Here is a 57671-nt window from a genome sequence, read left to right as displayed (position 1 = left end):
CGCAGCTCGTCGGTCGGGAACGGCAGGGGTAGCGACTCGCCCGGCAGTGCCGTCTCAAAGTTGGAAAGCGGGGAAAAGACGGTGACACGGTGGCGCTGCTCGTAACCGACGATCACATCGTCACCGCGAAGCGCGAGGCTCTCGGCGTCCACCGACCACTTGTTCTGATTGTAGCTGCCATCGACGTCCCGCATCGACGTCAGCCATACATCATCGAGACCGCAGAGACGCCCCTCGACGTCACGCCGGATTTCGCCCTTCAGCCAGTGCCCGGTATCGAGAACGCCGATGAAATGCCGCCCATCGGGCAGGAAGCGAATCGAGGACCACGCGCCGAACGCCATCTCCGCGGAGGACAATTCCAGTCCACCGAGAAATTCGAGCGATCCGAAACGAGTGGCTTGCGAAGCGCGGTCGAAGAAATGGATCGGCGCACTTGCGACGGCGATACGCTCGGGCTCCTCGGCGACCCCGTCATGCACCATGAGGGCCGCACCGACAAAGAGGGCTGCACCGATCTGGACGAAGATGGAGGGGTTAGCCCGCACGGCGCAAGCGATCGCCCCGCGGCGCCCGTGCCTTGTCTTCGAAAAGCGCGGCGAGTTGTTCCGTCATCGCGCCCGCGAGCTCGTCTGCATCGACGATGGTGACGGCCCTGCTGTAGTAGCGGGTCACGTCGTGGCCGATGCCGATCGCGAGCAGCTCGACCGGCGAGCGGGTTTCAATCTGATCGATGACCGCGCGCAGATGCCGCTCCAGATAGTTGCCCGGGTTGACCGACAGCGTCGAGTCGTCGACGGGCGCGCCATCGGAGATCATCATGAGGATCTTTCGCTGTTCACGACGACCGAGCAAACGGCTATGCGCCCACATCAGCGCCTCGCCGTCGATATTCTCCTTGAGCAGGCCTTCGCGCATCATCAGACCCAGATTGCGACGCGAACGGCGCCACGGGGCATCCGCCGACTTGTAGACGATGTGTCGAAGATCGTTGAGGCGGCCCGGCGTCGGCGGCTTGCCGTTGGCGAGCCATTTCTCGCGGGACTGCCCGCCCTTCCAAGCCTTGGTCGTGAAACCCAGAATCTCGACCTTGACGCCGCAGCGTTCGAGTGTGCGCGCCAGGATATCGGCACAGGTCGCAGCCACGGTGATGGGACGTCCGCGCATTGAACCGGAATTGTCGATCACCAGCGTCACCACCGTGTCGCGGAACTGCGTATCGCGCTCCATCTTGAAGGAAAGCGGCTGCATGGGGTCGATCACCATGCGCGTCAGGCGAGCTGTGTCGAGATAGCCCTCCTCGAGATCGAAGTCCCAGGAGCGGTTTTGCTGCGCCATGAGGCGGCGTTGCAGGCGGTTCGCAAGGCGCCCGACCGCGCCCTGCAGATGCGCGAGCTGCTTGTCGAGAAAAGCACGCAGCCGATCGAGTTCCGCCTCGTCACAAAGCTCCTCGGCCGTGATGATTTCGTCGAATTCCGTCGTGTAGATCCGGTAGTCGACCTTCTCGTTGAAATCGTCGAACGGGCTCGCGGGACGACGCATTTCGCCGGGCGTTTCGGAATCGTCCTCGCCCTCGTCCATCATCTCGTCTTCGGAGATCTCGGCGCCGTCCATTTCGCCTTCTTCCATCTGCTCCTGGGAGGCTTCGCTCTCCTCCGCGGGCGCAGAGTCCTGGCCGGCTTCTTCTTCGGCGCTTTCCTGATCTTCCTCGTTGCTGCGCGGCTGGTCCTCGTCGGTCGTGTCTTCCTGTTCGCTTTCCTCGGACTCGTCGCCAAAGTCCTCAGCCATTTCCATAGCGCTCAGGATATGGCGCATGACCTTCGCGAAGGCCTGCTGATCGTTGATGGCGCCGCTCAGCCCTTCGAATTCGCTCGAAGCCTTTTCCTCGATGAAGGGACGCCAGAGATCGAGTACCTTGCCTGCACTTTCCGGCGGCTTCTCACCCGTCAGCTTTTCCCGCACCAGCATGGCCATCGCTTCGGAGAGCGGGGCATCCTCCTGCCGGCTGATCCCCGAGAAGTTCGCCTTGGCGTACTTCTCGGCATTCATCGTCTGAAGGTTCGCGGCCATGCCGCGCATCCGCAAGGCGCCGATCGATTCGACCCTGGCCTGTTCGACGGCATCGAAAACCGCACGCGCATCGACACCCTGCGGAGCCATCGTCGAATGGATCTTCTGGTCATGGCAGGCGAGCCTCAGCGCCATGGAATCGCCGAGGCCACGAGTCACCGCGAGCTCGTGCGCCGTCGGACGCTTGGAGAGTTCGGGCAGACGCACCCGCTCTCCGGCAAGCCCCGGGCGCTCGTTGGCGAAGACCACCTCGACTTCGCCGTCGCCGGCCACCGAGCGGACACACCCGGTGATCGCCCGGCGCAGCGGCTCCGTATCCGCCGCCGAACCTGACTTCGCCCTGATATTGTCGCCCGGTCCTGCCATCGTCAGAATGCTTCCTTACGCACCGAGAACGATATTCGCGGCGCTCTCCTTCAATTCGACCCCGAAGGCGCGCTGGTACTGTTCCGCGACCAGATTGCGCTCGAGTTCGTCGCACTTGTTGAGGAACGTGACGCGGAAGGCGAACGCGACGTCGCCGAAGATTTCCGCATTTTCCGCCCAGGTGATCACCGTACGCGGGCTCATGACGGTCGAAAGATCGCCGTTCATGAACGCCGAGCGGGTGAGATCGGCGAGCCGCACCATGCGCGATACGGTTTCGCGGCCTGCGTCGGTCGAGGCGAAGCTCTTCACCTTGGCAAGTACGATGTCGACTTCCTTCTCGTGCGGCAGGTAGTTCAGCGTGGTCACGATCGACCAGCGGTCCATCTGCGCCTGGTTGATCTGCTGGGTACCGTGGTAAAGACCGGTGGTATCGCCGAGACCGACGGTGTTGGCCGTCGCAAACAGACGGAACGCAGGATGCGGACGGATAACGCGGCTCTGGTCGAGGAGCGTCAGGCGGCCGGAGGATTCCAGGACTCGCTGGATCACGAACATCACGTCCGGACGACCGGCATCGTATTCGTCGAACACGAGAGCGACATTGTGCTGGTAAGCCCAGGGCAGAATGCCGTCCTTGAACTCCGTGACCTGCTTGCCGTCCTTCAGGACGATCGCATCCTTGCCGACCAGATCGATACGGCTGACGTGGCTGTCGAGGTTCACGCGGACGCAGGGCCAGTTGAGACGAGCCGCGACCTGCTCGATATGGGTCGATTTGCCTGTCCCGTGGAAGCCCGACACCATAACGCGCCGGTTGTGTGCGAAACCGGCGAGAATCGCGAGCGTGGTTTCGCGGTCGAACAGGTAGTCGGGATCGAGATCCGGCACGTAGGCGTCGCCGGTGCTGTACGCCGGGACACGGATGTCACTGTCAATTCCGAACACCTCCCGGACCGAAATGGTCGTGTCGGGAAGATTGGACACGTCAAGGTCAATTTTGCTCATCGTCTCTCCATGCCGGGCGGCGACGACCGGCTGCATATAGAATGCGTATTTCGTAGCGTTTTCGACTAACAGAAGCCAGACTGCTTTAGCAGTTGATACGCTTGGATAACAGCGCGAAAACGGTCTTCCGAGCCCCTATCGCCGCCATTTGCATCCGGGTGATGCTTTTTCACAAGCTCCTTGTAGCGACTCTTGATCTCGCTCGCAGACGAGGTCCCCGGAAGGCCCAAGGTATCGAGCGCCTTGGCTTCGAGACTCTTGAGTTTCCGCGCCTGCGGCTGGAAGCGCGCACCCGCACCGCGCGACTGTCCGACGAAACCGAAGGGATCCTTGATGCGCGAATGTGTTCCGGCCGTACCGGAACGCAACGTCGAATGCAGCGGGCTGTTCCGCGCCGCCTTGTTGACACCCACGGTCCAGGTCGGGCGATGGCCGGTGATCGCCTCCTTCTGGTAGCGGGCGATCTCGGTGTCGGACAGCCCGGAGAAGTAATTGTAGCCCTTGTTGTATTCCTTCACATGCTCAAAGCAGAAGAGGAAAAACTGCCCCTCGGCGTTCCGTCCAACCGGTGCGCGATGAGCACCGGGCTTGTCGCAGCCGTCCCACTGGCACGTCGGCGTGGCAGGACCGGCATCCTGCTCCTTCTTGCGACGGGTGCGGATGCGATCGAAGTATTTTGAGTCGAGGTTCATCATCGAATTATGGGGTCCCGCTTGCTTCACGGCAAGAATTGACAAATCAGAATGTTCTTGGCTTTGTGAGGGCTTTTCGCTCCCGCAGCAAAGTCGGAGATCCCAGCATGTCGGTCCGTTCAGCCATCGAAGCCAAGCTCGTCGACGCCTTTCACCCGGAGCGCCTGGCGGTCCTCGACGAAAGCATGCAGCACGCCGGGCATCAGCCCGACATGACCGGATCCGGAGAGACGCATATGCGCATCCGTATCGTGGCCGACGCATTCTCCGGCATGAGCCGCGTCGCACGGCACAGGGCGATTACCGATCTCCTCAAGCCGGAGTTCGACGCCGGTCTCCATGCCCTTGCGATCGAAGCTGCGGCTCCCGGCGAAGAGACACGCTGGTAGACCGTCACTCCATCATCCATTGTTCCGTAGAACCGGGCTCCACGGCAGACCATCAGGCCACCGTGAAGCGGTCGCGCGACGAACACGGACGCTGCGAGAAGGCCACAGTCGGGGGAGGCCGTCAGCCCGGACGTTTTTCCTGAAGGAAGCTGAAGACTTCCGAGGCTGCGACGTCGTCAGCGACGAACGACTGGCCGATACCATGGGTCAGGATGAAAGTGAGCTTGCCGCCCTTGACCTTTTTGTCCTGGGCGATTGCCTGCATCAATATATCGGTCGGCGGAAGCTCTCCTTCAATATCCCCCATTGTCGTCGGGAGACCGACAGCCTTGAGATGAGCCGCCACCCGCTCGGCATCGTCCGGGCTCGCGAGGTTGAGGCGCGAGGAAAACTGATGCGCCAGCACCATACCGATCGCGACACCTTCGCCGTGGACAAGACGGCGGCTGTCGTAGCCTGTGGCCGCTTCGAGTGCATGACCGAACGTATGGCCGAGATTGAGCAGCGCACGGCGACCGAGTTCGCGCTCGTCGGCGGCCACCACCTCGGCTTTTGCTCGACAGCTTGTGGCGATTGCCTCGGCACGAGCCTCACCACCGGAGAAGACATCTTTCCAGTTCCGTTCGAGCCACTCGAAGAAGTCCGGCTTGTCGATCAGGCCATACTTCACAACCTCCGCATAGCCAGCCCGGAATTCTCGCTTGCTCAGACTGTTGAGAACCGCCGTGTCCGCAAGCACGAGATCCGGCTGGTAGAACACGCCGACGAGGTTCTTGCCATGACGCGTATTGATACCCGTCTTGCCGCCGACGGAGGAATCCACCTGCGCGAGGAGAGAGGTCGGAACCTGTACGAAGCGGACACCACGGCGAACGATGCCCGCGGCGAAACCGGTCAGGTCGCCGATGACGCCACCGCCGAGCGCGATAACCGCATCGTTGCGCTCGATGCGGGCCTCTAGGAGGAGGTCGCAGACCCGCATCAGGTGCTCGAAGCTCTTGGTCTTCTCGCCCGCCGGCAGGCTCAGCGATACGGCCTCGATGCCGTCGGTCTGGAGGCTATCCATCAACGCGTCCAGATAAAGGGGACCGACGTGCTCATCGGTGATGATCGCAGCCTTGCGCCCCTTGATGCGGGTGGATATCTCGCCGCCCGCCCGTGCGATCAGACCGCTCCCGATCAGGATGTCATACGACCGATCGCCAAGCGGGACATGAACGAGGCGTTCCGAACTCTCAACTTCACTCATATTTATGGCCTTTGGTACAGAATTCGACGATCGCCTCGAGCACCTCGTCGACGATGATTTCCTTGCGCTCGTCCCGCGACTGCACGGCGATGTCGGCGAGGGAATAGATAGGGTAGCGCTGGTTCATGAGATTCTCGAGCGTCTGCTTCGGATTCTCGGTCTTGAGCAGGGGACGATGGTCGCGCTTGTTGACCCGTTCCCAAAGCACGTCCAGATCGGCTTTCAGCCACAGCGAAATCCCGCCCCGCTCGATCTGCTTGCGCGTCTTTTCGTTGATGAAGGCGCCGCCGCCGGTCGATATCACCCGCGGACCTGTTCTCAGCAGCCGCTTGATGACCCGCGTCTCAAGCTCGCGGAACTCGCCTTCGCCGTAGGCCGCGAAAAGCTCGCTGATGGTCATCCGCGATACCCGTTCGATTTCCGCATCCGTGTCAACGAAAGGCAGGCCGAGTTGCGAGGCCGTCATGCGGCCGATCGCCGACTTTCCGGCCCCCATCAGTCCGACGAAGACCAGATTTCTACGCCCGAGCGCCGCGCGGGCACGTGTACTCAGCGACGGGGCAACGGTTGGGGTCAAATCGGTCATCGGCCTGTTCGCGTCTCTTTTGAGAACGGTATTGACAAATGCGGGCCGAGCGTCAAGCCACGGAGGCCGAAAGAGGCACCTTCTGCGGGCTTGCAACGACTGCAAGCCCTCTTCATATAGGAAGAGCGCTCGCGGACGAAGGATGATCCGATGCCGACCCTGTTTCGTTTCCTGTTCTTCTGCGCGACAATCGCGGCCATGATCTACGGAACAATGTACGCGCTCGTCCTGTTCGTGGAGCCGAAGGAGCGGGAGATCACGGTCCGGATTCCCTCCGAGCGGGTCAACCCGCCCCAAGAATAGGCCGAGCCGAGGCAAGCAGGAAACTCCCCGTGTCCGATCTCAGCAAAGCACGCATCGAGGCGTTTCTGGAAATGATGAGTGCGGAACGGGGCGCCGCGGGGAACACGCTTGCCTCGTACGAACACGACCTTGAGGATCTCTGGTCTTTTCTTGCACCGCGCAAGATAAGTGTCGTGGAGGCAAAATCCGCCGACCTCGCCGCCTATCTCGCAGATCTCGCGAAGCGTGGCTTCATGGAAACCTCGCAGGCGCGCCGTCTGTCGGCGATGCGCCAGTTCTACAAATTCCTCTACGCCGAGGGCATCCGCACCGACGACCCGACGTCGATCCTCGATGCGCCGAAGAAGGCGCGCCCACTTCCGAAGACACTGTCCGTCGCAGACGTCGAAAGACTGCTGTCCCTCGCTCAGCAGGAGAGCGAAGCCGAGGGAGCCGACAAGCTCTCGAAACTGCGAATGTTGGCTCTGCTCGAACTTCTGTATGCGACGGGAATGCGGGTCAGCGAGCTTGTCGCCCTGCCGGCCAAGGTTCTCGCACAGGAGGGGCGTTTCCTCGTGATCCGCGGAAAGGGAGCCAAGGAACGGCTCGTTCCCTTGTCGCGAAGCGCGATCGCCGCAGTCCGGGCCTATGGCGAGGAGCTGGCGCGCACGACCAAGGAAACGAAGGAGAAAGCCCTCTGGCTGTTTCCGGCGGCGAGCAAGGAGGGATACCTGCCGCGCCAGGTCTTCGCGCGCGACTTGAAGGGTCTCGCAGCCCGCGCCGGCCTCAGCGCCGCCGCCATCTCCCCCCACGTGCTGCGCCACGCCTTCGCGAGTCATCTTCTCGCCAACGGCGCAGACCTCCGCGTGGTGCAGGAGTTGCTCGGCCATTCGGACATTTCGACCACCCAAATCTACACGCATGTGCTCGATGAACGCCTGCAGCAGCTCGTTCAGACGCATCACCCTCTTGCCAAAGTGGCGAAAAACCACGATTAGGACCGGCAACGCCGGTGCCACGCGCCCTTGAAGCAAGCGCATAACGATCGGAAAGCGTTTCATGCACAACTATCTCGATTTCGAAAAGCCTATCTCCGACCTGGAAGGCAAGATCCACGAGCTGAAGAAACTCGCGGAAGAAGATGAGAGCATCGACACGTCGGAGGAGATCGCGCGGCTAGAGGTTCGCGTCCGTGAAGCGATGGAGGAGATCTACTCCAAGCTCAATGCCTGGCAGAAGACGCAGGTAGCCCGTCATCCGCAACGTCCTCACTTCGTCGATTACGCAGCGAGGCTCTTCACCGAATTTACGCCACTCGCCGGCGACCGGAAGTTCGCCGAGGATGCGGCGATCCAGGCCGGCTTCGCGCGGTTTCGCGGCGCGCCTGTCGCCGTGATCGGCCAGGAGAAGGGCAACGACACCAAATCGCGCCTGAAGCACAATTTCGGCAGCGCCCGCCCGGAAGGTTATCGCAAGGCGATCCGCATCATGGAAATGGCCGACCGCTTCGGCCTGCCCGTGGTGACGCTTATCGATACCGCCGGCGCCTATCCCGGCATCGGTGCCGAAGAACGCGGCCAGGCAGAAGCGATCGCCCGTTCCACCGAAACCTGTCTCAACCTGCGGGTCCCGATCGTCTCGGTGGTGGTCGGCGAGGGCGGCTCCGGCGGCGCCATTGCCATCGCCACCGGCAATCGCGTCTATATGCTCGAGCATTCCATCTACTCGGTCATCTCTCCGGAAGGAGCTGCCTCCATTCTCTGGCGTGACTCGACCAGGGCCAAGGAAGCCGCGACGAATATGAAGATCACTGCCGAGGACCTGAAGGCCATGAGCGTGATCGACGGCATTATTCCGGAGCCGATCGGCGGCGCACATCGCGACGCGGACGCAGTCATCGACCGCACAGGCGATGTCATAGCCTCCGCCCTGACTGATCTCGGCCGCCTGTCGGGCGACCGGCTACGGCAGGAACGCCGGCAGAAATTCCTCGATATCGGTCGTTCGCTTTGAGCAGACCCTCGGGCAGCCATAATCCTGCTTTGTTTGAGTGCTAGTCGCCGGCACGGCGGGCGACGCGATGATGGTTTACAGTTTGTGAAGGTTGCGATCGTATATTAGGCGAGCGCGCGATAATCGGCGACGTCACCCCTTTTTCGAGATGAGAATCCCGAATGCGTTTGAAACCAACCGCTCTTCTGATGATTGCCCTCACGATCGGGCTTGCAGGCTGCAACGATACGCTGGACAGCGTCGTCGACCCCTCCACCGTCAAGAACAAGGTCGAGTACCAGCTGCCTTCGCGCGTCCGCGACGAGATGAAGGCAAAGGGCATGGAGCGGAATTCGCCGATCGCCATGCGCATCTTCAAGGAAGAGGGTGTGCTGGAAATCTGGAAGGCGAAGACGAACAACCGTTTCGACAAGATCGCGGAATACCAGATATGCGCCTGGTCTGGGCGCCTCGGCCCGAAGGTCAAGGAAGGCGACCGCCAGGCGCCTGAGGGCTTCTATCCGCTTTCGCCTTATCACCTGAACCCGAATTCGAAGTACTTCCTTGCGATCAACACGGGATACCCGAACCGCTACGATCAGGCGAACGGCCGCAACGGCTCCAACCTGATGATTCACGGTGCGTGTTCGTCCTCGGGCTGCTACTCGATGACGGATGCGCAGATCCTTGAAATCTATGCCTTTGCCCGCGATGCATTCAAGGGTGGCCAACAGACGGTTCAATTGCAGGCTTTCCCGTTCCGCATGACCGCCGACAACATGGCGCGCCATCAGCACAGCCCGCACTACGAATTCTGGAAGATGCTGAAGGTCGGCTACGACAACTTCGAAGTCACCAAGCGTCCGCCCGAGATCGGCGTCTGCGACAGAAAATACGTCTTCAACCAACAGGTCGAGGAAGGCAAGACTCTGAACGCCGCGGCCGCCTGCCCGCCGATGACGACGCCCCCTGCCCTGCAGGTGGCGCTTGCATCTTACAATGCGCAGTACGAGCGCGACTTCGCGAAGGCCTCCAAGAAGTATGACGGCAAGATCTGGTACGACCCGAGCGAGGCCGAACGCAAGGCTCTCGTCGCCGAGATGCGCAAGGGTCACGACCTCGCCTATGCGCCGACGGGCTCCGCGCTCAAGGCCGGGAAGCTTCTGAAGATCGAGGAATTCGAAAAGCTCGTCGCGGAGAAGGACACCGCGGCAAAGCCGGTCGCCGCACCCGCGAAAACCGCCACGTCCGCTCAGCCTTCGGCGAAAGTGGCCGAGGTTGCGCAAACGGCGAGCGTACCGGTGCCCCAGTCAAACCCGCTTGCTCCGGCGCCTGTGGCTCTGGCTGCCGAGGGGCCCAGGAAGCCGTTCTGGAAGTTCTGGCAGAAGTGAGTGGCCCCGAAGCGATCTACGACCTCAGGGGACTGAAGTGCCCTTTGCCGGTTCTGAAGACACGGCGGCGACTTTCTACCATGGAACGCGGTGCGGAACTGTGGATCGAAACCACCGATCCGCTCGCAGCGATCGACATCCCTCACTTCTGTAGCGAAAACGGGCACGTCCTGCTCGCGAGCGAGAAGCACGAAGCCAGCCACCGCTTTCACATCCGCAAGGGCTGAGGCCATATCACAGGCGCATGCCGGGAATGGCGAGCGGATTGTCCTCCAGCGCGGCACGGTCCGGCCGGTCGACTTGCGGTTTGCCCGTGAACGCGTCGAAGAGCTCCCGCACATAAGCTTCCGGCAGGTCCTTGGCAATCACGACCAGCCGCGTGCGCCGATCGCTCGGATCGGGCCAGGCGGGCAACCGGTAGGGCGGGTGGAAGATGGCTTGCACACCATGCAGCACCAACGGCTGTTCCGGGCGATCGGTCACTCGCACGATCGCCTTCATTCGCAGGAGCTTCTCGCCGTGGGTCGACCGCAGGAGATCGACAAACATCTCGAGCGACGCCGGGTCGATGGGTCCGTCATGGACGATCGAATAGGATCGGATCTCCTCGCCGTGCCGGTTCACGTCGTGATGATGCGCATCGTGGTTATGATGGTGATCATGCCCGTGTTCATGATGGTGCCCATGCGCGTGGTCGGGTTCGGCTGTCTCGTCCCTGAGCCAGCGATCGACATCCGGAATTTTGGTCGCCGGATCATAGAGGCCGTTCGCAAAAATCGCTGCGGTTCCGGCCTCGTCATGGTCGCCGTCAGCGATCGGCGCCCGTGGATTGAGCGTCGCAAGACGGACCAGCAATTCAGGCAGGCTCTCCGGGTCCGCGAGCGACGCCTTGGAGAGGACCAGCCTGTCAGCCACCGCGACCTGCCGGACGGCCTCAGGGAAGTTGTCGAGTGTCGAAAGACCGTTCACGGCGTCTACGACCGTGACCACGCCTTCGAGATCGAAGTAACTGGCGATCACGGGGTGCCCCATCACCGACTGCATGACGGGAGCGGGGTCGGCCAGGCCCGTGGTCTCGATCACGACACGCGACACCTGTTTGATCTTGCCCGTCTGCATGCCGTCGACCAGGGCCGCCAAAGTGTCGACGAGCTCGCCGCGCACGGTGCAGCAGAGGCAACCGTCGGCAAGTTCTATGATCGCATCGTTCGAGGACTCGACCAGCATGTGATCGATGCCGACCTCGCCGAACTCGTTGATGATGACGGCCGCATCCCGCATCGCCGAATCCTTGAGAATACGGTTGAGCAGTGTCGATTTGCCCGCACCGAGAAAGCCCGTCAGGATGGAAACGGGAATGCGTTCGTTTATGGAAGGCATGTCGGGACCCCTCGGGATCAGAAATTAGGCCTCGGGATGGGGATCGGTACGTTTGCGATGGTGTTGCTCGCAGACGCCGGCTGAGCTGAGACTTCTCCGCCGGGCAGGAGGCCTGCAAACACCGCGCGCGGCGGCCGATCCATCTCCCTTATATAGGGAGAGAAGAGTTTCATGCGACCTTCTTCATCGCGTCCCTCGCTGCGCTCCTTGCGCGCGGTCTGGGAGCAGATGTCGCCGCTGATGTCGGTCACCTGGTCACGCCCCTCACCGTACGGCGCAAGCGTCGCAAGCGTAACGCCCGCACTCAAGCGGGTTGTCAGCGCCTTCTGGAGAAGTTCGGCCGACATGTCGGCACGCGCACCGAGGCTCTCCGCACCGAGCACCACCGAGATGACTGTCCGGCCGTTCCGTGTGGCGGAGGAAACCTGATTGAAGCCCGACGCGCAGATGAAGCCCGTCTTCATGCCGTCGGCACCATCGAAACGGCCGATGAGCAGATTGTAGTTTGGATAGGTGCGTTTGCCGGTGGTGACCCCCTCCAGCGAGAAGTAACCGGCATATTCGGGAAACTCCCGGCGAATTGCGACGGCGAGCACGGCGAGATCGCGCGCGGTCGTGTACTGTCCCTCTCCGGGAAGCCCGTTCGGATTGATGAAATGCGAGGAGTTCATGCCGAGACGGGCGGCATCGGCGTTCATCTGGGCGACGAAATTGTCGAGCGAGCCGCCGACGGTCTCGGCGACCGCCACGGCGATGTCGTTCGCGGATTTCACCAGGAGCAGCTTCAATGCACTGTCGAGTGTCAGCTGCGCCCCCGGCTTGAAATACATCTTGCTCGCCGGCTGGTCGGCGGCCTTCTTGCTCATCGTGACGATGCTCTCGACCGAAATCCGGCCAGACTTCACCGCTCGAAACGTTGTGTAGGCGGTCATCAGCTTCGTCAGCGACGCGGGATACCACTTGCGAAAGGCGTCCTCGTGTTCGATCACGCGCCCGGAGTTGACCTCGACGACGATCCTCGGATTGGCCGCGGAGAGGGTTGGCAAGGCGGTCAGAGCAAGGCCCAGCATGACGGCCAGGAAGCGCCCCCGGCGCGTTTCGAACAGAAAAGACGTCTGCGTCGTCTGCACGATGAAATTCCTCGAATATCTGGAAGCTTCAGAGCCTGCGGTATTTAACCTATCTCGCCCACCAATGGCAAAGCCCATTGAATAGGTCAATCAGGAGGGGCACATTCCCCGAAACGAATCGAAAGCCTCCAGCACTGCCGGACAGGGAAATCAGATGCCGATCTTGAACCGCGTCGCCGAGCTCCAACACGAAGTTAGTGAATGGCGCCGCCATCTCCACACGAATCCGGAAATTCTCTACGATGTCGAGGAGACCGCGGCTTTCGTCGAGCAGAAACTGCGGGAGTTCGGCGTCGACGAGATCGTGACCGGAATCGGACGTACCGGCGTCGTCGGCGTGATCCGCGGCCAGGGGAGCGGACGCGCAATCGGCTTGCGCGCTGATATGGACGCCTTACCGATCCAGGAGCTCAGCGGCAAGGCCTGGTCTTCCAAGACGCCCGGAAAGATGCATGCCTGCGGCCATGACGGTCATACCGCGATGCTGCTGGGGGCAGCCAAGCACCTTGCCGAAACGCGCAATTTCCGCGGCTCGGTCATCGTGATCTTCCAGCCTGCCGAGGAAGGCGGCGCCGGCGCGCTCGCCATGGTTCAGGACGGCCTGATGGAACGTTTCGGCATCGAGGAAGTCTACGGCATGCACAACATGCCCGGTATGCCCGTCGGCACCTTCGCCATCCGCAAGGGCGGCATCATGGCGGCACCGGACAAGTTCACGATTACGGTGAAGGGCCGCGGCGGCCACGCCGCCGAGCCGCACCACACGATCGATCCGATCGCGATCGGCGCACAGATCGTAGGCAACCTTCAGCTCATAGCGTCCCGCAACGCCAATCCGCTTCGTTCTGTCGTGGTGTCGGTGACGCGCTTCCAGGCCGGGACAACCCATAACATCATTCCCGAAGAAGCGATGCTCGGAGGTACCGTGCGCTCGCTCGACGAAGCGGTCCGCGACCTTGCCGAAAATCGCATCCGCGAGGTGGCAAAAGGTGTGGCCGCCGCCCATGGCGCAGACGTCATCGTCGATTATGAGCGAGCCTGTCCGGTGACGGTCAACCACCCCGACGAGACCATGCACGCGGCACGCGCTGCAATCGACATCGTCGGCGGCCAGAATGTCGACACGGAGGTCGACCCCTCAATGGCGGGGGAGGATTTCGCCTTCATGCTGCAGGCGCGGCCGGGCGCCTACATCATGATCGGGAACGGTAAGACCGCAGGCCTCCACCATCCCGCCTACGACTTCAACGACGAGGCGATCGCCTACGGCGTGTCCTACTGGGTACGTCTCGCCGAACAGCGACTCACTGAGTGATTGCGGCCAAGGCCACCTGTCGCCTGGAAAAACGCTTGGCTTCCCGGCACTCGTTTTGTATGGATGCAGCCCAGTGGTCCCGTAGCTCAGCAGGATAGAGCACCAGATTCCTAATCTGGGGGTCGCGCGTTCGAATCGCGCCGGGATCACCATATTTCTCAGACCTTCGTCAGCATCGGCGTTCCCCGCATTCCCGTCGCGTTCTCGACTTCATGTTGCATCTACGTTCTTGGCGGCGCGATTCTTCACACGCAGCTCGGCGCCGAGGCGGATCATTTCGAGCGTCTGCGGCTATAGTGGGTCATCGTCTGGATGCTTTTGTGGTTGGCTTGGTGCCTTCTCGCACAGCTCGACAGGGATGTTTCAAGAGCCGGACTCTATGCAGATGAGGCGCGGCTGGTCGCCTTTCTGCGGACGAGGGAGAAGGAAGGTAAATGACGAAGTACCGGGCGATCTCCTCGCCCGGTCCCCGAATGTCAGGCCAGCTTCTATGCGGCCGTGTTCACTGCGCTTTCGGCGAGTTTCGTCAGCCCTCGTCGGTCTTCGCTTCCTCGGTGAACGTCTGCTCGAGCAGTCTCACCGCGTCCCTGTAGCCGAATTTCTCGGCCCGTGAACGAAGCTCTCGTACCCGCTGATCTCGTAGTTCTCAACCGCCTACACGGCCCCGCCAACAATCCCGCGTCCAGCGCCGACGCGGCCTTGAGTTTCCGGCAGCGGTAAAGCGATTGTTGATCAGCAGCCTCAGGGCCGCGCAAGAGCCCGGAGAGCGTTCAAAATGACGGCAACGTCGATAACCTCCTGCAAGATCGCCCCTTCGACGGGCGGCAGGTAGCCGAAGGCCGCAAAACCCATTGCCGCAAACGAGAGCCCGATCCCCACGGCGACGCTTTGTAGCGCGATCATGCGGGCGCGGCGGGCGAGAGAGACTGCGATCGCCAGCGGGCCGAGATCGTCGACCAACAGCACGACATCGGCGGCTTCGGAGGAAGCTGCTGCGCCCCGGGCGCCCATGGCGACGCCGACGTCCGCTGCAGCAAGCGCGGGCGCGTCGTTCACCCCGTCGCCGATCATCATCACGGGCGCTCGTTCGCGCTCCCTGACCACGATGTCCACCTTGTCGTTCGGCGCCAGGTCCCCGTGCGCCGTGTCGATGCCCAGCCTGGTGCCGACCGCCCGGACGACGTCCGCCCGATCGCCAGACGCCAGGACGAAACGAGAGACATCGGCGTTGCGAAATGCCGCGATCGTCTCCAAGGCATCGCCCCGCACCTGATCCGACAACAGAATGATCCCGGCTACCGCCCCGTCCATGCTGACGGCGACAACGGCCGATCCGGGCGGAATGCTCTCGCCAAGGTCGTACGGGTCCCCGGTTCTGGAGTGCTCCTTGACGAAATTGCTGCCACCGACCACCAGTCGGCGCCCGTCGACCGTGCCTGCGATGCCGCTGCCCGGCGTTTCGGTGACATCCGTCGGCTTGCTGAGTGCGAGCCCCCGCGCCTTGGCCGCGGCAACAAGACTCTCGGCACTGGCGTGATTGGATGCCTGGTCGAGCGAGGCGGCAAGCCGGAGCATTTCACTCGCCTCGACACCGTTCACGGTGCGGATATCGACGACGCCTGCCCTCCCGGTGGTCATCGTTCCGGTCTTGTCCAGGATCGCGGTTCTGACGCGAGCAAGGGTTTCCAGCGCTCCTCCGCTCTTGATCAGAACGCCGATCGAAGCGGCACGCGACATGCCTGAGATGATCGCGACGGGCACCGCAAGGATCAACGGACAGGGCGTGGCAACAACCAGGACGGAAAGCGCACGGAGCCGATCGCCGGTAAGCCACCAGGCCGCGCCTGCTATGATGACAGTCGCCATCAGGAACCACAACGCATAGCGATCGGCGAGCCGCACCATCGGCGCTTTGCTTTCCTGTGCGCTCTTCACGAGCCGGACAATGCCCGCATAGGTGCTCTCGGCAGCAGGCAGGGTGGTGATCAGGTCGAAGGCCGCACCGCAGCCGACGCAACCGCTCGGCACCTGATCGCCCTCGAAGAACCGGACCGGCATGGATTCCCCGGTGAGCGCCGACATGTCGATATCCGCCGCGGGAGCAGCAAGAACGCCGTCGACGGGGATCACCTCCCCACGCCTGATGAGAACGCGGTCACCGGGTACGAGACGCTCGATCGGGACCTCTTCCAACTTGTCACCACAATAGCACATGGCAGTGCGAGCGACCCGGCCCAGCAGTGCCGTCATCTCGCGACGTGCCCGCCCCTCTGCAAAGTTCTCGAGCTGCTGCCCACCCGCATACATGAGTGCCACAATGTTGGCGGCCAGCGGCTCGTCGAAGGCAAGTGCGGCGGACATCGAAAGCGCGGCAACCACATCGAGCCCGAACTGCCGCTGCATAAGCGAGCGCACGATCTCCACCAGGAGCACCACGAGAACGACCGATCCCCCGGCAAACCAGAATTGTGCCGAGAGCGAAGCGGCGCCAGACCACTGCGCGAAAGCGCCACCGGCCAGTGTCAGCAGGGCGAGGATAGCGAGGAGAGGTCTGCCATTCTTCTCAAGAAATCGCGACAGCGCGCTCACGTCTTCCTCACTGCATCGTTGAGCGCCGGCCTGTTGCACCCGAGAGCTAAAGCTTGCTGGCGCGCACATTCCCTTGTAGACGCATTTGCAAGGGAAGCAATCTCCGGAATTTGGAATGATCATGAGAACCGAGGTGCCGCGCCGTCTGACCATTCTCGGTTCGACCGGCTCGATCGGCACAAACACGCTCGACGTCGTCCGCCAACTGGGAGGCCGCGACGCTTTCGAGATCATGGCGCTCACCGGGAATGGCAATATCGAGCTTCTGGCGGAACAGGCCCGGAAATTCGGCGCACGTCTCGCAGTGACGGCCGACGAGAACCGTTACGCAGCCCTGAAGGACGCGCTGTCCGGCAGCGGCATCGCAGTCGCGGCCGGCGTGAGCGGCCTCGACGAGGCAGCAGGGCTCGATGCCGACTGGGTGATGGCGGCGATCGTCGGGACTGCCGGTCTTGCGCCGACTCTCCGCGCGGCTCGCCGTGGCGCCAATATCGCGCTTGCCAACAAGGAATGCCTCGTCTCCGCCGGCGAGCTCTTCCTCGACGCCGTCAGCAGTGGTGGCGGGCTGCTGATCCCCGTCGACAGCGAGCATAGCGCCATCTTCCAGTGCCTCGACAAGAGCCAGCGGCATGCGCTGGAGAGGATCATCCTGACTGCGTCCGGCGGACCGTTCCGCGCCTGCACCCGCGAAGAGATGGCGGGCGTGACGCTGCAAGCGGCGCGCTCTCATCCGAACTGGTCGATGGGTCTGAAGATCTCCGTCGGCAGCGCGACGATGTTCAACAAAGCCTTCGAGATGATCGAAGCCAAGCATCTGTTCGGTGTCCGTCCCGACCAGATCGAGGTCGTCGTTCATCCGCAGTCCGTTATACATTCGATGGTGGGCTACGTTGACGGCTCGGTCATTGCACAGCTCGGCGTACCCGACATGCGCACCGCCATCGGATATGCCCTTTCCTACCCTGTCCGATCTGCGCTCGACGTCGAGCGGCTCGATTTTGCCAAGCTCGCACGGCTCGACTTCGAAGCGCCGGATGAGACACGCTTTCCGGCGCTCCGCCTCGCCCGAACGGCGCTCGAACGCGGCGGTCTTCAGGGCGCCGTCCTGAACGGCGCGGAAGAGGCCGCCTTCGCCGCCTTCGTCGCCGAGCGGATCGGATTCCTCGACATGGCGGACGTCGTCGAGGCGGTCATGGACCAGTTGGCGGGCCTTGGGTCCGCCGGCGAGATCGCCGACGTCGTGCAGGCCGACGCGGAAGCGAGGCGGCGTGCCCGCGACGTGGTCAGCAAAATGGCAGCGGCCTGACGTCTTCTCGAAGGACTTCAGGCCTCCACGTATATGGCCCTTCTGATCCGTTCCGGGTAAAGCCCCATGCAGCCCTCGAGCGCGGTGTTCGTCAGGTTGACGACCGTGAGCTTGCGTGCCGGATCGATGAACCAGGTGCCGCCATAGACGCCGCCCCAGCGGATCGCACCGGCCGGCAGGCAGGTGCCCGCCAGTGCCGGGTCGGAGATGATCCCTCCCAGGTATCCGAAACGCATTCCCGGATCGCCCGCGACATCGCCAATCTGGTTTGAAAGAGCGGCCGCCGCAGTCTCCGGTGATACGATCGGGCTGCCTCCCTGACGAAACGCCTCGAGCAGCGTCAGAATGTCGCCTGCCGTGCCGGCCATCCCCGCGCCCCCGGACTGGAACGCCTTCTGATTGAATATCCGGCCAGGGGAAAAAGGCGCTCGCCACTCCGCCCCTTCTGCAGGAACCCAGGGGTCAGGCATTCGGACCGGCCGCTCCATCCCGTCCGCATAGGCGATCGACAGGCGCTTCGGATCGGTCACATGAAAACGGGCATCGTCCATCCGCAGCGGACCGGTGACATGGTGGATGGCGGCTGCCTCCAGTGTATCGCCGTGAACGGCGGCTATGAAGGCGCCGAGAATGTCGGTGGCATGGGAATAGGCCCAGCGGCCGCCGGGCTCAAAGGCGAGCGGCACGGCGTTGCAACGGCTGAAATTTTCCTCGAGCGTCAGATCCGTATTGGAGAGGCCGAGGCTCACCGCTCGCTCCGGCGGAAGGCTTTCCAGCGCCGCATCGTAGACGAGCCCCGAGGTGTGGGTCAGCAGATGATGGACCGTGATGCGCGGCTCGCGCCCGTCCGCAGTCCTCGGGCGAAACCATGGCAGAAAATCCGAAACGGCATCGTCCGTGCGAAACGATCCCGCCTCGATCATCGCCAGGGCCGTCGCTGCAACGATCGGCTTGGTCACCGATGCATAGCGGAAGATGGTGTCGAGGCTGACCGGGATTTGCGCTTCGCGGTCGGCATATCCTGCAGCCTTGCGAAGAAGTGGTGCTCCATCCTGGTAGACGAGGACGACCGCGCCAACAACCTGCTCTTCACTTATGGCCTCATCGACCGCCCGGCCGACACGCTCGGCAATACCCATAACCTGTAGTCTCCAAACGAAAAATGCGGATCATGTGACATGATCCGCATCGAAATGGAAACGACAACTGGTCGGTCAGGCGACGGCGCGGGCGAGAGCGCAACGCGACCAGAGCTGGTGCAGGGCGCCGACGAGTTTTTCCAGATCATCGTCGGAATGCAGCGGCGTCGGGGTGATGCGCAGGCGCTCGGTCTTCTTGGGCACCGTGGGATAGTTGATCGGCTGCACATAGATGCCGAAGTTGTCGAGCAGGAGGTCGGAGATCCATTTGCACTTGGCCGCGTCACCCACGATGACCGGCACGATATGGCTCGGGTTGACCATGTGCGGGATACCGCGGGCATCAAGCATGGAACGCAGGCGCCGGACACGCTCCTGATGGGCGAAACGCTCGATCTGGCTGGTCTTCAGATGGCGGATCGATGCGACCGCGCCGGCCGCGAGCGCCGGTGGCAGCGCCGTGGTGAAAATGAAACCAGAGGCGAAGGAGCGGACGAAGTCGCAAAGTGCGGCAGAGGCCGCAATGTAACCACCCATCACACCGAAAGCCTTGCCGAGCGTACCTTCGATGACCGTCAGACGGTGCATAAGGCCTTCCCGCTCCGCGATGCCGCCGCCGCGCGCGCCATACATGCCGACAGCGTGGACCTCGTCCAGATAGGTCATCGCGCCATACTTGTCGGCAATGTCGCAGATCTCCTTGATGGGGGCGATGTCGCCGTCCATCGAATACACGGATTCGAAGGCAATGAGCTTGGGGGCGTTCGGATCAGCCGCGGCGAGCTTCGCCTCGAGGTCCTTCACGTCATTGTGCTTCCAGATGACACGCTCGCATTTGGCATAACGGATGCCTTCGATCATCGAAGCGTGGTTGAGCGCGTCGGAAAAAATGATGAGACCAGGGATCTTTTGGCCGAGGGTGCCGAGAGTCGCCCAGTTCGAGATATAGCCGGACGTGAAGATCAGCGCCGATTCCTTGCCGTGCAGGTCGGCAAGCTCGTGCTCGAGGAGGACGTGGTAGTGGTTGGTGCCGGAAATATTCCGCGTGCCTCCCGCACCCGCGCCACAGTGATCGATGGCCTCTTTCATGGCTTCGATCACCGTCGGGTTCTGTCCCATGCCGAGATAGTCGTTGGAGCACCAGACGGTGACTTCCTGCTCACCCTGCTCCGTGTAGCGGGTGGCTCGCGGGAAATTGCCCCTCTGTCTTTCAAGATCGGCAAAGATGCGGTACCGGCCTTCTTCATGCAGGCCCGCCAATTCGCTCTTGAAAAACGCTTCGAAGTCCATCGCCAAGCTCCAGTATGTCCTCATCCCTTTTGGGATCGTCGGGGCGTGCGGTCAACCCCGGCATTGTAAATTCGTTCTAAACTGCGACAAAAGGCTCCGGCCCTTACGTCCCTTCAGAACACACTGCTACGCGATCGTGGCGCCCTCAGATTTGATCTACGTCAAGCAACAAAAGGAAAGGGCGGCCACCGCCGCCCTTTCGTCGATCTATCGCCGTCTCAACACGCGGTGACTGCGCGCTTGGCCATGACACGAATAAGGTTTGCCCGGTACTCGGCACTACAGTGCATGTCCGACATGAGGTCGTCCGTGTCGACCGCCACGTTGGAGACCGCTTCCGGAGCCCAGTTGGCCGACAAGGCCGCTTCCATTCCCTCGTGACGAAAGACGCCGTTCGAGCCGGCCCCCGTCACAGCGACCCGAACGCCACCGTCCCCCTTGGAGACGAAGACGCCCGTCATCGCGAAGCGGGACGCCGGGTTGGAGAACTTCACGTAAGCGGCTTTTTCCGCTGCCCGGAAACGCAGCGCGGTGATGACCTCACCGTTCTCGAGGGCGGTTTCGAACAGCCCTCGGAAGAAGTCATCTGCGGCGATTTCGCGACGGTCCGTCACGATGGTCGCACCGAGCCCCAGCATGGCGGCCGGATAGTCCGCCGCCGGATCGTTGTTGGCGATCGAACCGCCAATGGTGCCGAGGTGCCGCACATGCGGATCGCCGATCATTCCGGCCAGGTTGCAGATCGCCGGACAGACTGATCGCAGGAGGTCGGACGAGGCGACCTCCGCGTGCGTGACGCCGGCTCCGATCGTCATATCGCGTCCGTCGACACGGATGCCCTTGAGCGAGGGAACGTGGCGAAGGTCGATCAGGTCGCTCGGCTGCGCGAGCCTCTGTTTCATGGTGGCGACCAATGTCTGGCCACCTGCCACATACTTGCCGTCCTCTGTTGCGGCAATAAGCCTGCCCGCCTCCTCGACCGAGGAGGCGCGATGGTAATTCGTTGCGTACATGGTCTCCGTCCCCCTTTAGATCTGAGCCTGCATGGCGCGCCAGACAGCCTGCGGCGTGGCCGGCATGTTCAGGCGATTGTTGCCGATCGCATCGGTGATGGCGTTGATGAGCGCCGGCGGCGAACCGATAGCCCCGGCCTCCCCGCATCCCTTGATGCCGAGCGGGTTGCCCGGACAGGGCGTGCACTGATGCGAGACGTTGAAGGATGGCAGGTCGTCCGCTCGCGGCATGGCGTAGTCCATGAAGCTTGCGGTCAGCAACTGGCCCGTTGCGGGATCGTATTCGACGTTTTCGAGCAGCGCCTGACCGATGCCCTGCGCGATGCCGCCGTGCACCTGGCCTTCGACGATCATGGGATTGATGATGTTGCCGAAATCGTCGGCTGCGACGAACTGGATGATGGTCGTCTTGCCGGTCTCTGGATCGACCTCCACCTCACAGATGTAGCAGCCGGCCGGGAAGGTGAAGTTCGACGGGTCATAGAAGGCGCTTTCCTTCAGGCCCGGTTCCATGCCGGCAGGCAGATTGTGCGCGGTGTAGGCGGCAAGCGCCACCTGGAACCAGGGTAGCGACTTGTCGGTACCAGCGACTTTCAGTTCGCCGTTCTCGACGACGATGTCGCTCTCATCCGCCTCCATAAGGTGAGCGGCGATCTTCTTGGCCTTCGCCTCGACCTTGTCGAGCGCCTTGACGATGGCCGACATGCCGACCGCCCCCGACCGGGACCCGTATGTGCCCATACCCATCTGCACCTTGTCGGTATCGCCGTGAACGATCGATATGCTGTCGATCGAAACCCCGAGACGATCCGCAACGAGCTGGGCGAAGGTGGTTTCATGACCCTGGCCGTGGCTGTGCGACCCCGTCAGCACCTCGATCGTGCCGACCGCGTTCACCCTGACTTCCGCCGATTCCCAGAGACCGACGCCGGCACCGAGCGAACCGACGGCCTGTGACGGGGCGATACCGCACGCCTCGATATAGCAGCTCATACCGATTCCGCGCTTCATGCCCCGGTGCTCGGCCTCCGCGCGGCGCGCAGGGAAACCACTCCAGTCTGCGGCAGCCATTGCCGCCTCCAGCGACGCTTCATAGTCACCAGCGTCGTAGGTCATGATGACCGGCGTCTGGTAGGGGAAGCTGCGGATGAAGTTCTTCCGGCGGAGTTCCGCGGGAGAGAGACCGAGTTCCCTCGCTGCGGTCTCCACTGTCCGCTCGAGCAGGTAGGTCGCTTCAGGACGTCCGGCTCCGCGGTAGGCATCAACCGGCACCGTGTTGGTGTAGACGGTCCGGACATTGCAGTGGATGGCAGGAATTGCGTACTGACCGGAAAGCAGGGTCGCGTAGAGATAGGTCGGCACCGAGGACGAGAAGAGCGACATATAGGCGCCGAGATTGGCAATCGTGTCCACCTTCAGGCCGGTGATGTGGTTGTCCTTGTCGAAGGCCATCTTGACCTTCGACACATGGTCGCGGCCGTGGGCGTCCGTCATGAAGGCTTCCGAACGGTCGGCCGTCCACTTGACCGGAACTCCGGTCTTCTTGGAGGCCCAGAGACAGACGATTTCCTCGGGGTAAATATAGATCTTCGATCCGAAGCCACCACCGACATCGGGCGCAATGACCCTCAGCTTGTTCTCCGGCGCCACGTTATAGAACGCGCTCATGACGAGGCGGGCCACGTGCGGGTTCTGGCTGGTCGTGTAGCAGGTGTAGTGATCCTCGGCCGCATCATAGATTCCGAGTGCCGCGCGCGGCTCCATTGCGTTGGGAGAAAGGCGGTTGTTGCGGATCTCGATTTCCGTGACGTGAGCGGCCTCCGCAATCGCCTTGTCGGCCGCCGAGCTGTCGCCGATCTCCCAGTCGAAGATCAGGTTGCCGGACGCTTCCGGATGAATTTGCGGTGCCCCTTCGCGGAGTGCACTGACGGCGTCCGTGACGATCGGCAGTTCCTCGTAGTCGACGACCACGGCTTCGGCGGCGTCACGCGCCTCGGCAACCGAATCTGCAATAACCACCGCAACCGCATCGCCGACATAACGCACCGTGTCATGGGCGAGCGGACGCCACGCACCCATCTTCATGGGCGAGCCGTCCTTGGAATGGATCATCCAGCCACAGATCAGGTTGCCGATCCCGTCGGCCAGCAACTGCTTGCCGTCGAGGACGTCGATCACCCCCGGCATTGCCTTGGCGGCGCTCGTGTCCATGCCCGTGACGCGGGCATGCGCATAGGGCGAGCGCACGAAATAGGCATACTTCATGCCCGGGACGACCATGTCGTCCGTGTAGCGGCCCTTGCCCGTCAGAAATCGCTTGTCTTCCTTGCGCGCGACGCGCGCGCCAATTCCTTCAACACCCATGATATCCTCCCGATGGCATTTCGGCGGCCCGACAGCTGCAGACGACGATCAGCGGCAAGCGGCCGGCAAGTCGACGTTTCTACTCGGCAGCCTGGCGGCCGGCATGCATCTCGGCATTGGCGGCAAGGACGGCTTTGACGATATTGTGGTACCCGGTGCAGCGACAGATGTTGCCTTCGAGTTCATGGCGAACAGTCGCCTCGTCGAGCGCGCCGCCATGGCGACTGATCATGTCGACGGCAGTCATCACCATGCCCGGCGTACAGAAGCCGCATTGCAGACCGTGATGCTCCTTGAACGCCGCCTGCACCGGATGCAGTTCGCCGTTGGCGGAGAGCCCCTCGATTGTCGTGATCTCCGAACCAGACGCCTGGACAGCAAGGATGGAGCAGCTCTTGATGGACTTGCCGTCCATATGCACCACGCACGCGCCACATTGCGTGGTGTCGCATCCGACGTGGGTGCCCGTCAGCCCCAGCTTTTCCCTGATGAATTGGACGAGAAGCGTGCGATCGTCACAATCGCCGCTGACTGTGCGGCCGTTCACCGACAGCGTTACTTTAGCCATATTGTTCCTCCTCGTGTCTCTCCAGGACACCCGAGTCATCATTTGTCTTTTTCCAGAGCGGATCAACTGGTACTTCGAGGGGGAACGGCATTTTTATTTGCCGCAACGCAGCAACCGAACAGCTTTACTGTGTCCCTGCGAACACTGCGACAACGGTACGTGATCACGGAGATTTGAATTCAATGGACTTTCCCATTTTGAAGGCTATTCTTTGTGCCGCGATCGCAAGGACGGATTGATATCTGCCGGCGGATACGCGAGTGATGCAGTGACCGGTCATCCGGAATGCGTAAAACCATTGGAGAAAAGTCATGAAAAAGGCTCTTGTGCTTGTACTGATCGGCCTTTCGGTCGCTGGTTGCACACAGACCGAGAAGGGCGCCACCATCGGCGCCGCCTCGGGCGCAATCATCGGCGGCGCGATTACGGGTGACGTCCGCGGCGCAGCCGTCGGTGCGGCCATCGGCGGCGTATCAGGTGCGGTCATTGGCGCGGCCACTGAACCCGGCAAGTGCTACTACCGCGACCGCTACGGCCGTCGTTACGTCGATTACTGCCCGCGCGGCTACTGATCGCTTCCGCCGAGGCGGTGAAGTCCCGGCAAACAAGCCGGGACTTTTTTCTTTTCTAGGGTGTCCTGAAGCGATATCCCTTCCGCAGTCTGAATCTGAAGTTGCTGTTTAGCGAAGCGGAAACGTCTCTCGGATAGGATGACCCGACATACCAACGTTGCGTACACCGATCGGATCGACATTGCCGAACTTGAGTTCTGCGTTTCGGGAGGCCGGGAGCGCCTTGACGGTCGCAGCAACGGTTTTGTTTTGCCTCGGCTCGGCTAGTGACGCCTACGCCTTCAAGATTTTCGGAATCACGCTGTTCGGGGACGACAAGGCTGATGCCGATATCGTTGATCCACTGCGCTACAGCGTCAATCTGGACACCGACGGCTCGGACCGGGAGCTCGCCCGCGCCATCGAACGCAGTTCGCTTCTCGTCAATCAGGTGGACAACCCGGTCTCCGGCGACCTCGGACTTGTCATCAAGGCACGCGACGATCGCGACAGACTGATAGCCACACTGTACGAACGCGCCCGTTACGGAGGGGTCGTCACCATCACGATCGGCGGCCGCAACATCGACGATCTGCCACCGAACCCGAAATTCGACCGGTCAGGTCCGGTGCCTGTCACCCTTCGCGTCGACCCCGGCCCGGTTTTCACACTCGGCGACATCCGCCTCCAAGGAGATGCGGCACGTCTCGACCTCGGCCGCTACGAGCTGCGTCCCGGTGGCGATGCCGGATCGCTCGTGATCATCAAGGCCGCCCGGCAGATCGTCGACGACCTCAAGACGGAGGGGCGTCCGCTTGCGCGCCTTACGGAGCAGCAGGTCGTCGCAGATCACAAGTCGCAGACGGTCGATGTGGTGCTCGGCGCCGAAAGCGGCCCCATCGCACCGATCGGACCAGTCACCATCTCGGGCGAAAAGGCCGTCGATCCAGACTTCATCCGACGGTATTCGCGGCTCAACCAGGGAAAGCCCTATACTCCTGAGGACATCCGAAAGGCGTCGGAGCGGCTGCGCAAGCTTGGCGTCTTTTCGAGCGTGACGATCAAGGAATCGGAAACACTTGCTCCGGATGGCTCGCTGCCACTCGGCATCACCGTCTCCGAAGGCAAGCACCGCTATTTCGGCTTCGGCGCATCGATTTCCACGATCGACGGTGCCGGACTGCAGGGATACTGGGGCCACCGCAATCTGTTCGGGCAGGCAGAATCTCTGAGGATCGAGGGGTCTGTCGGTGGTCTCGGCAATTGGAACGGGATCGAGAACCTCGATTACACCGCCGGCATCTCGTTCGTGAAGCCCGGCGCCTTCGTACCTTCCGGCACACTCGACGCCAGCATCAAGGGTTCGACAATCACGACGGAATCCTATGACGCCAGATCGGTGGTTGCGCGCCTGGGCTACTCCTACGAACTCAGCGACAAGGACACTCTGTCCGCCGCGGCGACGCTGAGCTTCGACGACATCGACGACGCGTTCGGCAACAATCGCTATGTCACGTTTGCAGTGCCGGTCGACTACGTCCGCGATACCCGCGACAACACCCTCAATCCGACAGAGGGATATCGCGCCACGCTCTCCGCAGCACCGAGCTACGAGATTCTCGAAGGGACGATCTTCTCGTCTTTTGAGGGCTCGATTTCCGGCTACCGCGGCTTCGGTGAAGACGATCGTCTCGTCCTTGCCGGCAAGCTCGCGGCCGGAACACTGATCGGCGGCGACGGCCTCGCCAGCATGCCGGCAACGCGCCGCTTCTATGCCGGAGGCGGCGGCTCGGTTCGCGGCTACGCCTACCAGGAGATATCGCCCTATAACGGCAGCGGCGATGCGACCGGCGGGCGGTCCTACGTCACCGGCTCTGTCGAGGCACGCCTCAACGTCACCGATACGATCGGCGTCGTGCCGTTCCTCGATTTCGGTACCGTATCCACTGAGCTCTATCCCGATTTCTCCGATGTCCGCCTCGGGGCCGGCATCGGACTACGATACAATACAGCCTTCGGGCCGATCCGGCTCGACGTCGCCCTGCCGCTCGATCGCTATGATGGCGGCAGCCGTTACGGCATCTATGCCGGGATCGGACAGAGCTTCTGACGCCGCCTACCGCCACATCGAAAGGGAAGACGAAAAGCCGCGATGCAACTCCTGACCCGCCTGACGAAATGGATCCTTCGCCTTGCGGCCTACGTCGTGGGAACGACGTTGGCGCTGCTGGTCGTTGCAATTGTACTCGGTGGGTTCACCTCTTTCGGCGGGAGACTGTTGTCGGGCTGGATCGCGGAGCTCGCCTCCACGCCGGATCGCCGGATTACGATTTCCGATCCGGGGCCGTTGCTGTCCGGACGGCTCCGCGTCGGAACGGTCACGATTGCCGACACGAAGGGAACTTACGCCACTGTCCGGGATCTCGCCGTCGACTGGACTCCGTCGGCGCTGCTTGCCGGACGTTTCCGCGCCGATCGCATCGCCGCAACGGCGATCGAGATCGACAGACAACCAATTGTGACGCAACCTCCGACACCGTCAGGCGCGCCCTTCCGGCCGCCGCTGGCGATCGACATTGCCTCGGTTGCGGTGGGTGACGTCTCTCTCGGGAGCGAACTGGTGGGGAAGCCCGTGACCTTTTCCCTTGCAGGTTCCGGGCTCGCCGATGCTGATCAGATCGCGGCTAAGATCGAGGCCCGACGCAGGAATGTTGCCGGTTCGGAACTTGGTGCCGACCTGCTTTACGCTCCGGCAGACGATCGCCTGCGCCTCAAGGCGACTGTCGCGGAGCCGGCCGGCGGACTCATGGCCGGCTTGCTGCGCCTTCCCGGTGAACCTGCCCTCAAGATCGCTATAGATGGCGACGGTCCGCTATCCGACTGGCGCGGCACGGTCTCAGCCGACGTCGACGGTCAACCGACGATCTCGGTCACTGCGACGCACCGCATAGTGGCGGAGAACCGCCGGCACGTGACGCTCAAGGGCGACGGCCAATTCGATCGGGTTTTGCCTCCCTCCCTGCGCAGCCTCTTCTCAGGTCGGACTCTGATCGACGTCGCGGCGGCAATCGCACCGTCCGGCGCCGTCGAAATCGAAAGCGGCGCGGTAATATCCGCGAGCCTCAAGCTCACCGCCTCGGGAACCTTCGATCCCGCGGGCCAGAACGACCTGCGGGCAAGCCTTTCCGGCATCTCCGGACCGGTCACCCTTCGCTGGGCGGATGACAAGCGCACCGTCGAGACGGAAATCGAGAGCGCGGAATTCTCCATCAACGGACCGGCATCGGCGGCCGCGCTGAACCTCAGGGCGCAGCTGCAATCCCTCGCCACGACGGAGGGACGCCTGAACGACGTCACACTCTCGGCGAAAAGTACGGCATTCGACCTCGCGGAGCGGAAAGGCCAACTCGACACGGCAATATCGGTCAAGGCAGGTACGTTTTCGAGCCCCTCCCTGAACCATGCCGTCCGTCCGCCGCTGACCATACATGCGCCGCTCGCCTTTTCATCCGGGAGCATCGGCTTCGACGGCTCGACCATCGAGAGCGCGTCCGTCGGCGGCAAGATCGACGGAAGCTATTCGCTGGAAAGTGGCACTTTGTCGTCCCACCTCGCCCTGTTCCTCCTGCCGGATGTTCTGCCTGCGAGCGTCGCGTCAAAGTTCAGCGGAACGATCGGCCTGGCCGGCGATCTCCAATTCGCGCCGCCGGGCGCCGTAAGCCTCGACAACCTGAAGGTCACCTCGAACGTCCTGGAGATGTCGGGCAACGGTGCACTCACATCCGACAATCAGATTACGGCCGACCTGCAGGGCAAGATCGCCGACATCGGCCATTTCATCGCCAATACGGAAGGCGCGACGGACTTCACCGTTTCTGCCTCCGGCCCTCTCGACAGCCCAAAGGCGCGCGTGGCGCTGAACGCCGCCGAGGCGAAAGCGGCGGGACGGACGCTGGAAGCCTTGACCGTCGAGCTGGAGGGAACTGCAAGTCTTACAACTCCGACAGGCCAGCTCAGGATGTCCGGTCAATTGGACGGGCAGACCATCAGCGGCAGCGCAGATCTTGTCCCCGCGAATGGTGGGACGAACATCCCGGCGCTTTCGGTCGTCGTGGGCCCGAATCGTGCGTCTGGCTCGATGTCGTTCTCGCCGCAGTTCACCCCGAGCGGCGAACTGACCTTCGATTTTCCGGACATCGGTCTCCTTGCCGCGCTGGCCGGTCAGCAGGCCGCCGGCGATCTCAAGGGTAACGTGACGATTGGAGATGATAAGGGGCGGACGAGCCTGAAGGTCGCGGCGAGCGGCTCCACGCTAAGCCGCGACGGCGTCGTGGTGACCAGACCCGATATGAACGTCGCGATCGCCGATATCCCGACGCTGGCAGCCGTTGGGTCAGTGCGTGCGCAGTCACTCAAGGTCGGCGGCCAGGTGATCGAGACCCCCCTCCTGTCCTTCACGCGTGAAGGTTCCGAAACGGGCATCAAACTCGAAGCACGCTATGACAACGCACCCGTCCTTTTCGAAGGTGACGTAGTGGAAACGACCGATGGATTGACCGTCGGTCTAAAGGAGCTTTCGGCCGCGCCGCGCGGAATCCCGCTACAACTCTCCGCTCCTGCGTCCGTGGCCATCGAGGATGGCACGGCGACCCTGCGTGCCGTCGCCATCTCGGCAGGCAGTGGCACAGTCACGCTCGACGGAAGGGCTGGCAGCACGCTTGATCTGAACGCGGCGTTGAACAACATCCCTGCGGCGTTGGCCAACAGCCTCTCGCCCACACTCGGTGCAGCCGGCAGCATTTCGGGGACCGTTACCGTCACCGGGCGGGCTGCATCTCCCGTCGTGGGCTACACGCTCGACTGGCGGAACGCGGCTGTCGCACAGACACGCTCGGCCGCCCTCGGTGACTTGAACGTCAATGCACGCGGACGTTTCGAAGGCAGCAGGCTGACGATCGATACGCGGACAACCGGCGCCGGAGGCGCCGTGCTGACCGGCGGAGGATCGCTTGTCGTGTCCGGCAGGCAGGATGTCGACCTGCGCTTCGCCGGCGATCTGCCCTTCGCAACGCTGTCGGGCCTTCTGTCGCAACAAGGCCTCGTGCTGGAGGGAACAGCAAATGTCCAGCTCACGGTGTCTGGCAATCTCCGCGGTCCCGTTGTCGGCGGCAGACTGACGACAAGCGGCGCGCGGCTCATCGACGTGCGGAGAAATCTCACCGTAGAAGCCCTGGCCGCCACGGTCACACTTGCCGAGAACCGGGCGACGATCTCTGATCTCACGGGGCGTCTGGTGAGTGGCGGCGCCGTGTCCGGCTCGGGCACCATCGACATCCGTTCTCCGGGACTGCCGGCCGATGTCGAGATCAAGCTCGTCAAGGCCGTCTACGTCGATGGAATGCTCTTCCACTCGACGGTCGACGGCACGCTCGGACTGCGCGGTCCCCTTCTCTCCGGACCGGTGCTGTCCGGATCTCTGGCGCTGTCCGACACCGCAATCACCGTGCCCGAACGGCTTCCCGCAAGTCTCGCCGAGATCGACGTCAAGCACAGGAATGCTCCCCCGGCGGTGCGCGCCCAAACGGCCGCATTGCGACCGACAGAGGCGCGTGGCAGCAGTTCCGGCATCCGGCTCGACCTTGCCATATCCTCGCCTTCACGCGTTTTCGTGCGCGGCAGGGGCATCGATGCCGAACTCGGAGGCTCGCTCACCCTGAAAGGAACGGCCACCGATCCCGACGTCAGTGGCGCTTTCACGCTGCTGCGCGGGCGCCTGACCATTCTGACCAAGCGCCTGGACTTCACCCGGGGCACAATTACCTTCGGGGGCGGCCTCATCCCCATCCTCGACATGGAAGCCACCACGACATCCGGCAGCACGACGATCACGGTGACGCTCTCGGGCCTGGCGAACAATCCGCAGGTCGCCTTCTCGTCTTCGCCGGCACTGCCGCAGGACGAGATCCTTGCGCAGCTCATCTTCGGTCAGTCGATGACCCGGCTGTCAGCGCTCCAGATCGCCCAGCTCGCAGATGCCGTGGGACAGCTTGCCGGCGGGCAGACGTCGCTCTTCAGCAGTCTGCGCGGCGCGATCGGCATCGACAACCTCGACATCACGACCGATGAACGCGGCCAGGCGCAGTTCCGTGCCGGAAAATACCTGAACGAGCGGACCTATATCGAACTCGACCAGGGTGCCGACGGTACGGGCCGAGCCACCATCAATCTCGATGTCGGGCGTGGCGTCAAACTGAAGGGCGAAGCCGGAGGCGACGGCTCCGGCGGTGCCGGCATCTTCTACGAAAAGGAATACTGAGCCCGGCAGAGCTTCCGGTCCTATTCCGCTTCCCCGCCAATTAAATACGGCGATCAGTAGCTCACTTTGCTGGTCTTCAGGAGAATGTTGCTCTCGGTGGTATTGATGCCTTCGATGAGGCGGATGCGCCGCAGCGTCTCGTCGAAGGACGCGAGATCGCGATCCTCGAGTTCGGCGACGAAGTCCCACCGGCCATTGGTGCTGTGGAGTGCACGCACCTCGGGCAAGCCCCGTAGTTGATGGGCGACCTTGTCTGCGAACTTGCCGACGACCTCGATCATCACGATCGCGCGGACGCCGGCCGCGCGCAGCTCACTTCCGGTTTTGATGGTGAAGCCTGCGATGGTACCATCTGCAACCATGCGATCGATCCGTGCGGAGATGGTGGCGCGCGAGGCACCGGTCATCGCCGCAAGCGATGACACAGCGATTCTGGCATTGTGGCGCAATGCGCCGAGTATCGCGTGATCGAGGTCGTCCAAGGGTCACAATCCGTCAGAATGGCCTGTCATTTTGCGAAACTTAGCTTCCTTTTCGACATTTTTCCATCTTTTTGCCGACGCGGTGCGCAGGGATAATTCTCGTCAGAAGACAGGGAGTAGCGGATGCAGGAACAGCAGAAGGCGGTGACACTGGTCGGGGTGCCGATCGAGGAAGGTTCCGGCCGCGGTGGCTGCGCGATGGGACCGGCAGCCCTCAGGATTGCCGGCATTGGTCAGATGCTGCAGGAACTCGGATACCGCGTCAGCGATGCGGGTGACCTGCGCCCGGGACCGGCAGCCGACCTTCGGACGAACCCGAAGGCGAAGAATCTTCCGATTGTCGGCGCCTTCACTCGTCTGTTGGAAAAGACCACTTTCGATGCTGCCTGCGCCGATAGCTTGCCGGTAGCGCTCGGCGGCGATCACAGCCTGTCGATGGGCAGCGTCTCCGGCATGGCCCGCTACGCCGAACAGGTCGGCCGGCCGCTCTTCGTTCTTTGGCTCGATGCGCACGCCGACTTCAACACGCCGGAGACCTCTCCATCCGGCAACATGCATGGCATGCCGGTTGCCTTCTTCTGCGGTCAGGCCGAGTTCGCCCCTATCCTTCCGGCCGACCGGCCGTTCGTCGACCCGAAGCAAGTCTATCAGGTCGGCATCCGCTCTGTTGACGAGGAGGAGCGCGTCGCGATCGCCACAAACAAGGTCAATGTGTTCGACATGCGGGCCGTGGACGAGGACGGTGTCGGCGCAATCATGCGCAGGATTCTCGCCGAGGTCGGGCGCAACAACGGCCTCCTGCATGTGAGCCTCGATGTCGATTTCCTCGATCCGGACGTCGCTCCCGGTGTCGGCACCACGGTACCGGGCGGAGCAACCTTCAGGGAGGCCCATCTCATCATGGAGATGCTGCACGATAGCGGGCTCGTCTCCTCGCTCGACCTGGTCGAACTGAACCCCTTTCTGGACGATCGCGGCAAAAGTGCCCGCGTCCTCGTCGATCTCGCGGCGAGCCTTTTCGGCCGCCGCGTCCTCGACCGCCCGACCCGCTCCGCCTGAGTCACAAGGAACGCCGCCATGTCCCAGACAGCTGAACTGATTGCTACCGAACACCGTCTCGGCGCCCATAACTACAAGCCGCTCGACGTCGTGCTGACGCGAGGCCAGGGCGTGCATGTCTGGGACGGCGACGGAAACCGCTATCTCGATTGCCTGTCCGCGTATTCCGCCGTCAACCAGGGGCACTGCCACCCGCGCATCCTGGCCGCGATGACCGAACAGGCCTCCAAGCTTACGCTGACCTCGCGCGCTTTCCGCAACGACCAGCTCGCTCTCTTCTACGAAGAGCTCGCAGCGCTGACCGGCTCACACAAGATCCTGCCGATGAACTCGGGCGCCGAAGCCGTCGAAACGGCGATCAAGGCGGTACGCAAATGGGGCTACGAGGTGAAAGGCGTCGAGAAGAACAAGGCCGAGATCATCGTCTGTTCGGAGAATTTCCACGGCCGCACGCTGAGCATCATCAGCTTCTCGACCGATCCGGACGCCCGCGAAGGCTTCGGTCCTTACACGCCGGGCTTCACTATTGTCCCTTTCGGTGACGCCGCCGCACTCGAGGCCGCCATAAGCCCGAACACGGTCGCTGCCCTCATTGAGCCGATCCAGGGCGAGGCCGGCGTCATCATTCCTCCAGCCGGCTATTTCCGCCGGGTGCGTGATCTCTGCACAGAGCACAACGTCACACTGATCCTCGACGAGATACAGACCGGGCTCGGTCGAACCGGCAAGTTTCTGGCGGAAGAGCACGAAGGCATCGAGGCGGACGTGACCCTGATCGGCAAGGCCCTCTCCGGCGGCTTCTATCCGGTCTCCGCGGTGCTTTCGAACTCCGAAGTGCTCGGAGTCCTTCAGCCTGGCCAGCACGGCTCGACTTTCGGCGGCAATCCACTCGCCTGCGCGATCGCTCGAGAGGCGCTGAAGGTACTGGTGGAAGAAGGCATGATCGAAAACGCCGAGAGGATGGGAGCCTACTTCATGGAGGGGCTTCGGTCGATCCGTTCCAACATGATCCGGGAAGTCCGCGGGCGCGGCCTGATGATGGCGGTCGAGCTCCTGCCCGAGGCAGGCGGTGCCCGCAAGTACTGCTACGCCATGAAGGACCGCGGCATTCTCGCCAAGGATACCCACGTCAATACCATTCGCTTCGCACCACCACTGGTCATCACCAGGGACCAGGTGGATTGGGCAATCGAGAACATCGACGCCGTACTGTCGAAAGGCACGTGAAGAAGGTGGGATTTTGGCCGGTGTAGGCTGCAGCTTTTCCGGTACCGTCTCGGATTTAGATTTGAGCAACACTCTTCCGCTACGGTGCACACAGAGCGAGACGAGATGTCACTGCCGCAGCCCGGTCCGTCGCATCGCCGGTACGCGTTTTCACGGCATGAGCAAGGACGTTTCGGCGTCGGCGCTCTGCGAAAGACAAAAGGACTGGGAACACACTGATGGCAACGACGATCAACTCCACGACCTTCGGCGGCGATACCCTCGAGATCATCGCCTTCCGTCTTCACGATCAGGAATTCTGCGTGAAGACAACGACCATTCGCGAAATCCGCGGCTGGGCGCCTTCGACCCCCATTCCGCATGCGCCGGCCGACGTGATCGGCGTCATGAATCTGCGCGGCTCGGTGATCCCGATCATCGATCTTGCCTACAAGCTCGGCATGAAGAGCACGGTCGCCAATGAGCGCAGTGCGATCGTCGTCGCCGAAGTTCACAACATGGTAATCGGCATGCTCGTCGACCGCGTCTCCGACATTCTGACGATTCCGAGCTCCCAGGTTCAGCCTGTACCGGAAATTTCGGCTTCGTTCGACAAGTCCTTCTCGGAAGGTATCATCGCCACCGAGAACGGCATGATCTGCTTCCTGAACCTGTCGAAGATGTTCAAGGGCACGGAAGCCGACGACCTCGCCGCCTGATCGCAGCCCGCGATATCTTGATCTATGGAGCCCGGCGCTATCGGTAGCGCCGGGTTTTATTGCGTGCGCGCCCCGTCCTTCGTCTGGTGAGTTGATCGCGGACGGGGCCTGACGTACGACAGGGCAGACAGAATCGTCTGAGGTTTCAACGTCATGCAACTGCTTCTCATCCACACCGGCGGCACGATCGGCATGGCGCCCGGGCCCGACGGCCTCGCTCCGGTCAAAGGCCTCGTCGAAAAGGCACTCGCGGAGCGGCTGCCGGCGGGGATCGCGCTCCACACCCACGTCTTCGACCCGCTGATCGACAGCGCCGACATGGGGCCGGATGGATGGAATGCGATCCTGTCGGCCATCCGCGCCTATCCCGACGTACCGGCCATCGTGACCCATGGCACCGACACCATGGCCTTCACCGGCGCCGCCCTTTCGCAGGCGCTTGCCGGAGAAGGCCGCAGGGTCATTCTTTGCGGTTCCATGACGCCGCTCGGCATGGGTGGTGATGCCGAAGGCAATCTTGCCTTGGCGATCGAGGCGGCCATAAAGACAGGCGAAGGTGTACATTTGGCTTTTGCGGGCTCGCTGCTGCCGGCGGACGGCCTTGTGAAGCACCACAGTCACGCGGCCCTCTCCTTTCGCTCGCAGCCGCAGCTGAAGCAACCGACGCCGTCAAGGCGCAGCTTCTCCGCCCGTCGCCTCGCCATCCTGACGCTTTCGCCGGGCCTGCCGGCTGAGGCGCTGGAAGCCAGCCTCGCCACGCTAGACGGCGCTGTCCTGCGGGTCTTCGGTGCCGGCACGGCGCCATCGGACCAAGCGATCCTGAATGTTCTTACCGAGGCCGTCGCCGTGGGCAAGCGAATCCGTGCGGTGAGCCAATGCGAGGCGGGCGGCTTGACGCCCGGAACCTACGCCGCGGGTGCCGGCCTTTGGGCAACCGGCGTCGAGAACGGCGGACTGGAAACGCCGGAAGCGGCACTCATCCGCCTTTGGCTCAACTGAGGCGAATGCAAGAGAGGCGGACTTTTCAGCCCGCCTCCCCACGAAGAGTCTCTTCTTTAGCCAGGCTCAGCTGAAGAGCACGAAGGTCTTCTGCAGCGTGATCCAGACACCCCAGAGGATCGGGAGACCGATGACGGCCCAGGCGGCCAGCGCCTTTCCGTCGAACCCACCCTTGCCGATCCCGAAGGAGCCGGTCGGGCCGGCATTGCTTGCCTGGGTTTTGGCCTGCAGGGCCGCGACTTCGTCGTCCGACATGAACCACTTGTCGGAGAGCGGCCTGACCAGCGCGTTGGCAATGAGCCCCAACGCCAGCATGCCGGCCAGGATGTACATGGTGAAATCGTACACCTGTGCGCGGGGAATGCCGGCAGCGATCTGTGCCTCCCGGATGTAGTTGACGACGACCGGCCCGATGATGCCTGCCGTGGCCCATGCTGTCAGAAGGCGGCCATGGATTGCGCCCACGAACTGCGTTCCGAAAATGTCTGCAAGATAGGCGGGGATGGTTGAGAAGCCGCCGCCATACATGGAGAGAATGACGCAGAAGGCCGCCACGAAGTACACTTTGCTGCCGATGCCGGCCGCCCATGGTGCCGAGGCATAGAGCAGGATGCCGAGCAGGAAGAAGACGTAATAGGTGTTCTTGCGCCCGATCTTGTCAGAGAGTGATGCCCAGAAGAACCGTCCGCCAATGTTGAACAACGACAGCAGTCCGGTGAACCCGGCAGCGATCGCGGCGACGGCAGCCAGTTGTTCCTTGCTGAGATCGGCAAACTTCAGTTCCGGAACACCGATCAGCGAACCGGCGAAGATTTCCTGCAGCATCGGCGAGGCCATACCGATCACCCCGATACCGGCGGAAACGTTGAGCGTCAGTACGGCCCAGATCAGCCAGAACTGCGGCGTCTTGTGCGCGTCGCGCAGATGGACATGGCCGTGCGTAATCATCGCATTGCCGGTGACTTTCGGCTGCCAGCCTTCAGGGCGCCAACCGGCGGGCGGAATGCGATAGCCGAAAGCACCGCCCATCATGAAGACGAAATAGATCGCGGCGATGACGATGAAGGTTTGCCACACGCCGACCGAGGTATCGCTCTTGAAGGTGTTCATCAGCATGTTGGCCAATGGTGCTCCGATCATCGCACCGCCGCCGAAGCCCATGATTGCCATGCCGGTAGCCATGCCGCGGCGGTCCGGGAACCACTTGATCAGTGTCGAGACCGGCGAGATGTAACCGAGCCCAAGGCCGATACCTCCGATGACGCCCGCACCAATCCACATCAGCCAGAGCTGGTGGAAGATGACACCGATCGCAGCGAGGACAATCCCGCCGCACCAGCAGCAGGCCGCTACGAAGCCCGCCTTGCGCGGGCCAGCACGCTCAAGCCAGCCACCCCATATGGCCGCCGAGCTGCCGAGAAGCACGAAAAACAGGGTATACATCCAGCCGAGATCGCTGACGCGCCAGTCGCAGCTGGTCGTGAAGAGCGCCGTGGCCAGGGTCATATCCGGACAGGCGACAGGCGCCGTAATCCCGATCGACTTTGTGAGCGGCAGCCAAAACACCGAGAAGCCGTAGGCCATGCCGATGCAGAGATGAATGGCAAGTGCCGCCGGCGGCACCAGCCAGCGATTGAAGCCCGGCTTCGCGATGATGCGCTCGCGGTCGAGCAGACCCGCACCATAACCGCCGGTTAGTGTTTCCGTGCTAACAGACATTTCTATTCTCCTCCCTTCCCCCGGTCGAAGCCGGCGGATCCATCTGCTTGCAGACTGACATCAGTTCCGATCCATGGAACCGATGCACGTACTGCCTCCCCAGCGATGTCGCGCAAGCGAGTCGCTCTCCCGCTTCCGGTGGCTCGATGTCAGACAGCGCGCCGGAAGCAAAGGTTACGTTGCAACCCGTGTGCCAGGAGACGACTTGACGTTTTTCAATGTGTTAGGCCGCGCCTACTCGGAAATTTGGACATTTTGTCCGGATTGTGTGCGACATTTTGTCCGGGCAGAATGTCTTCAATCCGCTTCTGGAAGCCAGATCGTAAAGGTGGTTCCTGCTCCCGGACGGCTCTCGGCGGTCAGGCTGCCGCCCTGTCGCGTAACCAGCGTTTGACTGATCGACAGGCCAAGACCGGTTCCGCCCTGCCGTTTGGTAGTAAAGAAAGGATCGAAGATGCGGTGCAGTACGTCGGGTGTCATCCCGACGCCGGTATCCGTCACCTCGATGGCAACACCCCGCCGTCCCTCGCGATCCTCGTCTCGACTCTTCAGCGTCAGCGTCCCGCCGTCCGGCATCGCGTGGATGGCGTTGACGATGAGGTTCACCAGCACTTGCTGCAGCTCCGTGCGGTTCATCAGTATCCGGCGCGTGGCCGCATCCTCCCGCGAGACCCCGATAGCACCCTTGTTCAGCAGGTGCTGCACGAGCGGCAGACAATCAGAGACCACATCGGCCACCGCGTGCCGCTCGACATAGCCGGCATATTCCTCGGGCTTCGCGAACTGCAGGAGTTTCGTCACGATCTGGCTGATGCGGTGAATCTGTTCATCGATGAGACGAAACTCGGTCGCGACGCCTTCGCTCTCGGCAGCGAGAACGCTGCGAACCACATCGAGATTGCCCTGCATGACCGCTATGGGATTGTTGATCTCGTGGGCGACCCCGGCCGTGATTTCACCGATGGCAGCAAGCTTCTCGGACATGATCAGTTGCTTCGTGGTCGCCTCGAGCTGCCTGTTGGCGATTTCGAGTTCATGCGTCCTGGCCGCCACCCGGGCATTGAGTTCATCGTTCCAGGCCCGGAGTTCGCGATCACGTTGTTGGACCTGATCCAGCAGGGTATCGAGATGGTGTGCGACGCGGCCGATCTCGTCGTCGGCACGTGCAAGGCCGGTACGTGCACCGAGATCCCCCTCCTCCACCCTGCCGATGGTGGCCGTCATGCGCTCGAGCGGCTTGAAGATTCCTCGTGCCCAGCGCAGAAAGATCGGAACACTGGCGCCGGTCACGGCAAGGAATGCAAGACCGATACCGATCAGAGTCTCCGTTTTGGCGCGTGCAAACGGCGCTTCCAGGAAGCCGACATAGAGCATGCCGACCCGCTTGCCGTAGCTGTCGCTGATCGGCTCGTAGGCGGAAACATACCAATCGTTGACGACAAAGGCGCTGTCGAGCCAGACACGACCTTGGTCGAGCACCGCCTCGCGGACCGCCTTAGATACCCGTGTGCCGAGCGCCCGTTTGTCCTCGAAGAGCCGGACATTCGTACTGATGCGAACGTCGTCGAGAAACAGCGTCGCCGTTCCGCGGCTGCCAGTCGGAAGGCTGGCTTCGCGGTAGACGAGATCGTTGATCGTGTCGATGAACACGAGGTTCTGGTTGAGCAGGATTCCGCCGACCAGCGCGACGGTTCCCTGGCCCGGCACGAAAGCGGGGCTCGCGGAATGGACGACCATGCCCCGACTTTCGGAGGACCGGTCGGTCGGAAGCGCGTTCGGCGTCGGCACAAGCTCCAGCCGCGCTTGGGACGCCAGGTTGGAGGAGATCGCCGCCAGTTCTTCGTTGGTGAAGATGTCGATCGCCGTGCTGGCACGACCAGAGAGCGCCGCCTGCACGACCGGCCAGTCGCTGCGGATCGGCGCGACGGTTCCCAGCGGTGGAGAGGCGGCGAATGGCCCTTCGTCACCTGCGACCATCAGGAAATCCAGCCCGAGCCGCTTTCGGTTTTCTTCGAGAAATGCCGGCAGTGCGGCAGCCCCGTCACGGGCGACGATGTCGCGGAAACCGGCCGAGTCCGTGAGTGCCTTCAGGTGCTCGCCGGTGTTTTCGAGAATCCGGGACAGATACTGGTGCGCGATCGTGAGATCGCCATTCACCTTGGAGGTCAGAAGCGCATCGAACTTGGCTTCCCATCGCGCCATGGTGACGGCAAGCAGCACGGGCAGTATGACAAGTGTCGGCAACAGCGCGATTGCAAGCAGGCGAAAGCGGATCGAGGAGCCGCCCACGCCAGGCGTGACAGGTGTCGCGGGCTTAGACATTCCAGGCCGCGCATTTGCGATCGATCGTCTTGCGTGAGATTCCCAGCCGTCGCGCTGCCTCGTCGCGATTGCCGCCAACCTCGTGGAGAACGGCGAGGATGTGTCGCCGTTCGACATCCTCGAGTGTCGAAGCGGCGAAAGCCGCCGGGGAACGATGACCTCGGAAGTCCTCGGGGAAGGCACCGAGGATCAGCGACCGCTCGATGAGATTCCGTAACTCGCGAACATTTCCGGGCCAGCGATAGTGCAGGAGCGCGGCCGTCACGTCGGCATCGATGGTCACCGGCGGCATGCCTAGCTGCAGCGACAACTTGTCCATGAACAGTCGAGCGAGTTCGAGCACATCACCATCTCTCTCCCGAAGAGGCGGGAGAAAGAGCTGCATCACATTGATCCGGTAGAACAAATCCGCGCGGAAGTTACCCTGTTTGACCTGCGCTTCTAGGTCCGCATTGGTCGCGAATATGAGGCGGAGATCGACCGGAACCTCACGCTCGGCTCCCACCGGACGTATGCGCCTGTCTTCGATCGCCCGCAACAGCTTGCTTTGGGTCGCAAGCGGCATCTCGCCGATCTCATCCAGAAAGAGCGTCCCGCCCTGGGCATGCATGAACAGGCCCTCGCGGCTCGTCTCCGCACCCGTGAAGGCTCCCTTGAGATGGCCGAAAAGCTCGGACTCGATCATGTCCGGCGGAATCGCCGCACAGTTGACCGGCACGAACGGTTTCGAGGCGCGATCCGATAGCGCATGGATCGAACGGGCAGCGACCTCCTTGCCTGTGCCCGATTCACCACTCAGCAGCACGGTCGTCGGCAGGGGCGCCACCTTTGCAATCGTCTCGCGAACCCCGCGGATCGCTGGCGACTCGCCGATCAGCTTGTCCCGCAGGAGGATGTGCTCGGAGGTCGCACGCAGCTCGTAGCGCAGAACGAAATTCTCGCGCTGCAGCCGCATGCGATCGAGACAACGGGCGACGGCGTTGAGGATCTGGTTGGAGCGGAAGGGCTTCAACACAAAGTCGACCGCACCGGCACGTAGCGCCTGGATCGCCGTCTCGAGGTCCGCATAGGCGGTCATCAGGATGGCATCGGCATAGAAGCCTATGGCCCTTTGCTCGACCAGCCAGTCCACACCGTTCTTGCCCGGCATGATGTTGTCGAGAATGACCACGTCGAAATGGTATCGATCGAGCTTGCGATTGGCTTCATCGGTGTCGGCCGCCTCCTCGATCCGCTTGCAGCGCGGCCCGAGGGTACGAACGAGGAAATTGCGCATGCCGGGCTCGTCATCGACGACGAGAATGCACGCCTGCGCAAGCCACGGCCCGAATTCGGGCGTGCGTTCGGCCGCGGCCGCTTTCCGTACCGTCTCTGCCCGCACGCGCCTCTCCCATCCCGTCGATCAGATTGCCGTCATGAATAGCAGAGAAGGCGAAGTCACAAAAGCCACGGGATACGGTTGCGGATGAACGGCAATGCTACGCCGGCTCGGGTCGATTGACCAGTTTGGCGGCGTCGAGGACCAGCGGGTCGAGGCCGGGCCCGCCTGCGTCGAGGATCTCGAACAGCTGCCGACGCATGCGGGGCTCCCAGAACTTGTTGATGTGCGTGGCAACACCATCGACCCGCGTTGCCTCGGGTTGGGACGCAAAGAAGGACGCGATCTGGTTCGCCATCCGGACCAGCTTTTCGGCGGTGTGCTCATGCGACATCGGCAACGGCTCCTGGAGACAATATACGGTCAGCGTGGGTGAATATCTCGAAATCCTCGCCACGGACGACCGCGACGAGGGTCATGCCGGCCTTCTCGGCCGTTTCGATGGCGAGGAGCGTCGGCGCTGAGACGGCGAGCAGAAACGAACTGCCGAGGCTTGCTGCCTTTTGAACCATTTCGACGGAGAGTCGGCTGGTGACAGCGACCACCCCATCCTCACCGCGATAGCCGGCTTTCACGACGGCTCCGCAGAGCTTGTCGAGCGCATTATGGCGTCCGACGTCTTCGCGGATCGCCACCAGCCCCTTTCCCGGAACGCAGAAGCCGGCGCCGTGCACGGCATGCGTCACGCGGTTGATGCTCTGCGCGTCTCCCAGTGCTCGTACAGCCTCTGCGACCTCCCGCGAGCGCAGGCGCAGACCGCCGCCCCTCACGGACCGCACTGGCCTCAGCGCCTGATCGATCGACTCGATCCCACAGAGACCGCAGCCGACGGGTCCCGCCATGTGGCGTCGGCGCGCGCGAAGGGCGTCGGCCACCGGATCGGCGAGCGTCACCTGCACGTCTATGCCACGCCCCTCGTCCACGACCTCGATGCCGACGATCTCCGCCGGGTCGGCGATGATGCCTTCGGTGAGGCTGAACCCGACGGCAAAATCCTCGAGGTCCGCCGGCGTCGCCATCATGACGGCATGGGTGGTGCCGCCATAGCTGAAGGCAATCGGAACCTCGTCGGGTACCATGCGCTCGCCGCTCCGCACGGCACCCGCCCGAAGCACGAGCTCCGGCACAGGTTTCGCGGCGAGGCGCGCTGGCGTCATTCGGCCGCCTCCAGCTTTCCAGCGATACGACGAGACTTCCGCGAGAGGTCCTCGTAGTCTCGCTGCCAGTCCGATGGACCGTTGGAAGGCGAAACCTGGACCGCCGTCACCTTGTATTCCGGACAGTTAGTCGCCCAGTCCGAATAGTCGGTGGTGATCACATTCGCCTGCGTTTCCGGATGGTGGAAGGTCGTATAGATCACACCGGGCGCGACGCGATCGGTGATCAGCGCCCGCAGCGTCGTGTCACCCGAACGGCTGGCAAGCTTGACCCAGTCGCCATCCTTGATGCCCCGCTGTTCGGCATCGTGCGGATGGATCTCCAGTCGGTCCTCTTCGTGCCAGACCACATTCTCGGTGCGGCGCGTCTGCGCGCCGACATTGTACTGCGACAGGATGCGGCCGGTGGTCAGAAGCAGTGGGAAGCGCGGGCCGGTGCGTTCGTCGGTCGCGACATATTCCGTGCGGATGAACTTGCCCTTGCCGCGCACGAAGCCGTTGACGTGCATGATCGGCGAGCCTTCCGGGAACTTCTCGTTGCAGGGCCACTGCACCGAGCCCATCTTTTCCAGGTAGTCGTAGGTGACACCGGCAAAGCTCGGTGTCGTGGCAGCGATTTCGCCCATGATTTCGGACGGGTGGCTGTAATTCCACGCGAGCCCCATGGCCTGTGCGAGCTTCTGCGTCACTTCCCAGTCGGCGTAACCGTTCTTCGGGCTCATCACCTTGCGGACGCGATTGATGCGGCGCTCGGCATTGGTGAAGGTGCCCTCCTTTTCGAGGAAGGTCGAGCCTGGAAGGAAGACGTGGGCGTAATTGGCCGTCTCGTTGAGGAAGAGATCGTGCACCACCACGCATTCCATGGCCGCGAGGCCGGCGGACACGTGCTTGGTGTCGGGATCGGACTGCAGGATGTCCTCACCCTGGATGTAGAGGCCCTTGAAGGAGCCTTCGACAGCCGCATCCAGCATGTTCGGGATGCGCAGGCCCGGTTCGTTGTTGAGCGTCACGCCCCACATCTTCTCGAAGGTCTCGCGCGTCGCGTCGTCAGAGATATGTCGATAGCCCGGAAGTTCGTGCGGGAAAGAACCCATGTCACAGGAGCCCTGCACATTGTTCTGGCCACGCAACGGATTCACCCCGACGCCCGGCCGTCCGATATTGCCCGTTGCCATGGCGAGGTTGGCGATCGCCATGACCGTCGTGGAGCCCTGGCTGTGTTCGGTGACGCCGAGACCGTAGTAGATCGCGCCATTGCCACCCGTCGCATAAAGGCGGGCCGCGCCGCGGACAAGCTCTGCCGGCACCCCGGTGAACTTCTCCGTCTCCTCCGGCGAATGCTGCGGCTCAGCGACGAACGCCGCCCAGTCCTCGAATTCCGACCAGTCACAGCGTTCACGAATGAAGGCTTCTGCGAACAGGCCTTCGGTTACGATCACGTGAGCAAGCGCCGTCAGAACGGCAACGTTGGTGCCCGGCTTCAGCGGCAGGTGATAGGCCGCCTCGACATGAGGCGTGCGCACCAGATCGATACGGCGCGGATCGATGACGATCAGTTTGGCGCCCTGACGCAATCTCTTCTTCAGGCGTGAGCCGAAGACCGGATGGCCGTCGGTCGGGTTGGCACCGATGACCAGCACGACATCGGAGTGTTCGACCGAATCGAAATCCTGCGTGCCGGCGGAAGTACCGAATGCCTGGCCGAGACCGTATCCCGTCGGCGAATGGCAGACGCGCGCGCAGGTGTCGACATTGTTGTTGCCGAACCCGGCACGCACCAGCTTCTGCACGAGGAAGGTTTCCTCATTCGTGCAGCGGGACGAGGTGATGCCGCCGATCGAGTCGCGCCCGTATTGGTACTGGATCCGGCGAAACTCGGAGGCGACGTGCGCAAGCGCTTCCTCCCAGGTCACTTCGCGCCAGGGATCTGTGATCTTTTCACGGATCATCGGGTTCAGAATGCGATCCTTGTGCGTCGCATATCCCCAGGCGAAACGCCCCTTGACACAGGAATGGCCACGATTGGCCTTGCCGTCCTTCCACGGCACCATGCGGACGAGCTCCTCGCCACGCATCTCCGCCTTGAAGGAACAGCCGACACCACAATAGGCGCAGGTGGTGACGACGGAATGCTCCGGCTGCCCGATCTCGATGACGGACTTCTCGGTGAGCGTCGCCGTCGGACATGCCTGCACGCAGGCGCCGCACGACACGCATTCGGAAGCGAGGAAATTCTCATGCATCCCCGGGGAAACGCGAGACTCGAAGCCCCGGCCCTCGATCGTCAGCGCGAAGGTGCCCTGCACTTCTTCGCAGGCCCGCACACAGCGCGAGCAGACGATGCACTTCGACGGATCGTAGGTGAAGTAGGGATTGCTCTCGTCTTTCGGCATCCAGCGCGCATTCGCCTCGCCGGTTCCGCACCTCGCCTTCACGTGATTGTCGCCGTCGTAGCCATACCGGACATCGCGCAGGCCGACGGCGCCTGCCATATCCTGCAACTCGCAGTCGCCGTTCGCCGCGCAGGTGAGGCAGTCGAGCGGATGGTCGGAGATGTAGAGCTCCATTACCCCCTTGCGGATCTGCTTCAGCCGGTCGGTCTGGGTGTGGACCACCATGCCCTCGGCCGCCGGCGTGGTGCAGGAGGCCGGCGTGCCGGCCCGTCCGTCGATCTCCACGAGACAGAGACGGCACGAACCGAAGGCATCGACCATGTCGGTCGCGCAGAGTTTCGGAACCTGGATGCCAGCCTCCATAGAGGCGCGCATGATCGAGGTGCCGGCAGGAACGGTGATGCGCTTCCCGTCGACGGTCAGCGTGACGGTGTTCTCCGATCTGGACGCCGGAGTGCCGTAATCGATTTCAGGAACGAGGGGCATGGCGAGCCTCCTGGTTGAAAGCAAGGGATAAGGTTCGGCGGAGAACGACGATCGTCTTTGTCATTCCGCAGCCTCCTTTATGGGAGCCGGAGCGAAATCCTCCGGGAAGTGCTTCAGAGCGCTCATGACGGGATAGGGGGTAAAGCCGCCGAGCGCGCAGAGCGAGCCGAACTTCATCGTGTTGCAGAGATCGGCAAGCAGCGCCTTGCTCTGCTCCGGCTCGACACCGGCGGCGATCCGGTCGACCGTTTCGACGCCGCGGGTCGAACCAATCCTGCAGGGTGTGCACTTGCCGCAGCTCTCGATCGCGCAGAATTCCATCGCGAAACGTGCCTGCTTCAGCATATCGACGGTGTCGTCGAAAACGACGATGCCCGCGTGCCCGATGAGACCGTCGCGGGCGGCAAATGCCTCGTAGTCGAAGATCGTATCGAAGAGCGAGGGCGGGAAGTAGGCCCCGAGCGGGCCGCCGACCTGGACGGCCTTGACTGGTCGACCGCTCAAGGTGCCGCCGCCGATGTCGTTGACAATCTCTCCGAGTGAAAGGCCGAATGCCGTCTCGTAGAGGCCGCCGTGCTTGACGTTGCCGGCCAGCTGAATCGGAATCGTGCCATGGGAGCGGCCAACGCCGAAGTCCTTATAGAAGGCCGGGCCACGGTCGAGAATAACGGGAACGGACGCGAGCGAAATCACGTTGTTTACCACCGTCGGACAGCCGAAGAGCCCCTGCAGAGCCGGTAGCGGCGGCTTTGCCCTGACGATGCCGCGCTTGCCTTCCAGGCTGTTCAGCAGAGATGTCTCCTCGCCGCAGACATAGGCGCCTGCGCCTTCGCGGACTTCCATGTCGAAGGCGCGGCCGGACCCGAGGATGGAGGGACCGAGAAGATTCGCTTCCCTCGCGATCGTGATCGCTCGCCGCATCGTCTCGATGGCGTGGGGATACTCGGATCGGGTATAGACGTACCCCTTGGTTGCACCGGTTGCCATTCCGGCGATAATCATGCCTTCGATCAGCATAAACGGATCGCCTTCCATGACCATGCGGTCCGAGAACGTGCCGGAATCGCCTTCGTCGGCATTGCAGACGATGTACTTCGTCGCGCCTGGCGCATCGAGCACGGTCTTCCACTTGATGCCGGTCGGAAAGCCAGCCCCGCCACGGCCGCGCAGGCCACTCTCGGCGACCGCGGCAACGATCTCGCCGGGAGACATCGTCAACGCCTTTTCGAGCCCCTTGAGGCCGCTATAGGCGCGGAAGTCATCGAGAGAGAGAGGATCGGTGACACCGCAACGGGCAAAGGTGAGGCGCGTCTGGTTGCGCAGGAACGGGATGTCCCTGGTCCGCCCGTGGCAGAGCGGATGCGCCCCTCCCTCCAGGAAACCGGCTGCGAACAACCCCGGCACGTCGCCCGGACTGACCGGACCGTAGGCAATGCGTCCGTGTTCAGTCCTGACTTCCACCATGGGTTCGAGCCAGAGAAGCCCACGCGAACCGTTGCGGACGACACGGGCGTCGACACCGCGCATCTCGATCTCGCGAGAGATCGCCGCGGCAACCCTGTCGGCACCGACTGCAAGCGCGGCAGCATCGCGGGGGACGAAGATGGTGGTAGTCATCGGCGCGCCTCCGCGATCAACGCATTGCAGCTTTCGCTGTCCAGACGACCGTATACCTCGCCGTCGAGCATGGCCGATGGCGCACACGCACACAAACCGAGACAGAACACCGGCTCAACGGTGACGGCACCGTCCGCCGTCGTGCCGCCCCACTCCACGTCGAGCAGGCCTTTCAACTCCTCCGCAAGCCGGTCTGCACCCATCGACTGGCACGCCTCCCCGCGACAGAGCTTCAGCACATGGCGGCCGGAAGGCTCGGAACGGAAGTCGTGATAGAAAGAGACGACACCATGCACCTCTGCACGCGACAGATTGAGAGCACTCGCGACGAGAGGCTTTGCATCTTCCGGAATAAAGCCGAACGCTTCCTGCACCGCATGCAGGATCGGAAGCAATGGCCCGTCCGAAAGCCTGTGCTCTTCGATGATCGCACGCGTGCGAGACAAGACGTCATCCACCGATGACCGTATATTCATGATCAGTCCTCCCAAACCGACACGAAATGGCTTCAGCGGATCGTGTTGAACCGTTTGGGCGTGCCGGTCTTCTGTTCAGTAGCTGTGCTGCTCAGTGCGCGAGACCGGAAACCTTCGCTGTCCGCTGATTATAGCGGCAAGGATGGCCGAGTTGGAGCACCGGGGTCAATAATGGTGTTCCGTCGTTTGATAGATAAAACCTATCAAAACGCCTCGACCTCCGCGAGCCTGCGGCCTTCGTGCAGCAAGGCGGAAACAAGAGGTGTAAACGGCTCGCGGTGCTGAGCAACGAGGCCGACGACATGTTCCGCCTCCGGCTCGACAAGAGGGATCATCCGGATACCGGCTGAAAAACCGAAGGATTCCGCAACGTTCTTCGGCATAATCGAGGCCCATCGACCGGTGCGGATATGCGAAAAGAGCACGATCATCGAGTTTGATTCGAGCGTCGGCTTCGGCACGACGCCAGCCTCTGCCATATGCTGGTTGATGATACGGCGGTTCTGCATGTCCACCGTCAATAGGCAAAGCCGAAGGTCGGCGACTTCCCGCCAGGTCACAGTTTCGCGATCGGCCAGTGGCGAGTCCGAGGCGGTGATGAGGTGGTAGCGCTCCGCATAAAGCGGCACCATGCTGACGCGGCCGAGCGGTTCGTTGTCGAGATATGTGATACCGACGTCGACCTCGAAGTTTTCGAGCTGGCTCAGAACCTGCAGCGATGTCCGCGAGATCACCGAAAAAGTCACGTCCGGATGCTTGACCTGGAAGGGTTCCGTGATCCTCGGGACGATGGTGAGGGCAGTCGGGATGGCCGCTATCCGGACGTGCCCGGCCAATCCGTGTCGGGCGGCCCGCATCTCCTCGCGCATCGTGCGGGTGTCGCCGACGATGCGACGCGCCCATTCGAGCACACGCTGCCCCTCCGGCGTCAATCCCTGGAAACGGGAACCACGCTGGACCAACACCACCCCGAGCTGGTCCTCGAGCTGACGAATGGCCGCCGAAAGCGTCGGCTGCGAAATCCCGCACTCCTCGGCAGCCCGCCCGAAGTGTCGCTCGCGTGCCAGGGCGATAAAGAATTCCAGCTTGTCGATCATCGCCACTCCCTCGCGCCAGAGATAACACAGCTCTGCCGGGTGCAGGAAGCGGCAACAGGGATGGCGTCAGGAACGGGTATTATTTTCCGGCTCGCAATACATCCGGTAAAGGACCGCGAGGAGATCGCTGAGGCTGGGATTGGCGATGCTGTAATAGATCTGCCGGCCCTCGCGGCGCGTCTTGACCAGCTCTTCGATCCGCAGGCGCGCGAGATGCTGCGAAACCACCGCCTGCTGAATGCCGAGGATCGCCTCGATCTCGCTGACCGTCCGCTCCCCGTTCACGAGGATGCAGAGAATGAGCAGGCGCGATTCGTGGGAAAGCGCCTTCAGCAGTTCACTCGCGGCCGCGGCTTTCGACATGAAATCGTCGAGACGGCTTTTATCGCTCACGTTGTCCAGCAAGGTCAGTACCACCACAGTTTCGATCAGGACATGCATATGCGTAATTCACGAAATGTCATAGTGCATATGTCCTGCAAAACCAAGCCGCCTCGTTCCTCTCTGTCCCTAGAGACCAAGGGAAACCGTCGCCTGCTTGATCAGCATTGCACTTTTGCGCAGCGCCGCCTGCTCCTCCTGGTCAAGCTCGGGGAAGAGATCGGCAAGCACACCAGCCGCACCGATTACGCGTGGTACGGAGAGCGGCACTTCGGCCACGTCCTCCACCATCCCGGTGACGATCGACACGGACAGCACATCGCGTTGGTCATGGGCGATCGCTTTCACGATGCGGGCAAGGCCCGCCCCGATACCGTAATAGGTAGCACCCTTGCCACTGATGATTCGGTAGGCAGCATTGCGGACACCGTCATCGATGGTCTGCCGAACGGCAGCGTCCAGGCGCTTGCCCACCTGGTCGGCGAAGGTCTCCAGCGCAATCGATCCCGCGCGCGCATTGGACCAGGCGAGGACCTCGCTGTCCCCGTGCTCGCCGAGCACATAGGCGTGTACCGATTGGGGCGAGATGCCGAGATGGCGACCGATCAGGCTACGAAAGCGGGCCGTGTCCAGGATCGTTCCAGAGCCGATTACCCGCTGGGACGGCAACCCCGAGAGTTTGGTCGCAACAGCCGTCATGATGTCGACGGGATTGGTAGCGACGAGCAGAATCGCTTCGGGCGCGGCAGTTCCGACGGCTCCAACAACCTCCCGAAAGACCTCGGCATTGCGCTCGAGCAGTGCAAGCCGTGTCTCGCCCGGCTTCTGGCTGACGCCCGCGGCGAGGATAACGATGCCGGCGTCGACGAGATCGGCATAGTCGCCTGACCTCACGGTGGTAGCTGACACGAACGGTACGGCGTGGGAAATATCTTCCGCCTGCGCGCGGGCCAGAGCGTCATTCCGGTCGACAAGGACGATCTCGCTGACGCTGTCCGTCATGGCTAACGCGTAGCCGGCCGAGCTTCCGACCATACCAGCACCGACGATACCGATATTCATGCTCACCTGCCAATGTCGCCCGATGCCCTTCGCACCGCCATTCAGGTTCGCTGATGGCGACGGACGCGTCAAGCTGCGGCGAGCGGTTCGCCGGCGACACCCAGAAAACAAGAAAGGCGGCCTTTCGACCGCCTTTCTCCAATTCCCTGGCTCGATCAGGCCGGAATGATGGCACCGTTGAGATGCGTCAGCTCGGCAAGATACTGCTCGAGCTTGGTCTTGTGCTCCGCGCTGTCCACCTTCTCAAGTTCGGCCTTTGCGGCCTCGATCCGCTTCACCAGCGTCTCGCGGTTCAGCTCGCTCATCTCCACGGCGGACTCCGCAAGAAGCGTGCAGCCGGTCGGAAGGACATCTGCGAAGCCGCCGAAAACGACGTACCGGCTCGTCTGTCCGGAGGCAAGCTTTACCGAAACGACACCAGGCTTGATCGTCGTCATGGTCGGCGCATGATTGGCCATGACGGTCATCTCGCCTTCGGTCGCCGGAATGACGACTTCGCTCACCTTTTCGGAAAGCAGCAGACGCTCGGGCGAAACGAGTTCAAAATTGAAATTGTCGGCCATGACTCTTCACTTTTTGAATGGAGGAGCAGAGGCGCGCGTCAGAACGCGCGCCCGTTGCATGATCAGGCAGCTTCGGCCGCCAGCTTCTTCGCCTTCTCGATGGCTTCCTCGATCGAGCCAACCATGTAGAAGGCTGCTTCCGGCAGGTGGTCGTACTCGCCGTTGACCAGGCCCTTGAAGCCCTTGATCGTGTCTTCGAGAGCAACCAGCTTGCCCGGCGAACCGGTGAAGACTTCAGCGACGAAGAACGGCTGGGACAGGAAGCGCTCGATCTTGCGGGCGCGGGCAACCGCGATGCGGTCGTCTTCCGACAGTTCATCCATGCCGAGAATGGCGATGATGTCCTGGAGAGCCTTGTAGCGCTGCAGGGTCGACTGAACCTTACGAGCGACCTCGTAGTGCTCTTCGCCGACGACCAGCGGGTCGAGCATGCGCGAGGTGGAGTCAAGCGGGTCGACGGCCGGGTAGATGCCCTTTTCGGCGATCGAACGCGACAGAACGGTCGTTGCGTCCAGGTGGGCGAACGAGGTTGCCGGCGCCGGGTCGGTCAAGTCGTCGGCGGGAACGTAAATGGCCTGAACCGAGGTGATCGAACCCTTGGTCGTGGTGGTGATGCGTTCCTGCATTGCACCCATGTCGGTGGCGAGCGTCGGCTGATAACCAACGGCCGACGGGATACGGCCGAGAAGTGCGGACACTTCCGAACCAGCCTGGGTGAAACGGAAGATGTTGTCGACGAAGAACAGAACGTCCTGACCCTTGTCGCGGAAATCTTCAGCGATCGTCAGACCGGTCAGAGCGACGCGAGCGCGGGCGCCCGGCGGTTCGTTCATCTGGCCGTAAACGAGGGCGGCCTTGGAGCCTTCGCCACCGCCGTGCTTGTTGACGCCCGACTCGATCATTTCGTGATAGAGGTCGTTGCCTTCGCGGGTACGTTCGCCAACGCCGGCGAATACCGAGTAACCGCCGTGCGCCTTGGCGACGTTGTTGATCAGTTCCATGATGAGAACCGTCTTGCCGACGCCGGCGCCGCCGAACAGGCCGATCTTGCCGCCCTTGGCGTAAGGAGCGAGAAGGTCGACGACCTTGATGCCGGTGACGAGGATCTGGGCTTCCGTCGACTGCTCGATGTAGGCCGGAGCTTCCTGGTGGATGGCGCGCTTGCCGGAGGTGACCAACGGGCCGGCTTCATCGACGGGCTCGCCGATGACGTTCATGATGCGGCCGAGCGTCTCGGGACCGACCGGAACGGTGATCGGAGCGCCGGTATCGATAACCGGCTGGCCGCGAACCAGACCTTCGGTCGAGTCCATCGCGATCGTGCGAACCTGGTTTTCGCCGAGGTGCTGAGCAACTTCGAGAACGAGGCGATTGCCGCCGTTGTCGGTCTCCAGCGCGTTCAGGATCGCAGGCAGCTCGCCGTCGAACGCAACGTCAACAACAGCACCGATGACCTGGGTAACCCGGCCTGCGGAGCCGGTTGCGGCCTTCGCCGCGGTAGATTTCGGGGTAGCTGCCTTAGCCATGTTTCTTACCCTCTTTCCTTAACCTCAGAGCGCTTCCGCGCCCGAAATGATTTCAATGAGTTCCTTGGTGATCTGGGCTTGGCGCTGTCGGTTGTACGAAAGCGTCAGCTTGTTGATCATCTCGCCGGCATTGCGCGTCGCATTGTCCATTGCGCTCATCTTGGCGCCCATTTCACCGGCGACGTTTTCGAGCAGAGCCCGGAAGACCTGCACCGAGATGTTGCGCGGAATGAGATCGCTGAGGATCGCACCGGCATCGGGCTCATATTCATAGACGGCGGACGCACCCGTTGCGGCGACCGCTTCCGGAACAGCAGCCGGGATCAGCTGCTGTGCGGTCGGAACCTGGCTGATAACGGACTTGAATTCCGAATAGAACAAGGTCGCAACGTCGAACTCGCCCTTGTCGAACATCGAGATGACCTTGCGGCCAATCGTGTCGGCATTTTCAAAGCTAATGCGCTTGACTTCGCGAAGGTCCGTGCGCTCGACGATGCTGGCGGCAAACTCGCGACGCAGACTGTCGTAGCCCTTCTTGCCGACGCAGAAGATCTTGACGGTCTTGCCGGCGGCGAGAAGCCTGCGCGCATGGTCGCGGGCAAAGCGGGCGATCTGCGAATTGAAACCGCCGCAAAGGCCGCGCTCGGCGGTGCAGACGATGAGCAGATGCACATCGTCCTTGCCGGTCCCGGTCATCAGCCGCGGTGCGCTGTCATCGCTGCCGACCGCCTGGGCGATATTGGCAAGGACGGCACCCATGCGCTGCGAATAGGGACGAGCGGCCTCGGCCGCCTCCTGCGCACGACGCAGCTTCGCCGCGGCGACCATCTTCATCGCCTTGGTGATTTTCTGCGTCGCCTTGACGGAGGCGATCCGGTTTTTCAGATCCTTAAGTGAAGGCATCCGTTATCCGTCCTTGGCTTGAGCCCCGATTACGAGAACGACTTGGCGAACGAATCCAGAGCAGCCTTGAGCTTGCCCTTGGTGTCGTCGCTGATCGCTTTCTCCGTACGGATGGCGTCGAGAATGGCCTTGCCTTCCGAGCGAAGGTAGGAGAGGAGGCCCTGCTCGAACTTGCCGACCTGGCTGACGCCGATCTTGTCGAGGTAACCGTTGACGCCAGCGAAGATCACGGCCACCTGTTCTTCCGTCTTCAGCGGCGAGAACTGCGGCTGCTTCAGAAGTTCGGTCAGGCGCGCACCACGGTTCAGCAGGCGCTGCGTCGCAGCATCCAGGTCCGAACCAAACTGGGCGAAGGCGGCCATTTCACGATACTGGGCGAGCTCGCCCTTGATCGAGCCGGCAACCTGCTTCATCGCCTTGATCTGCGCCGAAGAACCGACGCGAGAAACCGAGAGGCCGACGTTAACGGCCGGACGGATGCCCTGGTAGAACAGGTCGGTTTCAAGGAAGATCTGGCCGTCGGTGATCGAGATCACGTTGGTCGGGATGAAGGCCGAAACGTCATTGCCCTGCGTTTCGATGACCGGCAGAGCGGTCAGCGAGCCGGCGCCACGCTCGTCGGAGAGCTTTGCGGCGCGCTCCAGCAGACGGGAGTGCAGGTAGAAAACGTCGCCCGGATAAGCTTCGCGGCCCGGCGGACGGCGCAACAGCAGCGACATCTGACGATAGGCAACGGCCTGCTTCGACAGGTCGTCGTAGCCGATCAGGGCGTGCTGGCCGTTGTCACGGAAGTATTCGCCCATCGCGCAACCCGCGAACGGAGCGAGATACTGCATCGGAGCCGGGTCGGACGCGGTCGCAGCAACGATGATCGAATACTTCAGCGCGCCACGCTCTTCCAGAACCTTCACGAACTGGGCAACGGTCGAGCGCTTCTGGCCGATGGCCACATAGACGCAGAACAGCTTGTCGCCGTCCGGGCCATTGTCGTGAATGGCCTTCTGGTTGAGGATCGTATCGAGAATGATGGCGGTCTTGCCGGTCTGACGGTCGCCGATGACGAGCTCGCGCTGGCCACGACCGACCGGGATCAGGGCGTCGATGGCCTTGAGGCCCGTCGACATCGGTTCATGAACCGACTTGCGCGGAATGATGCCCGGAGCCTTGACGTCGACGCGGGCGCGACGGGTCGCGTTGATCGGACCCTTGCCGTCGATCGGATTGCCGAGGGCGTCTACGACGCGGCCGAGCAGTTCCGGACCGACCGGAACGTCGACGATGGCACCGGTACGCTTGACGGTATCGCCTTCCTTGATGTCGCGGTCGTTACCGAAGATAACGACGCCGACGTTGTCGGCTTCGAGGTTGAGCGCCATGCCGCGGATGCCGCCCGGGAATTCGACCATTTCGCCGGCCTGGACGTTGTCGAGGCCGTAGACGCGGGCGATACCGTCACCGACGGAAAGCACCTGGCCGACTTCCGAGACCTCAGCCTCTTTGCCGAAATTTTTGATTTGATCTTTAAGAATTGCGGAAATTTCCGCGGCGCGGATATCCATCAGCCAACCTCTTTCAGTGCAAGCTTAAGGGTGGAAAGTTTGGTGCGAAGAGACGTGTCGATCTGGCGGGAGCCGACCTTGACGATCAGGCCGCCGAGAATGGAAGGATCCACGGTTACGGAGACCGCCACATCCTTTCCGGTCACGCCCTTCAGCGCCGCCTTCAGTTCATTTTCCTGTCCGCCGCTCAGCGCGTGGGCAGAGGTAACCTCCGCCGTGATCTCGCCACGGTGACGAGCAGCGATACGGCGGAACGCCGTGATCATTCCAGCAATGGCAAAAAGACGACGATTGCCGGCGACGACCTTGAGGAAGTTGCCGACCAGACCACCGATGCCTGCCTTCTCGCAAAGCGCCGCGACGGCCTTGACCTGATCCTCTGCAGAGAAGACCGGGCTCTGAACGAGGCGCTTCAGATCAGCGCTGGCATCGATCATCGCCTGGAAACGATCAAGATCGGCACTCACGGCATCGACGGCGCCGGCTTCGAGCGCAAGCTCGAAAAGCGAGGAAGCATAGCGCTCCGCCACACCTGAGATAAGCTGGGATGTGTCTGCCACGGGCAAAAATTCCCTGATTTTGACCCAACACCGCCGCCACTTCCGCATGGAAGCGCTACAGTTTTGAAATCGTTACGTTTTCCCCAGAAACACAAGCCAGAGAGACTTGCTTTCTCCGAATTTCGCGGTCCGTCTAGCATACGAAGTCTAGACTCGCAACACGCGTATTGCCCGATTACGCCTTTAGCACAAGCCCAAAGCGGCAATTTTGTATCCGGCCACGCCGAATTGGACAAAGACCTCGGTCAAGCTGGCCTGATAGAGCTTAAGTCAGTCCGAAGACATAGGCTATCGGCAGTGAGGCAAGCACTGCAGCAACAACCAAAAGTAGAATTCCGCGCAGAGAACTGCCGCCGTCCGACATGACCGAGAGTACCCGTCCGAAGACGGACATCGCAAGCGCAGCGCCGAAGGCGAGATAGACCATCGGCTGAGCAAGCAGCAATGCACCGGCCGCGAAGCCGAACAGCATGCCACCATGGGAACGAGCAGCTGCGAAACCTTCCGCCATTCCTTCACGCGGTTGGAGCCCGCAAAACCTGAGCGTCAGGCCCGGGGCGAACATTACGACAAGACCGATCAATGCCGTGATGACCGCCGATACGAAGGCCAGTTGCTCGCCAAATTCCGTCGGAAAATAGAATTCCATGTTGCCCCTCTCATGCGCCGGCCGGCCTTCGTCTCGCCGGAGTTCGTCGGCTTTCCGCTTCTCTCCCTAGTGGAATCGCGGGCCACTTTCCAGAGTGCCTGCGCGACCGGCTCAGAGAAAGCTCTGCGGATCGACGTCCACCTGCACATGGACGGAGCGCCTCTCTTTCGGTCCACGTTCGAGCATGGTGCGAACAAAGGCCTGCATGTCGCTGCTGCGCCGACCGTGGACCAGCAGTCGGAAGCGGTGCCGGCCGCGGATCAGGGCGAGAGGCGCCTCGGCAGGTCCCAGGATCGCGATCCCGTCCATAGCGGGTGCCGAATTCCGCAGTTGCCGCGCATGCGCTTCCGCCTCCCCGCGCGTATCGGCGGAGACGATGATCGAAACGAGCCGACCAAAAGGCGGAAGCCCCGCCCGCTCCCGTTCGGCAATCTCGCGCTCGTAGAACGCCGCCGCGTCACCCGAAACGAGCGCCTGCATCACCGGATGCTGAGGCTGGAACGTCTGGATGAGACCATGACTCTTGCGTCCCGTGCGTCCGGCGCGACCGGTAACCTGCGAGAGCAGCTGGAACGTCCGTTCGGCCGCGCGCGGGTCACCATTCGCAAGGCCGATATCGGCATCGACAATGCCGACGAGAGTCATCAAGGGAAAGTTGTGTCCCTTCGCGACGAGCTGCGTGCCGATCACGATGTCCGCCTCGCCGTTGGCGATCGCCTCCAGTTCGAGCCGGAGGCGCTTGACGCCACCGAGATCCGAGGAAAGCACCAGTGTTCTCGCATCCGGGAAGTGCCGCTCAACCTCCTCGGCGATGCGCTCCACACCGGGGCCACAAGCCACCAGATGATCCAGCGTCCCGCATTCGGGACAGGCTTGCGGCGTCGGCTCGGCGTAACCGCACTGATGGCACTGGATCTGGCCACGGAAGCGGTGTTCCACCAGCCAGCTCGAACATTGCGGACACTGGAAGCGGTGACCGCAGACACGGCAAAGCGTCAGGGGCGCATAGCCGCGACGATTGAGGAAGAGCAGTGCTTGCTCGCCACGCTCCACGGTCTTGCCGACGGCTTTGAGCAAAACGGGGGAAAGGAAGCCGCCACGTTCCGGCGGATGTCGCCGCATGTCGATGAGATGAAGGTCCGGCAGCGCGGCACCGGCGAACCGCGTCGGCAGATGGATGCGCCTGTAGCGCCCGGCAAGGCAATTGACCTGGCTTTCCACGGAAGGCGTCGCGGACACAAGAACGACCGGAAAGTCCCCGATCCTGGCACGCACCACCGCCATGTCGCGGGCATTGTAGAAAACCCGATCCTCCTGCTTGAACGCCGGGTCGTGCTCCTCATCGACAATGATCAGGCCGAGATCTTCGAACGGAAGGAAGAGAGCCGATCGCGCACCGGCGACGACGCGGACCTCGCCGGTCGCGGCCTGCCGCCAGACCTTTTCGCGTGTGCGGGTGGCGAGATCGGAATGCCATTCCCCCGGTTTCGATCCGAAGCGGTCATGGAAACGCTCCAGGAAGTTCGCCGTGAGGGCAATTTCCGGCAGCAAGATCAATACCTGCCGGCCCTGCCGGATGGTCTCCGCAATCGCCTCGAAATAGACCTCTGTCTTGCCGGAGCCCGTAACACCATCGATCAAGGCGACCGAAAACCCGCTGCTCCGGATACCTTCGAGGATATCCGCCACCGCTTCCTTCTGCGGACCCTCGAGGCGTGCCGGCGCGTAGTCCGCGTCCGGAGTCGCGACCAGGGGCGGCGGTGGCAGGAAAACGGTTTCGAACACGCCCTGGGCGGCAAGCCCGTCGATCACGCTCGCCGACACGCCGCTCGCATGGGCAAGGCCGCTCTTCGTCCAGGACAGTCCATCACCCGCAAGGTCGAGCACCTTGCGCCGTGCAGATGTCATGCGCTCCGGTACAATGCCGGAAAAGCGCAATCCTTCAACCATCGGGTCGGGATCGAAAGCCGCGGGCGCCCGAAGCGCCATTCGGGCGACGAGTCCTGGTGGAGACAGGGTGTAGCTGGCGACCCAGTCGAGAAAGCTGCGCATGTCCGTGTCGATCGGGGGACAATCGAAGACCTTCTCGATCGGACGGAGCTTGCGCGGATCGACCTCGCCCCCCTGTGGTCCGTCCCAGACGACGCCGATTACCTGGCGGGGACCGAGCGGCACCTGCACGATGGAACCCGGTTCGACCGCCATACCCTCCGGCACCGCATAGGAATAGGGAACCGGCGCAGGCATGGGAACCAGAACCGGGACCACGCGAGCTTTCGGAGCGGCGAAGAGTTCGGGCGAATCGTCTTTCATCGGTGTGCAAATTGAACCGCGTGCGCCCGAAAAGAAACCGGAAAAGCGACACGGGCGCT

The 57671-nt window shown here is 62.4% G+C and carries 48 protein-coding genes and 1 tRNA gene (1 of these 49 running past the window's edge); 16 read left to right on the top strand and 33 right to left on the bottom strand.

Annotation, left to right across the window (positions count from 1 at the left end; genetic code table 11):
- From DFR48_RS09635 to DFR48_RS09620, 4 genes are all read right to left on the bottom strand, one after another.
- Nucleotides 1-485: the 5' portion of an esterase-like activity of phytase family protein gene (locus DFR48_RS09635; protein WP_114363012.1), read on the bottom strand. The gene continues 469 nt to the left of window position 1, outside the view; the window shows 485 of its 954 coding nt (coding positions 1-485); the start codon lies at nucleotides 483-485; the stop codon falls past the left edge of the window.
- Between the two features lie 52 nt (nucleotides 486-537).
- The gene (gene cobT / locus DFR48_RS09630; protein ID WP_114362931.1) at nucleotides 538-2436 is read right to left on the bottom strand and encodes a cobaltochelatase subunit CobT; all 1899 of its coding nucleotides are present in this window, start codon (nucleotides 2434-2436) and stop codon (nucleotides 538-540) included.
- Nucleotides 2437-2451: 15 nt separating this feature from the next.
- Nucleotides 2452-3444: a cobaltochelatase subunit CobS gene (gene cobS, locus DFR48_RS09625; protein ID WP_114363011.1), complete on the bottom strand. Its 993-nt coding sequence runs from the start codon at nucleotides 3442-3444 to the stop codon at nucleotides 2452-2454.
- Between the two features lie 65 nt (nucleotides 3445-3509).
- Nucleotides 3510-4136 carry a J domain-containing protein gene (locus DFR48_RS09620; RefSeq protein WP_112686743.1) on the bottom strand — a complete coding sequence of 209 codons (627 nt, stop codon included), beginning with the start codon at nucleotides 4134-4136 and terminating at the stop codon, nucleotides 3510-3512.
- A 107-nt stretch (nucleotides 4137-4243) separates the two neighbouring features.
- On the opposite strand from DFR48_RS09620, the gene DFR48_RS09615 reads away from it, so the two are divergent.
- On the top strand, nucleotides 4244-4525 hold the full coding sequence (locus DFR48_RS09615; RefSeq protein ID WP_114362930.1) for a BolA family protein: 282 nt from the start codon (nucleotides 4244-4246) through the stop codon (nucleotides 4523-4525).
- A 121-nt stretch (nucleotides 4526-4646) separates the two neighbouring features.
- Here the strand turns inward: DFR48_RS09615 and aroB are convergent, their stop codons facing one another.
- Nucleotides 4647-5774, bottom strand: coding sequence for a 3-dehydroquinate synthase (gene aroB / locus DFR48_RS09610; RefSeq protein WP_170141837.1), 1128 nt, complete (start codon nucleotides 5772-5774; stop codon nucleotides 4647-4649).
- Nucleotides 5767-6360, bottom strand: a complete 594-nt coding sequence (locus tag DFR48_RS09605; RefSeq protein ID WP_114362928.1) for a shikimate kinase — start codon at nucleotides 6358-6360, stop codon at nucleotides 5767-5769. Before DFR48_RS09605 ends, aroB begins: the two co-directional genes overlap by 8 nt.
- A gap of 150 nt (nucleotides 6361-6510) precedes the next feature.
- Between DFR48_RS09605 and DFR48_RS09600 the strand changes: the two genes are divergently transcribed.
- The 5 genes from DFR48_RS09600 (at nucleotide 6511) to DFR48_RS09580 (ending at nucleotide 10252) form a co-directional block, all read left to right on the top strand.
- Complete coding sequence (locus DFR48_RS09600; protein ID WP_114362927.1) at nucleotides 6511-6663, top strand: hypothetical protein; 153 nt, start codon at nucleotides 6511-6513, stop codon at nucleotides 6661-6663.
- A gap of 29 nt (nucleotides 6664-6692) precedes the next feature.
- The gene (gene xerD, locus DFR48_RS09595; protein ID WP_114362926.1) at nucleotides 6693-7640 is read left to right on the top strand and encodes a site-specific tyrosine recombinase XerD; all 948 of its coding nucleotides are present in this window, start codon (nucleotides 6693-6695) and stop codon (nucleotides 7638-7640) included.
- A gap of 61 nt (nucleotides 7641-7701) precedes the next feature.
- Nucleotides 7702-8655, top strand: a complete 954-nt coding sequence (locus DFR48_RS09590) for an acetyl-CoA carboxylase carboxyltransferase subunit alpha (protein ID WP_114362925.1) — start codon at nucleotides 7702-7704, stop codon at nucleotides 8653-8655.
- A 161-nt stretch (nucleotides 8656-8816) separates the two neighbouring features.
- Complete coding sequence (locus tag DFR48_RS09585; protein WP_114362924.1) at nucleotides 8817-10025, top strand: L,D-transpeptidase family protein; 1209 nt, start codon at nucleotides 8817-8819, stop codon at nucleotides 10023-10025.
- Nucleotides 10022-10252, top strand: a complete 231-nt coding sequence (locus DFR48_RS09580; protein ID WP_114362923.1) for a sulfurtransferase TusA family protein — start codon at nucleotides 10022-10024, stop codon at nucleotides 10250-10252. Before DFR48_RS09585 ends, DFR48_RS09580 begins: the two co-directional genes overlap by 4 nt.
- 7 nt (nucleotides 10253-10259) lie before the next feature.
- On the opposite strand, the gene DFR48_RS09575 is transcribed toward DFR48_RS09580, so the two are convergent.
- Both DFR48_RS09575 and DFR48_RS09570 read right to left on the bottom strand, forming a co-directional pair.
- The gene (locus DFR48_RS09575; protein WP_114362922.1) at nucleotides 10260-11405 is read right to left on the bottom strand and encodes a CobW family GTP-binding protein; all 1146 of its coding nucleotides are present in this window, start codon (nucleotides 11403-11405) and stop codon (nucleotides 10260-10262) included.
- 17 nt (nucleotides 11406-11422) lie between these two features.
- Nucleotides 11423-12475, bottom strand: a complete 1053-nt coding sequence (locus DFR48_RS09570; protein ID WP_114363010.1) for a D-alanyl-D-alanine carboxypeptidase family protein — start codon at nucleotides 12473-12475, stop codon at nucleotides 11423-11425.
- A 214-nt stretch (nucleotides 12476-12689) separates the two neighbouring features.
- On the opposite strand from DFR48_RS09570, the gene DFR48_RS09565 reads away from it, so the two are divergent.
- Both DFR48_RS09565 and DFR48_RS09560 read left to right on the top strand, forming a co-directional pair.
- On the top strand, nucleotides 12690-13850 hold the full coding sequence (locus DFR48_RS09565) for a M20 aminoacylase family protein (protein WP_114362921.1): 1161 nt from the start codon (nucleotides 12690-12692) through the stop codon (nucleotides 13848-13850).
- Nucleotides 13851-13925: 75 nt separating this feature from the next.
- A tRNA-Arg gene (locus DFR48_RS09560) sits at nucleotides 13926-14002 on the top strand.
- A gap of 589 nt (nucleotides 14003-14591) precedes the next feature.
- Here DFR48_RS09560 and DFR48_RS09555 read toward each other — a convergent pair.
- The gene (locus DFR48_RS09555) at nucleotides 14592-16439 is read right to left on the bottom strand and encodes a heavy metal translocating P-type ATPase (protein WP_342634915.1); all 1848 of its coding nucleotides are present in this window, start codon (nucleotides 16437-16439) and stop codon (nucleotides 14592-14594) included.
- Nucleotides 16440-16554: 115 nt separating this feature from the next.
- Here DFR48_RS09555 and dxr point away from each other — a divergent pair, with 115 nt between their 5' ends.
- Nucleotides 16555-17745 carry a 1-deoxy-D-xylulose-5-phosphate reductoisomerase gene (gene dxr / locus DFR48_RS09550; RefSeq protein ID WP_114362919.1) on the top strand — a complete coding sequence of 397 codons (1191 nt, stop codon included), beginning with the start codon at nucleotides 16555-16557 and terminating at the stop codon, nucleotides 17743-17745.
- A gap of 17 nt (nucleotides 17746-17762) precedes the next feature.
- Here the strand turns inward: dxr and DFR48_RS09545 are convergent, their stop codons facing one another.
- The 5 genes from DFR48_RS09545 to DFR48_RS09525 all read right to left on the bottom strand — a co-directional run bounded on the left by DFR48_RS09545 (nucleotide 17763) and on the right by DFR48_RS09525 (nucleotide 24119).
- Nucleotides 17763-18884, bottom strand: coding sequence for a serine hydrolase domain-containing protein (locus tag DFR48_RS09545; protein ID WP_114362918.1), 1122 nt, complete (start codon nucleotides 18882-18884; stop codon nucleotides 17763-17765).
- A 75-nt stretch (nucleotides 18885-18959) separates the two neighbouring features.
- Nucleotides 18960-20174, bottom strand: coding sequence for a 5-aminolevulinate synthase (gene hemA, locus DFR48_RS09540; protein WP_114362917.1), 1215 nt, complete (start codon nucleotides 20172-20174; stop codon nucleotides 18960-18962).
- 218 nt (nucleotides 20175-20392) lie between these two features.
- Nucleotides 20393-21187 (bottom strand): FAD binding domain-containing protein, encoded by a 795-nt coding sequence (locus DFR48_RS09535; RefSeq protein ID WP_114362916.1) that lies wholly within the window; start codon nucleotides 21185-21187, stop codon nucleotides 20393-20395.
- 15 nt (nucleotides 21188-21202) lie between these two features.
- On the bottom strand, nucleotides 21203-23551 hold the full coding sequence (locus DFR48_RS09530) for a xanthine dehydrogenase family protein molybdopterin-binding subunit (protein WP_114362915.1): 2349 nt from the start codon (nucleotides 23549-23551) through the stop codon (nucleotides 21203-21205).
- 79 nt (nucleotides 23552-23630) lie between these two features.
- Nucleotides 23631-24119, bottom strand: a complete 489-nt coding sequence (locus DFR48_RS09525; RefSeq protein ID WP_114362914.1) for a (2Fe-2S)-binding protein — start codon at nucleotides 24117-24119, stop codon at nucleotides 23631-23633.
- Nucleotides 24120-24430: 311 nt separating this feature from the next.
- On the opposite strand from DFR48_RS09525, the gene DFR48_RS09520 reads away from it, so the two are divergent.
- The 3 genes from DFR48_RS09520 (at nucleotide 24431) to DFR48_RS09510 (ending at nucleotide 30986) form a co-directional block, all read left to right on the top strand.
- Complete coding sequence (locus tag DFR48_RS09520) at nucleotides 24431-24691, top strand: YMGG-like glycine zipper-containing protein (protein WP_114362913.1); 261 nt, start codon at nucleotides 24431-24433, stop codon at nucleotides 24689-24691.
- A 157-nt stretch (nucleotides 24692-24848) separates the two neighbouring features.
- Nucleotides 24849-26780, top strand: a complete 1932-nt coding sequence (locus DFR48_RS09515) for an autotransporter assembly complex protein TamA (protein WP_114362912.1) — start codon at nucleotides 24849-24851, stop codon at nucleotides 26778-26780.
- A gap of 42 nt (nucleotides 26781-26822) precedes the next feature.
- Entirely contained in the window at nucleotides 26823-30986 is a 4164-nt protein-coding gene (locus DFR48_RS09510; protein WP_114362911.1) for a translocation/assembly module TamB domain-containing protein, read from the top strand.
- A 53-nt stretch (nucleotides 30987-31039) separates the two neighbouring features.
- Here the strand turns inward: DFR48_RS09510 and DFR48_RS09505 are convergent, their stop codons facing one another.
- Nucleotides 31040-31468, bottom strand: coding sequence for an Lrp/AsnC family transcriptional regulator (locus tag DFR48_RS09505; RefSeq protein WP_112686517.1), 429 nt, complete (start codon nucleotides 31466-31468; stop codon nucleotides 31040-31042).
- Between the two features lie 123 nt (nucleotides 31469-31591).
- Between DFR48_RS09505 and rocF the strand changes: the two genes are divergently transcribed.
- The 4 genes from rocF to DFR48_RS09485 all read left to right on the top strand — a co-directional run bounded on the left by rocF (nucleotide 31592) and on the right by DFR48_RS09485 (nucleotide 35451).
- Complete coding sequence (gene rocF / locus DFR48_RS09500) at nucleotides 31592-32527, top strand: arginase (RefSeq protein WP_114362910.1); 936 nt, start codon at nucleotides 31592-31594, stop codon at nucleotides 32525-32527.
- A gap of 18 nt (nucleotides 32528-32545) precedes the next feature.
- Nucleotides 32546-33754, top strand: coding sequence for an ornithine--oxo-acid transaminase (gene rocD / locus DFR48_RS09495; protein WP_114362909.1), 1209 nt, complete (start codon nucleotides 32546-32548; stop codon nucleotides 33752-33754).
- 218 nt (nucleotides 33755-33972) lie between these two features.
- Nucleotides 33973-34452: a chemotaxis protein CheW gene (locus tag DFR48_RS09490; RefSeq protein WP_112686511.1), complete on the top strand. Its 480-nt coding sequence runs from the start codon at nucleotides 33973-33975 to the stop codon at nucleotides 34450-34452.
- A gap of 153 nt (nucleotides 34453-34605) precedes the next feature.
- The gene (locus tag DFR48_RS09485) at nucleotides 34606-35451 is read left to right on the top strand and encodes an asparaginase domain-containing protein (protein ID WP_114362908.1); all 846 of its coding nucleotides are present in this window, start codon (nucleotides 34606-34608) and stop codon (nucleotides 35449-35451) included.
- Nucleotides 35452-35517: 66 nt separating this feature from the next.
- On the opposite strand, the gene DFR48_RS09480 is transcribed toward DFR48_RS09485, so the two are convergent.
- The 18 genes from DFR48_RS09480 to DFR48_RS09395 all read right to left on the bottom strand — a co-directional run bounded on the left by DFR48_RS09480 (nucleotide 35518) and on the right by DFR48_RS09395 (nucleotide 57612).
- Entirely contained in the window at nucleotides 35518-37170 is a 1653-nt protein-coding gene (locus DFR48_RS09480; RefSeq protein WP_114362907.1) for an OFA family MFS transporter, read from the bottom strand.
- A 297-nt stretch (nucleotides 37171-37467) separates the two neighbouring features.
- Nucleotides 37468-39492, bottom strand: coding sequence for a sensor histidine kinase (locus DFR48_RS09475; RefSeq protein WP_114362906.1), 2025 nt, complete (start codon nucleotides 39490-39492; stop codon nucleotides 37468-37470).
- Nucleotides 39485-40873: a sigma-54-dependent transcriptional regulator gene (locus DFR48_RS09470; protein ID WP_114362905.1), complete on the bottom strand. Its 1389-nt coding sequence runs from the start codon at nucleotides 40871-40873 to the stop codon at nucleotides 39485-39487. Before DFR48_RS09470 ends, DFR48_RS09475 begins: the two co-directional genes overlap by 8 nt.
- Nucleotides 40874-40970: 97 nt before the next feature.
- Complete coding sequence (locus tag DFR48_RS09465; protein WP_114362904.1) at nucleotides 40971-41204, bottom strand: formate dehydrogenase subunit delta; 234 nt, start codon at nucleotides 41202-41204, stop codon at nucleotides 40971-40973.
- Entirely contained in the window at nucleotides 41194-42027 is an 834-nt protein-coding gene (gene fdhD / locus DFR48_RS09460) for a formate dehydrogenase accessory sulfurtransferase FdhD (RefSeq protein ID WP_114362903.1), read from the bottom strand. The genes DFR48_RS09465 and fdhD overlap by 11 nt, the downstream gene beginning before the upstream one ends.
- On the bottom strand, nucleotides 42024-44906 hold the full coding sequence (gene fdhF, locus DFR48_RS09455) for a formate dehydrogenase subunit alpha (protein ID WP_114362902.1): 2883 nt from the start codon (nucleotides 44904-44906) through the stop codon (nucleotides 42024-42026). The genes fdhD and fdhF overlap by 4 nt, the downstream gene beginning before the upstream one ends.
- A 60-nt stretch (nucleotides 44907-44966) precedes the next feature.
- On the bottom strand, nucleotides 44967-46523 hold the full coding sequence (locus DFR48_RS09450) for a formate dehydrogenase beta subunit (RefSeq protein WP_114362901.1): 1557 nt from the start codon (nucleotides 46521-46523) through the stop codon (nucleotides 44967-44969).
- Nucleotides 46520-46999, bottom strand: coding sequence for a formate dehydrogenase subunit gamma (locus DFR48_RS09445; RefSeq protein ID WP_114362900.1), 480 nt, complete (start codon nucleotides 46997-46999; stop codon nucleotides 46520-46522). The genes DFR48_RS09450 and DFR48_RS09445 overlap by 4 nt, the downstream gene beginning before the upstream one ends.
- 203 nt (nucleotides 47000-47202) lie before the next feature.
- Nucleotides 47203-48096 (bottom strand): LysR family transcriptional regulator, encoded by an 894-nt coding sequence (locus tag DFR48_RS09440; protein ID WP_114362899.1) that lies wholly within the window; start codon nucleotides 48094-48096, stop codon nucleotides 47203-47205.
- A 66-nt stretch (nucleotides 48097-48162) separates the two neighbouring features.
- Nucleotides 48163-48537 carry an ArsR/SmtB family transcription factor gene (locus DFR48_RS09435; RefSeq protein WP_114362898.1) on the bottom strand — a complete coding sequence of 125 codons (375 nt, stop codon included), beginning with the start codon at nucleotides 48535-48537 and terminating at the stop codon, nucleotides 48163-48165.
- 69 nt (nucleotides 48538-48606) lie between these two features.
- Complete coding sequence (locus tag DFR48_RS09430) at nucleotides 48607-49539, bottom strand: L-lactate dehydrogenase (protein WP_114362897.1); 933 nt, start codon at nucleotides 49537-49539, stop codon at nucleotides 48607-48609.
- Nucleotides 49540-49694: 155 nt separating this feature from the next.
- Nucleotides 49695-50102, bottom strand: a complete 408-nt coding sequence (locus DFR48_RS09425) for a F0F1 ATP synthase subunit epsilon (RefSeq protein ID WP_114362896.1) — start codon at nucleotides 50100-50102, stop codon at nucleotides 49695-49697.
- Nucleotides 50103-50164: 62 nt separating this feature from the next.
- On the bottom strand, nucleotides 50165-51628 hold the full coding sequence (atpD, locus tag DFR48_RS09420; RefSeq protein WP_114362895.1) for a F0F1 ATP synthase subunit beta: 1464 nt from the start codon (nucleotides 51626-51628) through the stop codon (nucleotides 50165-50167).
- A gap of 24 nt (nucleotides 51629-51652) precedes the next feature.
- On the bottom strand, nucleotides 51653-52531 hold the full coding sequence (locus DFR48_RS09415) for a F0F1 ATP synthase subunit gamma (protein ID WP_114362894.1): 879 nt from the start codon (nucleotides 52529-52531) through the stop codon (nucleotides 51653-51655).
- A 29-nt stretch (nucleotides 52532-52560) separates the two neighbouring features.
- Nucleotides 52561-54090, bottom strand: coding sequence for a F0F1 ATP synthase subunit alpha (gene atpA, locus DFR48_RS09410; protein ID WP_114362893.1), 1530 nt, complete (start codon nucleotides 54088-54090; stop codon nucleotides 52561-52563).
- Complete coding sequence (locus DFR48_RS09405) at nucleotides 54090-54656, bottom strand: F0F1 ATP synthase subunit delta (RefSeq protein ID WP_112686735.1); 567 nt, start codon at nucleotides 54654-54656, stop codon at nucleotides 54090-54092. Before DFR48_RS09405 ends, atpA begins: the two co-directional genes overlap by 1 nt.
- Before the next feature lie 259 nt (nucleotides 54657-54915).
- Nucleotides 54916-55299, bottom strand: coding sequence for an AGROH133_08824 family phage infection protein (locus DFR48_RS09400; protein ID WP_114362892.1), 384 nt, complete (start codon nucleotides 55297-55299; stop codon nucleotides 54916-54918).
- Between the two features lie 111 nt (nucleotides 55300-55410).
- Nucleotides 55411-57612 carry a primosomal protein N' gene (locus DFR48_RS09395; protein WP_114362891.1) on the bottom strand — a complete coding sequence of 734 codons (2202 nt, stop codon included), beginning with the start codon at nucleotides 57610-57612 and terminating at the stop codon, nucleotides 55411-55413.
- Between the last annotated feature and the right edge of the window lie 59 nt (nucleotides 57613-57671).

The organism is Ciceribacter lividus (genome assembly GCF_003337715.1).
GTDB classification, from domain to species: domain Bacteria; phylum Pseudomonadota; class Alphaproteobacteria; order Rhizobiales; family Rhizobiaceae; genus Allorhizobium; species Allorhizobium lividum.
Note: the sequence above shows the minus strand (reverse complement) of the source record. Positions and strands in the feature narration are given on the sequence as shown.

Excerpts from the sequence above, each read along its gene's own strand:
- DFR48_RS09395 (WP_114362891.1), bottom strand. The coding sequence starts at position 57,612 with ATGAAAGACGATTCGCCCGAACTCTTCGCCGCTCCGAAAGCTCGCGTG.
- DFR48_RS09425 (WP_114362896.1), bottom strand. The coding sequence starts at position 50,102 with ATGGCCGACAATTTCAATTTTGAACTCGTTTCGCCCGAGCGTCTGCTG.
- DFR48_RS09525 (WP_114362914.1), bottom strand. The coding sequence starts at position 24,119 with ATGGCTAAAGTAACGCTGTCGGTGAACGGCCGCACAGTCAGCGGCGAT.
- DFR48_RS09535 (WP_114362916.1), bottom strand. The coding sequence starts at position 21,187 with ATGTACGCAACGAATTACCATCGCGCCTCCTCGGTCGAGGAGGCGGGC.
- atpA (WP_114362893.1), bottom strand. The coding sequence starts at position 54,090 with ATGGATATCCGCGCCGCGGAAATTTCCGCAATTCTTAAAGATCAAATC.
- DFR48_RS09620 (WP_112686743.1), bottom strand. The coding sequence starts at position 4,136 with ATGAACCTCGACTCAAAATACTTCGATCGCATCCGCACCCGTCGCAAG.
- rocD (WP_114362909.1), top strand. The coding sequence starts at position 32,546 with ATGTCCCAGACAGCTGAACTGATTGCTACCGAACACCGTCTCGGCGCC.
- DFR48_RS09585 (WP_114362924.1), top strand. The coding sequence starts at position 8,817 with ATGCGTTTGAAACCAACCGCTCTTCTGATGATTGCCCTCACGATCGGG.
- dxr (WP_114362919.1), top strand. The coding sequence starts at position 16,555 with ATGATCATGAGAACCGAGGTGCCGCGCCGTCTGACCATTCTCGGTTCG.
- DFR48_RS09435 (WP_114362898.1), bottom strand. The coding sequence starts at position 48,537 with ATGCATGTCCTGATCGAAACTGTGGTGGTACTGACCTTGCTGGACAAC.
- DFR48_RS09415 (WP_114362894.1), bottom strand. The coding sequence starts at position 52,531 with ATGCCTTCACTTAAGGATCTGAAAAACCGGATCGCCTCCGTCAAGGCG.
- rocF (WP_114362910.1), top strand. The coding sequence starts at position 31,592 with ATGCAGGAACAGCAGAAGGCGGTGACACTGGTCGGGGTGCCGATCGAG.
- DFR48_RS09570 (WP_114363010.1), bottom strand. The coding sequence starts at position 12,475 with ATGCTGGGCCTTGCTCTGACCGCCTTGCCAACCCTCTCCGCGGCCAAT.
- DFR48_RS09545 (WP_114362918.1), bottom strand. The coding sequence starts at position 18,884 with ATGGGTATTGCCGAGCGTGTCGGCCGGGCGGTCGATGAGGCCATAAGT.
- DFR48_RS09485 (WP_114362908.1), top strand. The coding sequence starts at position 34,606 with ATGCAACTGCTTCTCATCCACACCGGCGGCACGATCGGCATGGCGCCC.
- DFR48_RS09475 (WP_114362906.1), bottom strand. The coding sequence starts at position 39,492 with ATGTCTAAGCCCGCGACACCTGTCACGCCTGGCGTGGGCGGCTCCTCG.
- DFR48_RS09590 (WP_114362925.1), top strand. The coding sequence starts at position 7,702 with ATGCACAACTATCTCGATTTCGAAAAGCCTATCTCCGACCTGGAAGGC.
- DFR48_RS09615 (WP_114362930.1), top strand. The coding sequence starts at position 4,244 with ATGTCGGTCCGTTCAGCCATCGAAGCCAAGCTCGTCGACGCCTTTCAC.
- aroB (WP_170141837.1), bottom strand. The coding sequence starts at position 5,774 with ATGAGTGAAGTTGAGAGTTCGGAACGCCTCGTTCATGTCCCGCTTGGC.
- DFR48_RS09490 (WP_112686511.1), top strand. The coding sequence starts at position 33,973 with ATGGCAACGACGATCAACTCCACGACCTTCGGCGGCGATACCCTCGAG.
- DFR48_RS09400 (WP_114362892.1), bottom strand. The coding sequence starts at position 55,299 with ATGGAATTCTATTTTCCGACGGAATTTGGCGAGCAACTGGCCTTCGTA.
- DFR48_RS09465 (WP_114362904.1), bottom strand. The coding sequence starts at position 41,204 with ATGTCGCATGAGCACACCGCCGAAAAGCTGGTCCGGATGGCGAACCAG.
- DFR48_RS09440 (WP_114362899.1), bottom strand. The coding sequence starts at position 48,096 with ATGATCGACAAGCTGGAATTCTTTATCGCCCTGGCACGCGAGCGACAC.
- fdhF (WP_114362902.1), bottom strand. The coding sequence starts at position 44,906 with ATGCCCCTCGTTCCTGAAATCGATTACGGCACTCCGGCGTCCAGATCG.
- DFR48_RS09510 (WP_114362911.1), top strand. The coding sequence starts at position 26,823 with ATGCAACTCCTGACCCGCCTGACGAAATGGATCCTTCGCCTTGCGGCC.
- hemA (WP_114362917.1), bottom strand. The coding sequence starts at position 20,174 with ATGGACTTCGAAGCGTTTTTCAAGAGCGAATTGGCGGGCCTGCATGAA.
- DFR48_RS09450 (WP_114362901.1), bottom strand. The coding sequence starts at position 46,523 with ATGACTACCACCATCTTCGTCCCCCGCGATGCTGCCGCGCTTGCAGTC.
- DFR48_RS09430 (WP_114362897.1), bottom strand. The coding sequence starts at position 49,539 with ATGAATATCGGTATCGTCGGTGCTGGTATGGTCGGAAGCTCGGCCGGC.
- DFR48_RS09530 (WP_114362915.1), bottom strand. The coding sequence starts at position 23,551 with ATGGGTGTTGAAGGAATTGGCGCGCGCGTCGCGCGCAAGGAAGACAAG.
- cobT (WP_114362931.1), bottom strand. The coding sequence starts at position 2,436 with ATGGCAGGACCGGGCGACAATATCAGGGCGAAGTCAGGTTCGGCGGCG.
- DFR48_RS09575 (WP_114362922.1), bottom strand. The coding sequence starts at position 11,405 with ATGCCTTCCATAAACGAACGCATTCCCGTTTCCATCCTGACGGGCTTT.
- DFR48_RS09565 (WP_114362921.1), top strand. The coding sequence starts at position 12,690 with ATGCCGATCTTGAACCGCGTCGCCGAGCTCCAACACGAAGTTAGTGAA.
- atpD (WP_114362895.1), bottom strand. The coding sequence starts at position 51,628 with ATGGCTAAGGCAGCTACCCCGAAATCTACCGCGGCGAAGGCCGCAACC.
- fdhD (WP_114362903.1), bottom strand. The coding sequence starts at position 42,027 with ATGACGCCAGCGCGCCTCGCCGCGAAACCTGTGCCGGAGCTCGTGCTT.
- DFR48_RS09480 (WP_114362907.1), bottom strand. The coding sequence starts at position 37,170 with ATGTCTGTTAGCACGGAAACACTAACCGGCGGTTATGGTGCGGGTCTG.
- DFR48_RS09445 (WP_114362900.1), bottom strand. The coding sequence starts at position 46,999 with ATGAATATACGGTCATCGGTGGATGACGTCTTGTCTCGCACGCGTGCG.
- DFR48_RS09600 (WP_114362927.1), top strand. The coding sequence starts at position 6,511 with ATGCCGACCCTGTTTCGTTTCCTGTTCTTCTGCGCGACAATCGCGGCC.
- DFR48_RS09520 (WP_114362913.1), top strand. The coding sequence starts at position 24,431 with ATGAAAAAGGCTCTTGTGCTTGTACTGATCGGCCTTTCGGTCGCTGGT.
- DFR48_RS09605 (WP_114362928.1), bottom strand. The coding sequence starts at position 6,360 with ATGACCGATTTGACCCCAACCGTTGCCCCGTCGCTGAGTACACGTGCC.
- cobS (WP_114363011.1), bottom strand. The coding sequence starts at position 3,444 with ATGAGCAAAATTGACCTTGACGTGTCCAATCTTCCCGACACGACCATT.